Origin of the sequence: Actinomadura sp. NPDC047616 (genome assembly GCF_040642915.1) — a bacterium.
GTDB classification, from domain to species: Bacteria; Actinomycetota; Actinomycetes; order Streptosporangiales; family Streptosporangiaceae; genus Spirillospora; species Spirillospora miaoliensis.
The window spans coordinates 1-55,474 of sequence record NZ_JBEYTB010000018.1; the positions used below are offsets into that span (position 1 = coordinate 1).

General features: G+C 74.2%; 54 protein-coding genes. 31 read left to right on the top strand and 23 right to left on the bottom strand.

The window, feature by feature from the left end:
- Nucleotides 1–186 precede the first annotated feature (186 nt).
- Nucleotides 187–612, bottom strand: a complete 426-nt coding sequence (locus tag ABZ801_RS33535; protein WP_360705707.1) for a PPOX class F420-dependent oxidoreductase — start codon at nt 610–612, stop codon at nt 187–189.
- 43 nt (nt 613–655) lie between these two features.
- Between ABZ801_RS33535 and ABZ801_RS33540 the strand changes: the two genes are divergently transcribed.
- Nucleotides 656–1,279 (top strand): alpha/beta family hydrolase, encoded by a 624-nt coding sequence (locus ABZ801_RS33540; protein ID WP_360705710.1) that lies wholly within the window; start codon nt 656–658, stop codon nt 1,277–1,279.
- 140 nt (nt 1,280–1,419) lie between these two features.
- Here ABZ801_RS33540 and ABZ801_RS33545 read toward each other — a convergent pair whose 3' ends face one another.
- Entirely contained in the window at nt 1,420–1,638 is a 219-nt protein-coding gene (locus ABZ801_RS33545; RefSeq protein ID WP_360705713.1) for a DUF5999 family protein, read from the bottom strand.
- 279 nt (nt 1,639–1,917) lie between these two features.
- Between ABZ801_RS33545 and ABZ801_RS33550 the strand changes: the two genes are divergently transcribed.
- From ABZ801_RS33550 to ABZ801_RS33560, 3 genes are read left to right on the top strand one after another with little or no spacing between them, the layout of a single operon-like run.
- On the top strand, nt 1,918–2,664 hold the full coding sequence (locus ABZ801_RS33550; protein WP_360705716.1) for a (Fe-S)-binding protein: 747 nt from the start codon (nt 1,918–1,920) through the stop codon (nt 2,662–2,664).
- A gap of 56 nt (nt 2,665–2,720) precedes the next feature.
- A complete protein-coding gene (locus ABZ801_RS33555) occupies nt 2,721–4,151 on the top strand; it encodes an LUD domain-containing protein (protein ID WP_360705719.1) in 1,431 nt (476 codons plus the stop codon).
- Complete coding sequence (locus ABZ801_RS33560) at nt 4,148–4,789, top strand: LUD domain-containing protein (protein WP_360705722.1); 642 nt, start codon at nt 4,148–4,150, stop codon at nt 4,787–4,789. The genes ABZ801_RS33555 and ABZ801_RS33560 overlap by 4 nt, the downstream gene beginning before the upstream one ends.
- A gap of 88 nt (nt 4,790–4,877) precedes the next feature.
- Here the strand turns inward: ABZ801_RS33560 and ABZ801_RS33565 are convergent, their stop codons facing one another.
- Nucleotides 4,878–5,474 (bottom strand): TetR/AcrR family transcriptional regulator C-terminal domain-containing protein, encoded by a 597-nt coding sequence (locus ABZ801_RS33565; protein WP_344942429.1) that lies wholly within the window; start codon nt 5,472–5,474, stop codon nt 4,878–4,880.
- Between the two features lie 179 nt (nt 5,475–5,653).
- On the opposite strand from ABZ801_RS33565, the gene ABZ801_RS33570 reads away from it, so the two are divergent.
- The 3 genes from ABZ801_RS33570 (at nt 5,654) to ABZ801_RS33580 (ending at nt 8,594) form a co-directional block, all read left to right on the top strand.
- Nucleotides 5,654–6,070: a plectin gene (locus tag ABZ801_RS33570; protein WP_360705725.1), complete on the top strand. Its 417-nt coding sequence runs from the start codon at nt 5,654–5,656 to the stop codon at nt 6,068–6,070.
- A 285-nt stretch (nt 6,071–6,355) separates the two neighbouring features.
- Nucleotides 6,356–7,015 (top strand): maleylpyruvate isomerase N-terminal domain-containing protein, encoded by a 660-nt coding sequence (locus tag ABZ801_RS33575; protein WP_360705727.1) that lies wholly within the window; start codon nt 6,356–6,358, stop codon nt 7,013–7,015.
- Between the two features lie 187 nt (nt 7,016–7,202).
- The gene (locus ABZ801_RS33580) at nt 7,203–8,594 is read left to right on the top strand and encodes an MFS transporter (protein WP_344942438.1); all 1,392 of its coding nucleotides are present in this window, start codon (nt 7,203–7,205) and stop codon (nt 8,592–8,594) included.
- A gap of 119 nt (nt 8,595–8,713) precedes the next feature.
- Here ABZ801_RS33580 and ABZ801_RS33585 read toward each other — a convergent pair whose 3' ends face one another.
- A complete protein-coding gene (locus tag ABZ801_RS33585) occupies nt 8,714–8,956 on the bottom strand; it encodes a hypothetical protein (RefSeq protein WP_344942441.1) in 243 nt (80 codons plus the stop codon).
- Between the two features lie 56 nt (nt 8,957–9,012).
- Nucleotides 9,013–9,534: an NUDIX hydrolase gene (locus ABZ801_RS33590; RefSeq protein ID WP_344942444.1), complete on the bottom strand. Its 522-nt coding sequence runs from the start codon at nt 9,532–9,534 to the stop codon at nt 9,013–9,015.
- A gap of 327 nt (nt 9,535–9,861) precedes the next feature.
- On the opposite strand from ABZ801_RS33590, the gene ABZ801_RS33595 reads away from it, so the two are divergent.
- The 6 genes from ABZ801_RS33595 (at nt 9,862) to ABZ801_RS33620 (ending at nt 18,712) form a co-directional block, all read left to right on the top strand.
- Nucleotides 9,862–12,030, top strand: a complete 2,169-nt coding sequence (locus ABZ801_RS33595) for a molybdopterin-dependent oxidoreductase (protein ID WP_360705730.1) — start codon at nt 9,862–9,864, stop codon at nt 12,028–12,030.
- The gene (locus ABZ801_RS33600) at nt 12,027–13,529 is read left to right on the top strand and encodes an FAD-dependent oxidoreductase (RefSeq protein WP_360705733.1); all 1,503 of its coding nucleotides are present in this window, start codon (nt 12,027–12,029) and stop codon (nt 13,527–13,529) included. The genes ABZ801_RS33595 and ABZ801_RS33600 overlap by 4 nt, the downstream gene beginning before the upstream one ends.
- A 288-nt stretch (nt 13,530–13,817) precedes the next feature.
- Nucleotides 13,818–16,346, top strand: coding sequence for a nitrite reductase large subunit NirB (gene nirB, locus ABZ801_RS33605; RefSeq protein ID WP_360705736.1), 2,529 nt, complete (start codon nt 13,818–13,820; stop codon nt 16,344–16,346).
- Nucleotides 16,343–16,741, top strand: a complete 399-nt coding sequence (nirD, locus tag ABZ801_RS33610; protein WP_344942456.1) for a nitrite reductase small subunit NirD — start codon at nt 16,343–16,345, stop codon at nt 16,739–16,741. The genes nirB and nirD overlap by 4 nt, the downstream gene beginning before the upstream one ends.
- The gene (locus ABZ801_RS33615; RefSeq protein ID WP_344942459.1) at nt 16,725–17,900 is read left to right on the top strand and encodes a uroporphyrinogen-III synthase; all 1,176 of its coding nucleotides are present in this window, start codon (nt 16,725–16,727) and stop codon (nt 17,898–17,900) included. Before nirD ends, ABZ801_RS33615 begins: the two co-directional genes overlap by 17 nt.
- On the top strand, nt 17,900–18,712 hold the full coding sequence (locus ABZ801_RS33620) for a CbiX/SirB N-terminal domain-containing protein (protein WP_360705740.1): 813 nt from the start codon (nt 17,900–17,902) through the stop codon (nt 18,710–18,712). Before ABZ801_RS33615 ends, ABZ801_RS33620 begins: the two co-directional genes overlap by 1 nt.
- 28 nt (nt 18,713–18,740) lie before the next feature.
- Here the strand turns inward: ABZ801_RS33620 and ABZ801_RS33625 are convergent, their stop codons facing one another.
- On the bottom strand, nt 18,741–19,304 hold the full coding sequence (locus ABZ801_RS33625) for a MarR family winged helix-turn-helix transcriptional regulator (protein ID WP_360705742.1): 564 nt from the start codon (nt 19,302–19,304) through the stop codon (nt 18,741–18,743).
- A gap of 80 nt (nt 19,305–19,384) precedes the next feature.
- Between ABZ801_RS33625 and ABZ801_RS33630 the strand changes: the two genes are divergently transcribed.
- Both ABZ801_RS33630 and ABZ801_RS33635 read left to right on the top strand, forming a co-directional pair.
- A complete protein-coding gene (locus tag ABZ801_RS33630) occupies nt 19,385–20,365 on the top strand; it encodes an ATP-binding cassette domain-containing protein (RefSeq protein WP_360705747.1) in 981 nt (326 codons plus the stop codon).
- A 2-nt stretch (nt 20,366–20,367) separates the two neighbouring features.
- Nucleotides 20,368–21,252, top strand: a complete 885-nt coding sequence (locus ABZ801_RS33635; RefSeq protein WP_360705749.1) for an ABC transporter permease — start codon at nt 20,368–20,370, stop codon at nt 21,250–21,252.
- Nucleotides 21,253–21,417: 165 nt separating this feature from the next.
- Here ABZ801_RS33635 and ABZ801_RS33640 read toward each other — a convergent pair whose 3' ends face one another.
- From ABZ801_RS33640 to ABZ801_RS33650, 3 genes are all read right to left on the bottom strand, one after another.
- Complete coding sequence (locus ABZ801_RS33640) at nt 21,418–22,899, bottom strand: RNA polymerase sigma factor (RefSeq protein WP_360705752.1); 1,482 nt, start codon at nt 22,897–22,899, stop codon at nt 21,418–21,420.
- A gap of 287 nt (nt 22,900–23,186) precedes the next feature.
- On the bottom strand, nt 23,187–24,272 hold the full coding sequence (locus ABZ801_RS33645; protein WP_360705755.1) for a cation diffusion facilitator family transporter: 1,086 nt from the start codon (nt 24,270–24,272) through the stop codon (nt 23,187–23,189).
- Between the two features lie 90 nt (nt 24,273–24,362).
- Nucleotides 24,363–25,580 carry an AMP-binding protein gene (locus tag ABZ801_RS33650; protein ID WP_360705757.1) on the bottom strand — a complete coding sequence of 406 codons (1,218 nt, stop codon included), beginning with the start codon at nt 25,578–25,580 and terminating at the stop codon, nt 24,363–24,365.
- A 112-nt stretch (nt 25,581–25,692) separates the two neighbouring features.
- On the opposite strand from ABZ801_RS33650, the gene ABZ801_RS33655 reads away from it, so the two are divergent.
- From ABZ801_RS33655 to erm, 5 genes are all read left to right on the top strand, one after another.
- Entirely contained in the window at nt 25,693–26,607 is a 915-nt protein-coding gene (locus ABZ801_RS33655; protein ID WP_360705760.1) for a 1,4-dihydroxy-2-naphthoyl-CoA synthase, read from the top strand.
- A gap of 38 nt (nt 26,608–26,645) precedes the next feature.
- Nucleotides 26,646–27,605, top strand: a complete 960-nt coding sequence (locus tag ABZ801_RS33660; RefSeq protein ID WP_344942485.1) for an o-succinylbenzoate synthase — start codon at nt 26,646–26,648, stop codon at nt 27,603–27,605.
- Complete coding sequence (menD, locus tag ABZ801_RS33665; RefSeq protein WP_360705763.1) at nt 27,605–29,269, top strand: 2-succinyl-5-enolpyruvyl-6-hydroxy-3-cyclohexene-1-carboxylic-acid synthase; 1,665 nt, start codon at nt 27,605–27,607, stop codon at nt 29,267–29,269. Before ABZ801_RS33660 ends, menD begins: the two co-directional genes overlap by 1 nt.
- Before the next feature lie 101 nt (nt 29,270–29,370).
- Complete coding sequence (locus ABZ801_RS33670; protein WP_360705766.1) at nt 29,371–31,029, top strand: DUF885 domain-containing protein; 1,659 nt, start codon at nt 29,371–29,373, stop codon at nt 31,027–31,029.
- 464 nt (nt 31,030–31,493) lie between these two features.
- Nucleotides 31,494–32,372, top strand: coding sequence for an ErmE/ErmH/ErmO/ErmR family 23S rRNA (adenine(2058)-N(6))-methyltransferase (gene erm / locus ABZ801_RS33675; RefSeq protein WP_360705768.1), 879 nt, complete (start codon nt 31,494–31,496; stop codon nt 32,370–32,372).
- A gap of 452 nt (nt 32,373–32,824) precedes the next feature.
- Here erm and ABZ801_RS33680 read toward each other — a convergent pair whose 3' ends face one another.
- Nucleotides 32,825–33,379, bottom strand: a complete 555-nt coding sequence (locus tag ABZ801_RS33680; protein ID WP_360705771.1) for a GNAT family N-acetyltransferase — start codon at nt 33,377–33,379, stop codon at nt 32,825–32,827.
- Between the two features lie 142 nt (nt 33,380–33,521).
- Here ABZ801_RS33680 and ABZ801_RS33685 point away from each other — a divergent pair, with 142 nt between their 5' ends.
- On the top strand, nt 33,522–34,121 hold the full coding sequence (locus ABZ801_RS33685) for a TetR/AcrR family transcriptional regulator (protein ID WP_360705774.1): 600 nt from the start codon (nt 33,522–33,524) through the stop codon (nt 34,119–34,121).
- Nucleotides 34,118–34,819: a GAP family protein gene (locus ABZ801_RS33690; protein ID WP_360705777.1), complete on the top strand. Its 702-nt coding sequence runs from the start codon at nt 34,118–34,120 to the stop codon at nt 34,817–34,819. Before ABZ801_RS33685 ends, ABZ801_RS33690 begins: the two co-directional genes overlap by 4 nt.
- A gap of 30 nt (nt 34,820–34,849) precedes the next feature.
- On the opposite strand, the gene ABZ801_RS33695 is transcribed toward ABZ801_RS33690, so the two are convergent.
- The 8 genes from ABZ801_RS33695 to ABZ801_RS33730 are packed head-to-tail and all read right to left on the bottom strand — an operon-like array spanning nt 34,850 to nt 42,488.
- Nucleotides 34,850–36,655, bottom strand: a complete 1,806-nt coding sequence (locus tag ABZ801_RS33695) for a proton-conducting transporter membrane subunit (protein ID WP_360705779.1) — start codon at nt 36,653–36,655, stop codon at nt 34,850–34,852.
- Nucleotides 36,652–37,098, bottom strand: coding sequence for a cation:proton antiporter subunit C (locus ABZ801_RS33700; protein WP_344942508.1), 447 nt, complete (start codon nt 37,096–37,098; stop codon nt 36,652–36,654). The genes ABZ801_RS33695 and ABZ801_RS33700 overlap by 4 nt, the downstream gene beginning before the upstream one ends.
- A complete protein-coding gene (locus ABZ801_RS33705) occupies nt 37,095–37,844 on the bottom strand; it encodes an MnhB domain-containing protein (protein ID WP_360705782.1) in 750 nt (249 codons plus the stop codon). Before ABZ801_RS33705 ends, ABZ801_RS33700 begins: the two co-directional genes overlap by 4 nt.
- Nucleotides 37,841–38,182, bottom strand: coding sequence for a DUF4040 domain-containing protein (locus ABZ801_RS33710; RefSeq protein WP_360705785.1), 342 nt, complete (start codon nt 38,180–38,182; stop codon nt 37,841–37,843). Before ABZ801_RS33710 ends, ABZ801_RS33705 begins: the two co-directional genes overlap by 4 nt.
- A complete protein-coding gene (locus ABZ801_RS33715; RefSeq protein ID WP_360705788.1) occupies nt 38,182–38,544 on the bottom strand; it encodes a monovalent cation/H(+) antiporter subunit G in 363 nt (120 codons plus the stop codon). Before ABZ801_RS33715 ends, ABZ801_RS33710 begins: the two co-directional genes overlap by 1 nt.
- Nucleotides 38,541–38,786, bottom strand: coding sequence for a monovalent cation/H+ antiporter complex subunit F (locus ABZ801_RS33720; RefSeq protein ID WP_360705790.1), 246 nt, complete (start codon nt 38,784–38,786; stop codon nt 38,541–38,543). The genes ABZ801_RS33715 and ABZ801_RS33720 overlap by 4 nt, the downstream gene beginning before the upstream one ends.
- Nucleotides 38,787–38,793: 7 nt before the next feature.
- Nucleotides 38,794–39,387, bottom strand: a complete 594-nt coding sequence (locus ABZ801_RS33725; protein WP_360705793.1) for a hypothetical protein — start codon at nt 39,385–39,387, stop codon at nt 38,794–38,796.
- Nucleotides 39,384–42,488 (bottom strand): FAD-binding and (Fe-S)-binding domain-containing protein, encoded by a 3,105-nt coding sequence (locus tag ABZ801_RS33730; RefSeq protein ID WP_360705796.1) that lies wholly within the window; start codon nt 42,486–42,488, stop codon nt 39,384–39,386. Before ABZ801_RS33730 ends, ABZ801_RS33725 begins: the two co-directional genes overlap by 4 nt.
- A gap of 665 nt (nt 42,489–43,153) precedes the next feature.
- Between ABZ801_RS33730 and ABZ801_RS33735 the strand changes: the two genes are divergently transcribed.
- From ABZ801_RS33735 to ABZ801_RS33775, 9 genes are all read left to right on the top strand, one after another.
- Nucleotides 43,154–43,651, top strand: a complete 498-nt coding sequence (locus ABZ801_RS33735; protein WP_360705799.1) for a hypothetical protein — start codon at nt 43,154–43,156, stop codon at nt 43,649–43,651.
- A 118-nt stretch (nt 43,652–43,769) separates the two neighbouring features.
- Nucleotides 43,770–44,207, top strand: a complete 438-nt coding sequence (gene gvpJ, locus ABZ801_RS33740; RefSeq protein ID WP_344942533.1) for a gas vesicle protein GvpJ — start codon at nt 43,770–43,772, stop codon at nt 44,205–44,207.
- Nucleotides 44,204–44,992, top strand: coding sequence for a GvpL/GvpF family gas vesicle protein (locus ABZ801_RS33745; protein WP_360705803.1), 789 nt, complete (start codon nt 44,204–44,206; stop codon nt 44,990–44,992). Before gvpJ ends, ABZ801_RS33745 begins: the two co-directional genes overlap by 4 nt.
- Before the next feature lie 15 nt (nt 44,993–45,007).
- Complete coding sequence (locus ABZ801_RS33750; protein WP_360705806.1) at nt 45,008–45,538, top strand: gas vesicle protein GvpG; 531 nt, start codon at nt 45,008–45,010, stop codon at nt 45,536–45,538.
- A gap of 3 nt (nt 45,539–45,541) precedes the next feature.
- Entirely contained in the window at nt 45,542–45,838 is a 297-nt protein-coding gene (gene gvpO, locus ABZ801_RS33755; RefSeq protein ID WP_360705808.1) for a gas vesicle protein GvpO, read from the top strand.
- Between the two features lie 159 nt (nt 45,839–45,997).
- Nucleotides 45,998–46,432: a gas vesicle protein gene (locus tag ABZ801_RS33760; protein WP_360706196.1), complete on the top strand. Its 435-nt coding sequence runs from the start codon at nt 45,998–46,000 to the stop codon at nt 46,430–46,432.
- A complete protein-coding gene (locus ABZ801_RS33765) occupies nt 46,429–47,307 on the top strand; it encodes a GvpL/GvpF family gas vesicle protein (RefSeq protein WP_360705810.1) in 879 nt (292 codons plus the stop codon). The genes ABZ801_RS33760 and ABZ801_RS33765 overlap by 4 nt, the downstream gene beginning before the upstream one ends.
- Complete coding sequence (locus tag ABZ801_RS33770; protein ID WP_344942548.1) at nt 47,304–47,531, top strand: gas vesicle protein; 228 nt, start codon at nt 47,304–47,306, stop codon at nt 47,529–47,531. Before ABZ801_RS33765 ends, ABZ801_RS33770 begins: the two co-directional genes overlap by 4 nt.
- A complete protein-coding gene (locus tag ABZ801_RS33775) occupies nt 47,528–47,986 on the top strand; it encodes a gas vesicle protein K (protein ID WP_360705813.1) in 459 nt (152 codons plus the stop codon). Before ABZ801_RS33770 ends, ABZ801_RS33775 begins: the two co-directional genes overlap by 4 nt.
- A gap of 72 nt (nt 47,987–48,058) precedes the next feature.
- On the opposite strand, the gene ABZ801_RS33780 is transcribed toward ABZ801_RS33775, so the two are convergent.
- The 5 genes from ABZ801_RS33780 to ABZ801_RS33800 all read right to left on the bottom strand — a co-directional run bounded on the left by ABZ801_RS33780 (nt 48,059) and on the right by ABZ801_RS33800 (nt 54,502).
- A complete protein-coding gene (locus tag ABZ801_RS33780) occupies nt 48,059–48,709 on the bottom strand; it encodes a Rho termination factor N-terminal domain-containing protein (RefSeq protein WP_360705816.1) in 651 nt (216 codons plus the stop codon).
- A gap of 97 nt (nt 48,710–48,806) precedes the next feature.
- The gene (cydC, locus tag ABZ801_RS33785) at nt 48,807–50,705 is read right to left on the bottom strand and encodes a thiol reductant ABC exporter subunit CydC (protein WP_360705819.1); all 1,899 of its coding nucleotides are present in this window, start codon (nt 50,703–50,705) and stop codon (nt 48,807–48,809) included.
- 14 nt (nt 50,706–50,719) lie between these two features.
- Nucleotides 50,720–52,393: a thiol reductant ABC exporter subunit CydD gene (gene cydD, locus ABZ801_RS33790; protein ID WP_360705822.1), complete on the bottom strand. Its 1,674-nt coding sequence runs from the start codon at nt 52,391–52,393 to the stop codon at nt 50,720–50,722.
- 22 nt (nt 52,394–52,415) lie between these two features.
- Complete coding sequence (locus tag ABZ801_RS33795; protein ID WP_360705825.1) at nt 52,416–53,174, bottom strand: cytochrome d ubiquinol oxidase subunit II; 759 nt, start codon at nt 53,172–53,174, stop codon at nt 52,416–52,418.
- A gap of 80 nt (nt 53,175–53,254) precedes the next feature.
- Nucleotides 53,255–54,502 carry a cytochrome ubiquinol oxidase subunit I gene (locus ABZ801_RS33800; protein ID WP_360705828.1) on the bottom strand — a complete coding sequence of 416 codons (1,248 nt, stop codon included), beginning with the start codon at nt 54,500–54,502 and terminating at the stop codon, nt 53,255–53,257.
- Nucleotides 54,503–55,474: the final 972 nt, after the last annotated feature.

A 55,474-nucleotide genomic window follows, 5' to 3' on the forward strand; every position in this document is an offset into this window, starting at 1 on the left:
CGAACGCAAGGCTGAGCACTTCCTGGCCTTCGCCGGCATCGCCGCCGCCCTGATCTGCCACCGCCGACTCACCAAATGAGACGACGTCTAAGGGGTGGTGTGTTTCCCCGCAGGAACGACCCCTTCGCCCACGTGGTGACCGGCAGGCCCTGCTCTTCACGCACTCTGTTATGGGTGCCGGTCAGCTCAGTCGGCTATGTCGCGTTGGGCGATGACTTTGGTGAGGTGGACGCGGACGAGGGACTCGCCCGGGACGCCGTTGCGGGCGCCGAACTCCTCGGCGCGGTCCTCGCCCATGTAGCGGCCGCCGATCACGGTGGCCCATCGGCGCAGTTCGGGGAGGTCCTCCGACAGGGTCGCCTCGCCTCGCATGACCACGAAGGAGAACGGAGGCGTGTCGTCGTCCACGCAGACCGACACGCGCGGGTCGCGGCGCAGGGCGCGGGCCTTGAGGGTCTCGGAGCCCGTGGTGAATATCAGGTCGTCGCCGTCCAGGACGAACCAGATCGGTGTCACATGGGGCGCGCCGTCGTCGCGGATCACCGCCACCTTGCCGGTGCGCGTGCCCTGGGTGACGAACGCTCGCCACTCGCTGTCGCTCATCTTCGCCATGCCCTCGAACCTTCCCCGGGGAACGGGCCGCTACCGTGGGCGCATGCGGATCGACACGGCGCAGGGACCGGCGGAGGTCACCCTCGACGAGACCGGCGACCCGGCGTTCCTGCTGGTGCTGACGCACGGCTCGAACGGCGGGGTGGACGCCGCCGACCTGCTGGCCGTCCGGGAGGTCGCGCTGGGCCTCGGCGGGGCGGTCGCGCGGGTGCTGCAGCCGTTCCGGGCGGCGGGACGGCGCGCGCCCGGCTCGCCGGTCCGCCAGGACGCCGCCTGGCTGGAAGTGATCGGGGTGCTGCGGGAGCGGTTCGGGAACGTGCCGCTGGTGCAGGGCGGGCGCAGCAACGGCGCCCGGGTGGCCTGCCGCACCGCGCGTGCGGCGGACGCGGCCGGCGTGGTCGCGCTGGCGTTCCCGCTGACCCCGCCCGGCAAGCCGGACAAGTCACGCGCGGACGAGCTGCGCGCCGCCGGCGTGGAGGTGCTGGTCGTCAACGGCGACCGCGACCCGTTCGGCGTGCCGGACCGGGCGGACGCGACCGAGGTCGTCGTCCTGCCGGGCGAACGGCACGACCTGGACAGGAACCCCGCGGCCGTCGGCGCGGCCGTGGAGCCGTGGCTGCGCCGCTGGACGGCGCGGGCCCCCGTGCCGGGTGGCCGCGCGAGCTGAGCACAGCGGCCGGCCCCTCCGGCCCGAGCGGGGCAGGAAGCGGCCGGGTGGAGCTGACGTCGGTGCGGCGGCGCCGCCCCGAGGATGATCACCCCGTGTACTGGTCCCCCGTGGAGAAGCGGTTCCCCCGTGGCGACTGGTCAGACGGCGGACGGCGCCGGCGCGGTGCGCGCCGGGACGTCCGTCGGTCTGTGCGGTGCGATGACACCCCCGTCGGGCAGCAGCTCGCCGGTGTCCTCGAACAGGACGACGCCGTTGCACAGCAGGCTCCACCCCTGCTCGGGGTGATGGACCATCGTCCGGGCGGCCTCGCGGTCAGGTCCGTCGGCGGCGGGACATGGCGGCTGGTGCGGGCACATCTGCGTGCCTCCGGTCTCGACAACTGGTGTGGGTTTGCATGTGTTTGACGTCACCCAGTGTGGAACGGTTCGACCCGCCCGGACCATAGCCCGAAGGGACGATTGTGAACTGGTACCGGAGGACGGGCCGGGGTGTGACACGCCTCACTCAAGAGTGCCAGACGTCTCCGCGCGGCCCCCATCGGCCACCCGGCGAGCCGTGACTTTACCGGGACCAGGGGCGCCCCGACCCCTACGATGGCCCCGGGGGGCGTGGGCCAGGGGGAGGTGAGGCCGCAGATGCGCGTCGCTCTGTTCGTCGCGTGCTTCAACGACGCGCTGTTCCCCGGCACCGGCCGGGCGGTTACCGCCCTGCTGGAGCGTCTGGGGCACGAGGTGGTCTTCCCGCCCGGCCAGACCTGCTGCGGCCAGATGCACTGGACCACGGGCTACCAGCGGGAGGCCGCCGACCTGGCCCGCCGCTTCACAACGGTGTTCGCCGGCCACGACGCGGTGGTGACCCCGTCGGCGTCCTGCGCCGCCACCGTGCGCGCCGCCTACGCGCGCATCGCCCGCGCCGACGGCGACGCCGAGCTGGAACGCGCCGCCGCCGGGCTGGCCGTCCACGAGCTGTCGGAGTTCCTGGTGGACGTTCTGGGCGTCACCGACGTCGGTGCCTACTTCCCCCACCGCGTCGCCTACCACCCGACCTGCCACTCCCTGCGCACGCTGCGGCTGGGCGACCGTCCGCTGCGGCTGCTGCGCGCCGTGCGGGGCCTGGAGCTGGTCGAGCTGCCCGCGGCCGAGGAGTGCTGCGGGTTCGGCGGGACGTTCGCGATGAAGAACGCCGACGTGTCGGTGGCGATGGTGGCCGACAAGGTGCGGCACGTGCGCGGCACCTGCGCCGACGTGCTGTGCGCCGCCGACAACGCCTGCCTGGCCCATATCGGCGGAGCCCTGTCGCGGCTGCGCGGCGGGGTCCGCGTCATGCACCTGGCCGAGATCCTGGCCGCCACCGGGGCACCGGCCGCGGCGGGGCGGTCGTGAACGGGGGCTCCTCCGCCGGGGGGAGGGTCTCCTCCGCGGGGCCCGTGCCGCTGCCCATGCCCAAGTTCGCCGTGGCGGCGCGCACCGCCCTGTCCGACACCGGGCTGCGCCGCGACCTGCGGGCCGCCGCCGCGACGCTGCGGCAGCGGCGCGAGGCGGCCGCGGGCGAGCTGGGCGACTGGCAGGAGCTGCGCGAGGCCGGACGCGCCGTCCGCGACGAGACCCTGCTCAACCTGGACGGGCACCTGGAACGGCTGGAGAAGTCGGTCACCGAGGCGGGCGGCGCCGTGCACTGGGCCGCGGACGCCGCCGAGGCCGCCCGCCTCGTCACCGGCCTGGTGCGGGCCACCGGGCACGGCGAGGTGGTGACGGCCGCCGCGCCCGCCGCCCGCGAGATCGGCCTGCACGACGCGCTGACCGAGGCGGGCGTGACCGTCCACCCCACCGACCTGGCCGAACTCGTCGCGCGGCTCGGCGACGACCCCCGGCCCGCGGCCCGTCCCGCGCCCCCGGCGTTCCACCGCGACCGGGCGCGGCTGCGCGAGCTGTTCGCGCGGACGCTGCCGGACGCGCCGCCCGGCCTGCCCGACGACCCGGCCGCGCTCGCCGCCGCGGCCCGCGCCCATGTGCGGCGGCGGCTGCTGTCGGCGCGGGTGGCGGTGTGCGGCGCCGACTTCATGGTGGCCGACACCGGCACGCTCGTGCTGCTGGAGTCCGAGGGCAACGGCCGCACGGCCGTCACCGTGGCCGACACGCTGATCTGCGTGGCGGGCATCGACGCCGTCGTGCCCACCTGGGACGACCTGGAGGTGCTGCTGCAGTTGCTGCCGCGGTCGGCGACCGGGGACCGGATGAGCCCCGCCGTGTCCACCTGGACGGGCGTCACGCCCGGCGACGGGCCCCGCGAGCTGCACCTGGTGCTGCTGGACAACGGCCGCACCACCGTGCTGGCCGACGAGGTCGGACGGGCCGCGCTGCGCTGCGTGCGCTGCTCGGCGTGCTCGCACGTGTGCCCCGTCTACGAGCGCACCGGCGACGAACCCTACGGCCCGCGCGGCGGCGGGCCGATCGGCGCCGTGCTGACGCCGCTGGTCGAGGGCGTGGACGGCGCGGCGCACGCGTCCCTGCCGTACGCGTCCACACTGTGCGGGGCCTGCGCCGACGTGTGCCCCGTCAAGATCGACATTCCGGAGCTGCTCGTCCACCTGCGGGGCGCGGTGGTGGAGTCGCGGCGGCGCCGGCCGGTGCCCACGCCCGAGCTGCTGATGATGCGCAGCGCCGCCTGGACGATGGGCGAGCAGGGCCGCTACGAGGCGGCGCTGCGGTCGGGCGCGCGGTGGGCGCGGCTGCTGTCGCGCGGCGGCCGCATCCGGCGGCTGCCGGGTCTGCTGGGCAAGTGGACCGAGGCCCGCGACCTGCCCGCCCCGCCGGTGCGCAGCTTCCGCGCCTGGTGGCGCGCCCGCGCACGCCGTGGGGGACAGCGGTGAGCTCGCGCGAGCGGATCCTGCGGCGCGTGCGCGACGCGCTCGGCGAGGCGCGCGGCACGAGCGTGGACGTGCCGCGCGGCTACCGGCGCCGGCTCACCGAGGCCGATGCCGCCACCCGCGCCGACGTGATCGCGATGTTCACCGAGCGGGTCGCCGACCACCGCGCGACCGTCCGCCACGCCGGCGCCGACGACCTGGCGACCTCGGTCGCGGCCGCGCTGTGGGCGCGTGAGGCGCGGCGCATCGCGGCCCCGGCCGACCTGCCGTTCGGGTGGCTGTCGGAGCTGGACGGCGTGCACGCCGTCGCCGACACCGGCCTGACCGACCTGGAGACCCTCCAGGCGCTGGACGGCGTGGTGACCGGGTGCGCCGTGGCGATCGCGCAGACCGGCACGATCGTGCTGGACGGGGGCCGGGCGCAGGGACGGCGGCTGCTGTCGCTCGTCCCCGACTACCACCTGTGCGTGGTGCACGCCGACCAGATCGTCGGCACCGTGCCCGAGGCGGTCGCGCGGCTGCGGCCGGAGCGCCCGCTGACCTGGATCAGCGGCCCGCCCGTCGCCGGCGGCCCCGAGGCGCGGCGAGTGGAGGGCGGCCACGGCCCCCGCACCCTGGAGGTCCTCGTCGTCGACGACTGATCAGTAGGGGCGAAGACTGCGCGGTAGGGCGCAGACCGATCGGTAGGGGCGACGACCGACCAGAGCCGGGGCCGGCGCGGCGCGCGGGTCAGGGGGCGACGGCGGCCATGATCTGGTCGAGGGCGGTGGTGAAGCGGGCCTGCCAGTCGACCGGGCCGTCGGGTCCGGCGGCCGCCGCGGTGGTGGCGCCGTCGTCGCCGGTGCCGCGCACCTCGAGCGCGACGTGCCCGATGACGAACGCCAGCAGCGTGTGGGCGGCGACGGACGCGGCGTCGTCGGGCACGCCGCCCCGGTGGATCAGCTCGCGCAGCGACGCGGCGGTGGAGGCCAGGGCGGCGGGGTTGCGCCGCGTGACCAGCAGCGGCAGCACCCCGGCGTGTTCCAGCAGCCGCTCGCGGTAGGCGACGGCCCAGCGGCGCAGCGCGTCGCGCCACTCGGCGGCGCCGGGCGCGGCGGCGGCCGGCGCGACCGCCACGTGCGCGACCAGGCCGTCCAGCAGCTGTTCCTTGCCGCGGGGCAGGTGGTGGTAGATGGCCATGGCCTCCACCTCCAGCGCGTCGCCGAGGCGGCGCATGGTGAGGCGCCCGAGGCCCTGTCCGTCGACGATCGCCAGCGCCGCCTCGATGATCCGCTCGATGGTCAGCGGCGGGCGGTTCTGGGCGTTGATGCTCGGCTGTCGAACCATAATGACCATTGACCTTACTGCGTAAAGGGGGCGGGCGGGGTGTCCGCTGTCACGACACGCCGGGGACGGGCGTACGCTAACCCCCGACCACACCTCGATCACGTGCCACGAACGGCCGGTCACGGCCGGGTAGAGTCGAGCACGGCCGGTCACGGCCGCGGACGAAGGAGGGGACCGCCATGGCCTTGGGTCGCCGGGTGAGCAAGGACGTCGCCGAGCGCTACGCCGCCGACGAGCGGCTGGCCGGGACCTACCGCGACCGGCTGGCGGCCGCCACCGAGGCCGAGCGGGTGCTGCGCGCCGCCGAGACCGAGGCGCGGCCCGCGGACGAGCTGCGGGCCCTGTCGATCGCGTTCGACAAGGCGCTCACCGAGGCGCTGCTGGCCGCCGAGGCCGCCGAGCGGGTCGCCATGGGCACCCGCGTGTACGCGTCCGACGGCGCCGACGCCGCTGCCCGCCGCGCCGCCGAGATCGCGCGCCGCGAGGCCAAGGCCAAGCCGGCCGTGCGGCCCTGGACCGAAGAGGTCGACCGGCTGCGCACCGCGCGCGAGGCCCACCGGCTCGGCTACCGCACCGGCCCCGGCGTGGCGGCCTGACACGGGCCGCGCACCGGTTCGACACCCGCCCGGCGCCGGGCGGGGGGCGGCCGACCCGGGGGGGACGACACAGCGTCACCGGGTGGCACCGGCCGCCGACTTCTGAGAACGTAGCCCCTCGGGGAACGCCGGGACGCTCCGCGTCGCCCGCGCGGCGCCGTGCCGCGGCCGACGCCGCAGACGCGTCCCGGTCGAGGGATTCGCACGCACCGCACGCAGGTGCGGCCGCCGGTCCGGCGCGTCGGCCGACCATCGAAGGTGCTCTGACCGCGGGGGGAAAGTCACGTGGAGCGCACGCCGCCTGACCGTCATCGCGTTCTGGAGTCCTACCGGGACGGGGTGCAGGCGATCCGCGCGCTGGCCGGGCGGGTGGCGGACTGGGCGGCCCCCACCCCGTGCGCCGAGTGGCAGATCATCGACCTGGCCGGCCATCTGCGCTGCGTCGCCGAGAACTACCTGGAGTACCTGCAGGACTCTCCGGACAGCCGGCTGGCCAAGCTGTTCGCCCGGGACGCCGCGACCGCGGTGCTGATCCGCCAGCAGGCCCGGCAGAACGCCGCCGAGCTGGCCGTGCTGCCGCCCGAGCCGGGCCCCGACCGGATCATGGCGTTCACCGTGTCGGCCGGTGCCTACGCCGACCTGATGCCCGACATGTGGGACCGCACCCACCTGGTCTACCGGGGCACCAAGTACACCGTCGGCGACCACGCGGGCGCGGCGTGCGTGGAGTGGCACCTGCACGCCTGGGACCTGGCGCGCGCGATCGGCGACGACTACCGGCCGCGCGATCCCGAGCTGCTGGTGTCGGCGTGGCACTGGGGCGTGCCGCACCTGCCGCTGGCGTCCGGCGACGCCTGGGAGGCGGTGCTGCGCTCCTCGGGCCGGTCCCCGTCCTGGCCGGATTCCGGGCCGGAGGCCGCATCCGGGTCTGGATCGGGCTCCTGACCTGGGCGTTTCTCCTCGGCCGGGCGCGGCCCGGTTTCACACGACCGTGTTACGGGTGTGCGCAGGATGTAGCACCACGGGCACATGTCGTGCCACCCCGCGTAACCCGCCGTTCCTACCTTCGCGGATGTCCGCAGGATCCGTCCGGCAACGCCGCCGGCCGCCAACGACACCCGAAGGAGACGCCATGACGGCGCTGACCGACGAAGCCGCCCCGCGGACGGGGGCCACACCCCGGGGTGGTCGCTGGATCGACCACTGGGAGCCCGACGACGACCGGTTCTGGGCCGCGACGGGGCGGCGGGTCGCCGCCCGCAACCTGGTGTTCTCGATCTTCACCGAGCACCTGGGCTTCTGCGTGTGGCTGCTGTGGAGCATCGCGGTGCTGAACCTGGCCGACAACGGCGTGCGGCTGTCGGTGGGCCAGACGCTGTGGCTGACCACGCTGCCCAACCTGGTGGGCGCCGCGATGCGGATCCCCTACACCTTCGCCCCGGCCCGGTTCGGCGGCCGCAACTGGACGGTCGTCAGCGCGCTGCTGCTGTTCGTCCCGTGCGGGCTGTTCGTCTACGCGATCGAGAATCCGGGGATCCCGTACTGGGCGCTGCTGCTGATCGCGGCGACCACCGGCCTGGGCGGCGGCAACTTCGCCTCCTCGATGGCCAACATCACCCACTTCTACCCGACCGGGCGGCAGGGCCTGCCGCTCGGCCTGAACGCCGCCGGCGGCAACCTGGGCACCAGCGTCACGCAGCTGGCGATGCCCCCGCTGATCACCGCGTTCGGGCTGGTCGCCGTGGGCTGGGTGTGGATGCCGTTGATCCTGCTGGCCGCCGTGAGCGCCTACTTCTTCATGAACAACCTGACCAAGGCGACGTCGGCGTACACGCTGCGGGAGATGGGCGCCGGCGCCAGGGACGGACAGACGGTCGTGATGTCGGTGCTGTACATCGGCACCTTCGGGTCGTTCATCGGCTACTCGTTCTCCTTCGGGGTGCTGATCAAGAACACGTTCCCCGACATCACCGGGTCGCACTTCATCTGGCTGGGGGCCTTCGCCGGGTCGCTGGCGCGTCCGTTCGGCGGCTGGCTGGCGGACCGGTTCGGCGGCGCCCGGGTCACGATGGTGAACTTCTTCCTGATGGGGCTGGGCGTCGCGGCGGTGGCCGTGTCGGTGCGGGCCGGGAGCTGGCCGATGTTCCTGGCGGCGTTCCTGTTCGTGTTCGTCACCACCGGGGTCGGCAACGGCTCCACCTACCGGATGATCCCGGCGATCTTCCGGGCGCGGGAGCTGGCCGAGGTGGACCAGAGCGACGGCGCCGCCACCGAGCGGGCGCTGACGCGGGCCCGGCGGACCGCGGCGGCCGCGATCGGCATCATCTCGGCGGTCGGCGCCGCCGGGGGCGTGCTGATCCAGCAGACGTTCCGGATCTCCATCGAGGAGACGAAGGGCATCGCGCCCGCGCTGCTGATCCTGGCCGCGTTCTACGGGGTGTGCGTGCTGCTCACCTGGTTCTTCTACCTGCGGAAGGTGCGGGTGGGGCAGACGCGGATGAGCCTGGCCGAGGCGGGCGTGTGAACTGTCGGGCCGGTCGCCGTCGCGCGGGACGGCGACCGGCCCGCGCGCCTTCGGCCGCCGGGCGTACCCCTACGCCCGGCGGCGCTGGTCGTGGCGGCGCCGGGCGGGGGCGGAGCCGGTCAGGCGTGGTCGGCGACCAGTTCGGCGCTGCGCGGGTCGGCGGTGCGGGCGCAGTGCGCGCAGCAGTACCAGTGCCCGCCCACATCGACGCCGTGGCCGAGGATGCGGCACTGGCAGTGCTCGCAGATCGGCGCCATCTTGGTGATCGCGCATTCGAACGAGTCGAAGACGTGCACGGCGCCCTGGGCGTGCACCTCGAAGCTCAACGCGTAGTCGTTTCCGCACACTTCGCAGGCTGCCATCGACGGTCCCCCCGTTCTTCGTCCGTCGCCTGCGGCCTACCCGTCCGGGCGCGTGTCTACCCCGGACGGCCGGGGCGGGGGCCGGGGGCCAGGGGAGTGGGGCCGTACCCGGGTTCGCGGCCGTCCTCCAGGTAGACGGCGCGGTGCTCGACGAGGCCGCGCAGGCTGGGCTCCATGCGGCGGGAGACGTGCGGCGGGGCGAGTTCGGGGACCTTCTCGGGCGCCACCAGCACGTGGTCGGACAGCTCCTCGGGGGGCAGCCGGATCGCGGCGATCTCGGTGTCGGTCAGCGATCCGGCGAACACGAACACGTTGACCGCGTCCACGCCGTCGCGGGGCGGCCCCCAGTCCACGCAGACCAGGCCGTCCAGCCGCGGGACCAGGCCGAGTTCCTCCTCGCACTCGCGCACGCACGCGGCCAGGGGCGACTCGCCCGCCTCGATCACCCCGCCGGGCAGGAACCAGCCCTCCTTGTAGGTGGGCTTGACCAGCAGCACCCGCCCGAGGTCGTCGAGCAGCAGTGCGGCGGCGGCGCCGCGGGTGCGCGGCAGTGAGGCGTAATAAGCAAGGTCGGGCATGTACCGAGGTTAGGCGTGTCGGCCGCGGCGTGATCGGGCCGGGCGCGCGGGTCGGGACGGTTCGTGCCGCGGGCCCGCCGCGGCGCCGCCGATCCGTGCGGCGGACGGAGCATTTGCGACGAAACGGACTCGACAGATGTCTGACAACGCTTGACATGTGCGCGTCGAAGATCGTCGGGCGTGCCCGGGCGGCGGCGCGTCGGCGGCACGGGCCGGCGGGGGCGGCGACGTTCTGACCCTGGTGATCGACGGTGCGTGAGCCGCTTTTAACAGCGGGGTCACACGCGGGACCCCGACGCGAAACGGGCTCCGCACAACCTCGGAAACATGACCGACACCCCGACCCACTGTCCCTACTGCGCCCTGCAGTGCGGCATGAACCTGGCCGGCGGGCCGGTACCCGCCGGCGCGGCGCGCCCCGGCTCGGGGCCGCCGCTGCGGGTGACGCCGCGTGCGGACGTCCCGGCCAACCAGGGCGGGCTGTGCCAGAAGGGCTGGACGTCGGCCGAGGTGCTGACGGTGCCGGACCGGCTGACCACGCCGCTGATGCGCGCCCGGCGCGGCGCGCCGCTGGAGCCCTGCACGTGGGACCGGGCCCTGGACCGGATCGCCGCCGAGGCGCGGCGGCTGCGGGACGCGCACGGGCCCGACGCGGTCGCGGTGTTCGGGGGCGGCGGCCTGACCAACGAGAAGGCCTACCAGCTCGGCAAGTTCGCCCGGATCGCGCTCGGCACATCGCAGATCGACTACAACGGGCGGTTCTGCATGTCGTCGGCGGCGGCCGCGACGGGCCGGGCGTTCGGCATGGACCGGGGGCTGCCCGGGCCGATCACCGATCTTGCGGCGGCCGACGCGATCCTGCTGGCGGGCGGCAACGTGGCCGAGACGATGCCGCCGTTCATGCGGCACGTCACCGCGATGCAGCGGGCGGGCGGCGCGTTCGTCGTGGTCGACCCGCGGCGCACCGCCACCGCCCGGCAGGCCGACCTGCACCTGCAGCCCACGCCCGGCACCGACCTGGCGCTGGCCAACGGCATGCTGCACCTGGCGCTCACCGAGGGCCTGGTGGACGAGGAGTACGTCGCGGCGCGCACCAGCGGGTTCGCGGCGGTGCGCACGGTGGTGAACTCCTACTGGCCCGACCGCGTCGAGCGCATCACCGGCGTGCCCGTGCCGCACATGCGCGAGGCGGTGCGGCTGCTGGCGCGCGGGCGGCGGTCCTACGTTCTGACGGCGCGCGGCGCCGAGCAGCACGCGCGCGGCGTGGACATGGTGACCGCGTTCATCAACCTGGCGCTGGCGCTGGGCCTGCCCGGCCGCGAAGGCTCGGGGTACGGGTGCCTGACCGGGCAGGGCAACGGGCAGGGCGGACGCGAGCACGGCCAGAAGGCCGACCAGCTGCCCGGCTACCGCAGGATCGACGACCCGGCGGCCCGCGCGCACGTGGCCGCGGTGTGGGGCGTGGACCCGGGGGAGCTGCCAGGGCCGGGACGGTCGGCCTACGAGCTGCTGTCGGCGCTGGGCACCGCGGGCGGGCCGAGGATGCTGCTGCTGTTCGGGTCCAACCCGGTGGTGTCGGCGCCGCGCGCGGCGGCGGTGGAGGAGCGGCTGGACGCGCTGGAGTTCCTGGTCGCGGCCGACTTCGTGCTGTCGGAGACCGCGGCCCGCGCCGACGTGGTGCTGCCCACGGCGCAGTGGGCCGAGGAGTCGGGCACGATGACCAACCTGGAGGGCCGGGTGCTGCGCCGCCGCCGGGCCGTGCCGCCGCCGGACGGGGTGCGCACCGACCTGGAGATCATCGCGGCGCTGGCCGGGCGGCTGGACGCGCCGGGCGTGTGGAGCGCCGAGCCCGCCGAGGTGTTCGGCGAGCTGCGCGCCGCCAGCGCGGGCGGCCTGGCCGACTACTCGGGCATCACCTACGAGCGCATCGAGCGGGAGGGCGGGGTGTTCTGGCCGTGCCCGTCGCCGGAGCACCCGGGCACGCCGCGTCCCTTCCTCGACCGGTTCGCCACGCCCGACGGGCGGGCCCGGTTCACCCCCGTGGAGCACAGCGGGGCGGTGGAGGACGTCGACGCCGACTACCCCGTCTACCTGACCACGGGCCGGGTGCTGGCGCAGTACCAGAGCGGCGCGCAGACCCGGCGGGTGCGGCCGCTGACCGACGCGGCGCCCGAGGCGTTCGTGGAGATGCATCCGGACCTGGCCGAGCGGCTGGGCATCGACGACGGCGCGGACGTGCGGGTGGCCAGCCGGCGCGGCACCGCGACGGTGCGGGCCCGGCTGACCGACGCGATCCGGCACGACACGGTGTTCATGCCGTTCCACTGGGCGGGGGAGGGGCGGGCCAACCTGCTGACCAACCCGGCGCTGGACCCCGTGTCGCGGATGCCGGAGTTCAAGGTGTGCGCGGTGCGGCTGGAACCGGTGGCCGCACCGCGGGCGAGCCAGATCGACGAACCGGGCGCGGCCCGGGAACCGAGCGGAGCGAGCAGATGAGCCGATCCTCCACAGACAGCGGCGCGCGCGCGACGGGCCGGCGCGGGACGCCGGCGGGCATCGTGGTCGTCGGCAACGGCATGGCCGGATCGCGGCTGGTCAGCGAGATCCGGGCGCGTGACCGGCGGGTGGCGCTGACGGTGTTCGGCGCCGAGCCGCAGCAGCCCTACAACCGGGTGCTGCTGTCCAACGTGCTGGCCGGGGTGACCGGGCCCGAGCAGATCGGCCTGGTGGACCCGGCCTGGTACGACGCCAACGACGTCGACGCCCGGCTGGGCGTGGAGGTGGTGCGCGTCGACCGGAACGCCCGGCGCGTGCACGCCTCCGACGGCAGCGTCACCCCCTACGACACGCTGGTGATCGCGACGGGGAGCACGTCGTTCGTGCCGCCGATCCCCGGCACCGAGGACGGGCTGCCCGGCGGGGTGGTGGCGTTCCGCACCCTGGCGGACTGCCGGCGGATCCTGGACGCGGCCGACGGGGCGCGGCACGCGGTGGTCGTCGGCGGCGGGCTGCTGGGCATCGAGGCGGCGCGCGGGCTGGCCGGGCGGGGCCTTGCGGTGACGGTCGTGCACCTGGCCGGTCATCTGATGGAACGCCAGCTGGACCAGGGCGCGGGCAGTGTGCTGGCGCGGACGCTGGGCCGCCTGGGCATCCGCACCGTCCTGGGCACCAGCGCCGGGGCGCTGGCCACCGACGGCGACAGGCGCGTGAACGCGGTGGAGCTGGAGTCGGGCGAGCGGCTGCCCGCCGACGTGGTGGTGATGGCCTGCGGGGTGCGGCCCGAGGTGGGGCTGGCGCGGGAGGCCGGGCTGAAGGTGGACCGGGGCATCCTGGTGGACGAGACGCTGCGGTCGTTGAGCGACCCGCACGTGCGGGCCATCGGGGAGTGCTCGCAGTACGGCGACACCGTGTACGGGCTGGTCGCGCCCGCGTGGGAGCAGGCGACGGTGCTGGCCGACCTGCTGACCGGCGCCGACGCCGGGGCGCGGTTCACCGGGGCGCGGCAGATCACCCGGCTGAAGGCCGCCAGCGTGGACCTGGTGGCGATGGGGGAGACGCACTTCGGCGACGACGATCCCGAGGTGGAGGTGATGCGGTTCGCCGACGCCAGCCGCGGCACCTACAAGAAGGTCGCGATCCGGCGGGACCGTCTGGTCGGCGCGATCCTGCTGGGGGAGACCAGCACCGCCGGGACGCTGACGCAGTTGTACGACCGTTCCGCGCCGCTGCCGTCGGACCGGCTGAGCCTGTTCTTCCCCGGGATGGGCGGCGCGCAGGCCGCCGATTCGCCGGTGCGGATGCCGGACGCGGCGACGGTGTGCCACTGCAACAACGTCTCCAAACGACAAATCCGGGCCTGCTGGGAGAAAGGGGCACGTACCGCCGACGAGGTCGCCCGGGAGACCCGCGCGAGCACCGGCTGCGGCGGGTGCCGGGACGCCCTGGAGGGCATCGTGGCGTGGCTGGACGAGCAGGACTCGGTGCCCGTCGGGTGAGCCCCGTACGCGCCCCGCGCCAGCCGCCCGTACCGTACTCGCCCGTGCCGTACCCGCCCGTGCGATGAGCGCGGGGAGACACAGGCGCAACGAAACCCCGCCGTCACGACGGCGGGGTTTCACGCTTTTCGGAACATCGACGGGAATTCTTCCGCCGTCCATTGCGGGATGACCACGATTCGATTTCGGCGTGAGCGTCTTTTAACACGCCGGTGACAAACGGGACGCAACCGCGAAACGACCCCTGCTGAGGATCTCAGCATGACCGACGCAGGAGGAGACGGGCACATGAGGTTGGTCGTCGTCGGGCACGGGCCCACCGGGCACCGGCTGGTCGAGGCGCTGCGCGAGCGCGACGGCGCGGGCGCCTGGCGGGTCACGGTGATCGGTGAGGAGACCCGGCCCGCCTACGATCGGGTCGCGCTGACCTCCTACCTGACCGAGGACGCCGACCTGGCCTACCCCGCCCACGACGAGGGCGTGACGCTGCTGACCGGCGACCCGGTCGTCGCCATCGACCGGGGGGAGCGCACCGTGCGCACCGCCTCGGGACGGGAGGTCGGCTACGACGCGCTGGTGCTGGCCACCGGGTCGACGCCGTTCGTGCCGCCCGTGGCGGGCCGCGACCTGCCGGGCGTCTTCGTCTACCGCACCATCGACGACCTGGACGCCATCCGCGCCCACTGCCGCGACCTTACAACGTCAAGGCCGGGGGTCGGAGGCGTCGTCATCGGCGGCGGACTGCTCGGCCTGGAGGCCGCCCGCGCGCTGCAGGGCCTGGGCGTCGACACGCACGTGGTCGAGGTGGCGCCGTGGCTGATGCCGCGCCAGCTCGACGAGGGCGGCGGGGCGATGCTGCGCCGCCACATCGAGGCGCTCGGCATGACCGTGCACGCCGGGACCCCGATGGCGGGCCTGGAGGCGGGCGAGGACGGCGGTGTGGCGCGGGTCGCGCTGGCCGGCGGCACGTCCGTCGACGCCGGCGTGGTGGTGTTCTCCGCCGGCATCCGCCCGCGCGACGAGCTGGCCCGCGGCTGCGGCCTGCCGGTCGGCGAACGCGGCGGCATCGTCGTCGACGACACCTGCCGCACCGAGGACCCGGCGATCTGGGCGGTCGGCGAGTGCGCGCTGGTGAACGGGCAGGTGTACGGGCTGGTCGCGCCGTGCTTCAGCATGGCCGAGGTGGTCGCCGACCAGTTGCTGGCGGCCGTGTCGCGGCAGGACGGCCGCGCCCGGTTCGAGGGCGCCGACCTGTCCACCAAGCTCAAGCTGATGGGCGTGGACGTGGCCAGCTTCGGCGACCCGTTCGCCGGCCCCGACCAGGGCGCCCTGGACGTCACCTACACCGACCCGGTCGCCGGGGTCTACAAGAAGCTGATCGTCAGCGACGACGCCCGCACGCTGATCGGCGGGGTGCTGGTCGGCGACGCGTCGGCCTACCCGACGCTGCGCGCCTACGTCGGCGCCGAGTTGCCGGGCTCGCCCGAGCAGGCGCTGTTCGGCGGCACCGAGGCGGCGGGCGGCGACCTGCCGGGCGCCACGCAGATCTGCAACTGCAACAACGTCACCGCCGACGCGATCCGCTGCGCGATCCGCGAGGAGAACCTGACCGACCTGGGCGCGGTCAAGAGCTGCACCAGGGCCGGGGCGACCTGCGGCAGCTGCGTCCCGCTGGTCAAGAAGATCCTGGACGCCGAGCTGACCGCCGCGGGCATCGAGGTCAGCAGGGCGCTGTGCGAGCACTTCGACTACAGCCGCGCCGAGCTGTTCGACATCGTGCGGGTGCGCGGCATCACCACGTTCACCGAGCTGATCGCCGAGCACGGCCGGGGCCGCGGCTGCGACATCTGCAAGCCGGTGGTGGCCTCCATCCTGGCCAGCCTCGGCAACGGGCACATCCTGGACGGCGAGCAGGCCGCGCTGCAGGACACCAACGACCACTTCCTGGCCAACCTGCAGAAGAACGGCACCTACTCGGTGGTCCCGCGGATCCCCGGCGGGGAGATCACCCCCGAGAAGCTCATCGTCATCGGCGAGGTCGCCCGCGACTTCGGCCTCTACACCAAGATCACCGGCGGGCAGCGGATCGACCTGTTCGGCGCCCGGGTGGAGCAGCTGCCGCGGATCTGGAAGCGGCTGGTCGACGCGGGGTTCGAGTCCGGGCACGCCTACGGCAAGGCGCTGCGCACCGTCAAGTCGTGCGTGGGGTCGACCTGGTGCCGCTACGGGGTGCAGGACTCGGTCGGCATGGCGATCCGGCTGGAGCTGCGCTACCGGGGGCTGCGCGCCCCGCACAAGCTCAAGTCCGCGGTGTCGGGCTGCTCGCGCGAGTGCGCCGAGGCGCAGGGCAAGGACTTCGGGGTGATCGCCACCGACAAGGGCTGGAACCTGTATGTGGGCGGCAACGGCGGGATGCGGCCCCGGCACGCCGACCTGCTGGCCACCGACCTGGACGACGAGGGACTGGTCCGGCTGATCGACCGGTTCCTGATGTTCTACATCCGTACGGCCGACCGGCTGCAGCGCACCGCGACCTGGCTGGAGTCGCTGGACGGCGGCCTGGACTACCTGCGCGAGGTGATCGTCGACGACCGGCTGGGCATCTGCGCCGAGCTGGAGGCGGCGATGGACCGGCACGTGGGGTCCTACTCCGACGAGTGGCGCGACACGCTGGAGGATCCGGACAGGCTCAGCCGGTTCGTGTCCTTCGTCAACGCGCCCGACGTGCCCGACCCGAGCATCGTGTTCGAGTCCGAACGCGAGCAGATCAAGCCGGTCCTGGTGACCGGTCCGCGACTGGAGGTGGCGAGCCGATGACCACGACGACCGACCTTCGCCCCACCGGGCCCGCGCCCCGCGACGGCGGCGGGCGCTGGCATCCGGTGTGCTCCTACGACGACCTGATCCCCGAACGCGGCGTGTGCGCGCTCGTCCAGGGCGTCCAGGTGGCGATCTTCCGCACGTTCGGCGGGGAGCTGTACGCGCTGTCCAACCTGGATCCCTTCTCCGGCGCGCACGTGATCTCCCGCGGCATCCTCGGCACCCGCGGCGGTGTGCCGACGGTGGCCTCGCCGATGTACAAGGAGGTCTTCGACCTGCGCACCGGCGCGTGCCTGGACGACCCGCAGGTGGCGCTGCCCACCTTCCCGATCCGCCGGGACCCGGCGACCGGCCGCGTGGAGGTGGCCCTGACTCATGAAGACCGACAGTGAGCCGCTGGCGGGATTCGCCGTCGGGGTGACGGCCGCGCGGCGCCACGAGGAGCTGGCCACGCTGCTGGAGCGGCGCGGCGCGCGCGTGGTGCACGCCCCGGCGATCCGCCTGATCCCGCTGTCGGACGACACGCGGCTGCTGGAGGCGACCGACGAGTGCATCCAGGCGCCGGTCCACCACGCCGTGGTCACCACCGGGATCGGGTTCCGGGCGTGGCTGGAGGCCGCCGACGGGTGGGGGATGCGCGACGCCCTCATCGAGCGGCTGGCGAGCGTGGAGATCCTGGCACGCGGGCCCAAGGCGCGCGGCGCGATCCGCTCGGCGGGGCTGCAGGAGACCTGGTCGCCGGAGTCGGAGAGCTGCGCCGAGGTGCTGAAGTACCTGCTGCGCAAGGACCTGGCGGGCAGGCGGGTGGCGGTGCAGCTGTACGGGGAGGAGCTGCCGGAGTTCGCCGCGGCGCTGCGCGCCGCCGGGGCCGAGGTGGTCGAGATCCCGGTGTACCGGTGGTCGCGCACCGACGACCCGACGCCGCTGCGGCGGCTCGTGGGGCAGGCGGTGGCGGGCACGGTCGACGCGATCACGTTCACCAGCGCGCCGGCGGTGGCGGCGACGCTGGCGGTGGCGGCCGAGGACGGGCTGGAGGAGCCGCTGCTGGAGGCGTTGCGCGCCAACGTGGTGGCGGCGTGCGTGGGGCCGGTGACCGCGCAGCAGCTCACCGAGCGGGGCGTGCCGACGGTGCAGCCCGAACGCGCCCGCATCGGGGCGCTGGTGCGGGCGCTGGTGTCGGACCTGCCGGAGCGGCGGGCGCGGCGCGTGCAGGTGCGGGGGTTCTCGCTGGAGCTGCGGGGGCACGCGGTCGTGCTGGACGGGCAGTTGCGCCCGATCGCGCCGGCGCCGATGGCGATCCTGCGGGCGCTGGCGCGGCGTCCCGGGCACGTGGTGTCGCGGGCCGAGCTGTGCGGGGTGCTGCCGGGCCGGCTGGTGGTGGGCACGTCGGCGGGCGGGCGGGACGCGCGTCCGCAGGCCGACGAGCACGCGGTGGAGATGGCCGTGGCGCGGCTGCGGCGCGGCCTGGGCCGGTCGGGCATCGTGGAGACGGTGGTCAAGCGCGGCTACCGGCTGGCGTGCGACCCGGTCCGGGTGGAGCTGAGCGGCTGATGCGCACGGGCGGGATGCGCGCGGGCGCGATGGGGGAGGGCGCGTTGGCGGACGGCGCGGTGGGGCGGGACGCCTGCACGGTGGGGCGGGCCGCTGCGGGGGAGGACGGAGTGCCGACGCTGCTGGCGGTGGCGCACGGCACCCGCGACCCGGCGGGCCCGCGGACGGTGCGGGCGCTGCTGGAGCGGGTGCGGGCGCTGCGGCCGTGGCTGCCGGTCGCCGAGGGCTACGCCGAGATCGCCGCGCCGGCGCTGGAGGACGCGGCGCGTCCGCTGCGCGGCCCGGTCGTGGTGGTGCCGCTGATGCTGGCGCGCGGCTACCACGCGCTGATCGACATTCCCGGGCGGGTGGAGCGGGTCTGCCCGCAGGCGGTGATGGCGCGTCCGCTGGGCCCGCACGGCATGCTCGCCGCGGCGCTGGCGGAACGGCTGGGCGCGGCGGCGGCGCCGGGACGCGGGGACGCGGTGGTGCTGGGCGCGGCGGGTTCGTCCGACCCGGCGGGCGTGAGCGACGTGCGGGTGGCGGCCCGCCTGCTGGCGCGGCGGCTGCGGCGGCCGGTGCCCTACGGGTTCGTCGCGGCGGGCGGCCCGGCGCTGGCCGAGGTGGTGGCCGAGCGGCGCGCCCGGGGCGCCGCGCGGGTGACGGTGGCGTCCTACCTGCTGGCGCCGGGGTTCTTCCACGACCGGATGGCGGCCTCGGGCGCCGACCGGGTGTCGGCGCCGATCGGCGCGCACGACGCCGTGGCGCGGCTGGTGCTGCGCCGCTACGACGAGGCCCGGCTGCGTCTGTGCGGCGCCGTGCCCGTCGCCTGAACCTCCTCCGGTCCGGGTGGGCGGGCGGTCAGGCGGGGGCGTCGTCGGGGCCGGCCAGGGACGGGCCGTGTTCGGTGAAGCGGGGGTCGTGGTGGGCGAGCACCCGCACGATCATGTCGGTGAACTGCTCCATCTCCTCGGGCGTCAGCGGGGCGAACAGCCGCCGGTTGAGGCGCAGGCCGGCCTCGCGGCGGCGGGCGAGGAACAGCCGTCCGTCCTCGGTGACGTCCAGCCGGTAGCGGCGCCGGTCGGCGGGGTCGCGGCGGCGTTCGACGTAGCCGCGTTCCTCCAGCACGTCGACGAGGCTGACCACGTCGGCGGGGTCCATGCGCAGGCGTTCGCTGACCTGCCGCTGTGACATCGGCCCTTCGGCGGCCACGCACGCCAGCACCAGCACGGCCGGGCCGCGCATGCGTCCGGCGGCGTCCGCGCCGGGCAGGGCGCCGGCCGACTCGCGGCGGATCAGTTTCATCAGCTCGGCGACCAGGTAGGTGGGGACGCGCAGCAGTGGCTCGTGCGGCGCGGGGCCGGGGCGCGCGCAGTCCGGTCGCTCCGCTGGTCCTGAGTGCGCCACGACGGTCTCCTCCGGCATGTCCGACTTCTCTATTGACGTGAACGATAGGGCATTCCTACTGTTGGGCGGGCCAAGTGAATCAGTCAAGGGAGGCCCGCATGCCGAGCGGGGAACCGGCCGTCGAGGTCGACGGCCTGGTCAAGCGGTTCGGTGACGTCGAGGCCGTACGGGGGATCGAGTTCACCGTCCGGCCCGGCGAGATCTTCGGGTTCCTCGGCCCGAACGGCGCCGGCAAGTCCACCACGATCAACATGCTGTGCACGCTGTTGCGGCCCAGCACCGGCACCGCGCGAGTGGCCGGGCACGACGTGGTGACCGAACGCGACCAGGTGCGCCGCAACATCGGCCTGGTGTTCCAGGACCCGACCCTGGACGGCTATCTCAGCGGTGAGCAGAACCTGCGCTTCCACGCCGAGCTGTACGGGGTGCCGCGGACGGCGGCGCGCGAGCGGATGCGGCAGGTGCTGGAGATGGTGGGGCTGTGGGACCGGCGCGGTGACCTGGTGCAGACCTACTCGGGCGGGATGAAGCGCCGCCTGGAGATCGCCCGGGGGCTGCTGCACTCACCGCGGGTGCTGTTCCTGGACGAGCCCACCGTCGGCCTGGACCCGCAGACCCGCTCGTCGATCTGGGAGTACATCCGCCGGCTGCGCGACACCGAGCAGATCACGATCTTCATGACGACCCACTACATGGACGAGGCCGAGTACTGCGACCGCATCGCGATCATGGACGCGGGGCGGATCGTGGCGCTGGACACCCCCGAGGCGCTGAAGGCGGGGGTGGGCAAGGACCGGGTGCAGATCCGCACCGACGACGACGAGGCGGCGATCGCGGCGCTGACGGAGCGGTTCGGCGTGGAGGCCACGATGGCCGAGGGCGCGGTGACGTTCGCGGTGGCGGCGGGGGAGGCGTTCGTGCCGAAGCTGTTCGAGGGGCTGGGGGTGGCGATCCGTTCGGTGAGCGTGTCGCGGCCGTCGTTGGACGATGTGTTCATGTCGTTCACCGGCAAGACGATCCGTGACGCCGAGGCGTCCGGTACCGACTGGATGCGCATGGTCGCGCGGGGAAGGCGGTGACGATGGACGCGACGGACGCCACGACGGCGCCGCAGGTGGTGCGGGTGCGGGTGCCCGAACGCAGCGTGCGGCACGACCTGCGGGCGGTGAAGATCGTCCTGCACCGGGAGCTGATCCGGTTCTGGCGGGACCGGATGCGGATGGTGGCGAACCTGATGCAGCCGGTGCTGTGGCTGCTGGTGATGGGCACCGGCCTGTCCAACCTGATGGCCGTCGGGCAGGGCCCGGCCGGGGACGTGGATCTGAGGACGTTCATCTTCCCCGGCGTGTGCGCGATGTCGGTGATGTTCACCGCGCTGTTCTCGGCCGGGTCGATCGTGTGGGACCGCGAGTTCGGGTTCCTCCGGGAGATGCTGGTGGCGCCGGTCAGCCGCGCCGCGATCGTGGTCGGCAAGTGCCTGGGCGGCGCCGTGGTCGCCACCGGGCAGGGCGTGCTGATCCTGGCGCTGGCCGGGCTGGCGGGGGTGCCCTACGACCCGGTCCTGCTCGCCGAGCTGCTGGCGCTGATGTTCCTGACGGCGTTCACGCTGACGGCGTTCGGGGTGCTGCTGGCGGCGCGGATCACCAACATGCAGTCGTTCTTCGGGATCATGCAGATGGGCATGATGCCGATGATGTTCCTGTCGGGCGCGCTGTACCCGCTGGGCGGGCTGCCGGCGTGGCTGAGCGTGCTGACCCGGTTCAACCCGCTGACCTACGCGGTGGACCCGCTGCGGCAGGCGGTGTTCTCGCACCTGGACGTGTCGCCCGAGCTGCAGCGGGTGTTCAACCCGGGGGTCACCTGGAACGGGTGGCTGGTGCCGGTGTGGCTGGAGGTCGTGCTGGTCGTGCTGATCGGGTTCGTGATGCTGGCCGGGGCGATCGTGCAGTTCCGCCGCGGCGACTGACCCGCGGCTGACCCGCGGCTGACTCGCGACTGACCGGCGGCGGGGCCTGCGCGGTCCCGGTGGCGGGGCGGGCGGCCGTGGACGGCGAAGGGCCCGCCGGATCGTGGGATCCGGCGGGCCCTGTCGTGCCGTGGGGGCGTGCCGATGGGGGAGAGGGGCGGCGGCTCAGACGGCGAAGTCGAGCAGCGGGTAGGCGTTGCTGGGGTGCCGCAGCTTGGACAGCGACTCCTTCTCCAGCTGGCGGATCCGCTCGCGGGTCAGCCCGAGCGCCTTGCCGATCTCGTCCAGGGTGCGCGGCGTCCCGTCGTACAGCCCGAACCGCATCGCCATGATCTTGGCTTCGCGGGGGGACAGCACGTCCAGGGTGCGGCGCAGCTGGTCGGCCATGAGCTGCCGGTCGACCAGCTCGGACGCCTCGGGGGTGTCGACGTCCTCGATCAGGTCGCCGATGCGGGTCTCGCCGTCCTCGCCGATGGTGGAGTCCAGGCTGATCGGCTGGCGGCTGGTGCGCAGCAGCTCCAGCACCTGCTCGGGGCTCTTGTCCAGCTCCACGGCCAGTTCCTCGGGGGTGGGCTCGCGGCCCAGGCGCTGGTGCATGTCGCGTTCGACGCGGCTGAGCTTGCTGAGCATCTCCAGCACGTGCACCGGCAGGCGGATGGTGCGGGCCGAGTCGGCGAAGCCGCGCTGGATGGCCTGCCGGATCCACCACATGGCGTAGGTGGAGAACTTGTAGCCCTTGGTGTAGTCGAACTTCTCCACGGCGCGGATCAGGCCGAGGTTGCCCTCCTGCACCACGTCCAGCAGCGACAGCCCGCGGTCGGAGTACTTCTTGGCGACCGAGACCACCAGCCGCAGGTTGGCCTCCAGCATGTGCGCCTTGGCGCGCTGCCCGTCGGCGGCGACCCACTCCAGGTCGGCGCGCAGCTGCGGGTCGTCGATGGTCTCGTGGGTCAGCTTGTGCTCGGCGTACAGCCCGGCCTCGATGCGCTTGGCCAGCTCCACCTCCTGCTCGGCGGTCAGCAGCTGGCGCCGTCCGATCGCCTTGAGGTAGGTGTGCACCGAGTCGCCCATGGTGGTCGACTGGTCGTCCAGGTCGGCGGAGGTGTCCTCCACCTCGACCTCGGTGACCTCGAACGCCTCGTCGTCGGTGTCGTCGGCGGTGGCGGCGGTGTCGGGCCCGGCGGCCGGCGTGTCGTCGGAGGCGGGGGCCGTGGCGGCGGTGCGCCTGCGGCCCGTCCTGACGGTCTTGGTCTTGGTGCTCGCCTTGACGCTCCTGGCGCTCTTGCCGCCGGTCGCGCCGACCGCCGTCTCGCCGGTCTTGTCGGTGCTTTCGTCGGCGGTGCCGTCGCCGGGGGCGGCGTGCGCGGTGCCCGCGCTGTGGGCCGGCGGCGCGTCGCCTCGGCGGGCGCGCGGGGCGCGGGCGCGGGTCCTGCCGGAACCCTCGTCCTCGGTGGCCAGGCCGATGCCCGCCTCGGACAGCTCACGCAGGATCGAGCGGCCCTGTGCGGGGCTGATGCCCGCCGCCTCGAAGGCGTTGCGCACCTCGTCGAGTGAGAGGCGCCCGTGGGCACGACCACGCTCGATCAGGTCGTCGAGCGCGGGGCTCGACGACTCCGCGAGCGGGGTCTCTGCTGCGGTTCGTGGCATGGGGACACCCCCCCTCCCTTCGGTGGTGTGGTGCGACGCGGAGGCGCACTTGCGGCTTCGACGCGCGCACTAATCCCAAACGCCGGGGGGACGCCGTCTGTTCCCGGCGGCCCACATCCAGCGTCCCACGGCGGCCGCGGACCCCGGTGCGGTGAGGGCCGCGGACGCCCAGGCAGGCGACGTGCCGCACGCGGCGATCTCCCCGCCGCCCACCTTACCTTACTACGTAAAGACGCCTGGTTGTGATACTCCTCTCACCATCGTGCGAGGTGGTTCTGAACACACGGTCAGGACGGCGACGGCGGCGGGGCGACCCGCCCGTAGCGGGCGATGACCCGGTGCCGCAGCTCGGGGTCGTCGCGGGGCACCGGTTCCAGGAACACCTCGTCGATCTCCTCGTGCCGCTCCCGCAGCTCCTGGGCCATGCGCACGCAGGCGCGTTCGACGTCGGCGGAGGTGAGGGCGTCGCGGAAGTCCAGCCGCGCGCACACCAGGACGCGGTCGGCGCCGAAGGTCATGGTGACGATGTCGACGACCCATTCGATCTCGGGGGCCCGGCCCAGGTGCGCCCGCACGTCCCGCACCAGCCGCGGGTCGGCCTGGTTGCCGACCAGCAGGTTGAGGTTGATGCGGCCGAGCACCAGCGCCACGGCGGTCAGCAGTACGCCGATCAGGATGGAGCCGACGCCGTCCCAGGCGGCCGACCCGGTGAGCTGGTGCAGGCCGAGCCCGGCGAACGCCAGCGTCAGGCCCGCCAGGGCGGCCGAGTCCTCCAGCAGCACGCTGACGGACGTGGGGTCGTCGGTGCGGCGGATGTAGGTCCGCACCGGCAGGCCCTCGCCCCGGGCGTCGCCGCGTACCTGCCGCCACGCCTGCCGCAGGGAGATCGCCTCCAGCACGAACGACACCGCCAGCACCGCGTACCCGGCCAGCGGGTCGGCCTCGCCGCCGCGGTGGCCCAGCAGCGTCTGGACGCCCTGGTAGAACGCGAACAGCGCGCCCATCCCGAAGATCGCCACGGCGACCAGCAGGGTCCAGATGTAGCGTTCCTTGCCGTAGCCGAGGGGATGGCGGCGGTCGGCGGGGCGGCTGCTGCGGCGCAGCCCCACCATCAGCAGCACCTCGTTGAAGGTGTCGGCGACCGAGTGGGCGGCCTCGGCGGCCATGGACGCCGAGCCGGTGATCAGCGCGGCGGCCGTCTTGGCGACGGCGATTCCCAGGTTGGCGCCCAGGGCCAGCAGTACCGTCAGCATGCTCTCCCGGTGCCGGCCGCGCCGCGTGCCCTGTTCGTCCCCCTGCGGCCGCCGCCCGGCCTGCTGCTCTGTCTGCTGCTCGGCCTGCCGGTCCGTCTGCTCGGTCTGGTGCTCCGTCATAGGGACCTCCGTCCTCCAGCGTGTCACGCCCGTGCCCCGATACCCGCCCGCCCCTGGCTCAGCCCTGCCGGCGGCCGGGCGGCGCAGGCGTCAGGGGGCGGGGCGGCGGAGGGCCTGGCGGTCGGGTTTGCCGGACGGCAGCAGCGGGATCGCCTCCACCAGCTGCAGCTCGCGCGGCGCGGCGTAGGCGGGCATGGCGGTGCGGACGAAGGCGCGCAGGTCGTCCAGGGCGGGCGGGGCGCCGGCGGGCACGACGACGGCGGTGACGCGTTCCCCCCACTCGGGGTCGGGACGGCCCACCACGACCACGTCGCGCACGGACGGGTGGCGGGCCAGCAGCGCGGCGACCTCGCCCGCCACGACCTTCTCCCCGCCGGTGTTGATGACGTCGTCGGCGCGGCCGCGCACGCGCAGCCGTCCGTCGGGCTCCAGGGCGCCCAGGTCGGGGGTGAGGTACCAGTCGCCGTCGCGGGCGGCGGCGGTCAGGTCGGGGCGCAGCCGGTAGCCGGTGAACAGCAGGGGCCCGGCCAGGCGGATGCGGCCGTCGTCGCCGACCTCGGCGCGCACGCCGTCCAGGGGGACGCCGTCGTAGACGCATCCGCCGCAGGTCTCGCTCATGCCGTAGGAGGTGTGGACGCGTGCGCCGCGCCGGCGGGCCTGGGCGAGCAGGTCGGGGGAGGCGGGCGCGCCGCCCAGGACGATGGCGCCGACCTTGGCCAGGTCGGTTCCGGCGTCGACCAGGCGCCGCAGCTGGGTGGGGACCATCGCGGTGTGCGGCGGCCGGCCGGAGGCCAGGGCGGCGTCGAAGGCGGTCGGGTCGAAGCGCGGCAGGATGACCGGTTCGGTTCCGGCGACCAGGGACCGCACCAGCACCTGGACGCCGGCGATGTGGCTGGTGGGCAGGCAGCACAGCCAGCGGTCGCCGGGGCGGGCGCCGACGCGGGTCAACGTGGCGGCGGCCGAGTGCCGCAGCGCCGCCGCGGACAGTTCGACGATCTTGGGGGTGCCGGTGGATCCGGACGTGGCGATCAGCACGGCGGTGTCGGCGGCCGCCGGTATGCCGCCGTGGCGTGCGCGCAGCCCGTCGGCGGTGTGCACGGCGTGCGGGGCCAGGGCGTCCAGCAGCGTGCGCAGCGCGGGGGCGGGCAGGTCGGGCGACAGGGGGCAGATGGCCGGTCCGGTACCGTCCAGCGCGGCGGCCAGCGCCTGGAACAGCCGCCGGCCGGGGGGCAGCACGACGGCGTGCACCCGCCGTTCACCGGTGCGTTCGCTCGCGTGCGCGGCGGGGGCGGTGGGTGTGCTGTCCATGTCCCGGCCAGCCTAGACGATCTGTTGAACGCGTTCGAATTCGGCGGGGGCGGCCGAAGCGGTTGAATTGGGGACGCAGGGCACCCCGCACGCCGATCAAGGAAGAGGGCACATGCCACACGCGGGCAAGGTCTCCGAACTGTTCGACCCCGACGCCTGGAAGCCGGTCGAGGGGTTCGACTTCACCGACATCACCTACCACCGGGCCGTCGACCACGGGACGGTGCGGATCGCGTTCAACCGCCCCGAGGTGCGCAACGCGTTCCGCCCGCACACCGTCGACGAGCTGTACCGGGCGCTGGACCACGCGCGCATGTCCAGCGACGTGGGCTGCGTGCTGCTGACCGGCAACGGGCCGTCGCCGCGTGACGGCGGGTGGGCGTTCTGCTCGGGCGGCGACCAGCGCATCCGCGGCCGCGACGGCTACCGGTACGCGGCGGGCGAGACCGCCGAGACGATCGATCCGGCGCGGGCGGGGCGGCTGCACATCCTGGAGTGCCAGCGGCTGATCCGGTTCATGCCCAAGGTGGTGATCTGCGTGGTGCCGGGCTGGGCCGCCGGCGGCGGGCACAGCCTGCACGTGGTGTGCGACATGACGCTGGCCAGCCGTGAGCACGCCCGGTTCAAGCAGACCGACGCGGACGTGGCCAGCTTCGACGGCGGGTTCGGGTCGGCGTACCTGGCGCGGCAGGTGGGCCAGAAGTTCGCCCGGGAGATCTTCTTCCTGGGCGACACCTACGACGCCGAGGCCGCGCACCGCATGGGCATGGTGAACGCGGTGGTGCCGCACGCCGAGCTGGAGGCGACGGCGCTGGAGTGGGCGCGCAAGGTCAACGGCAAGAGCCCGACGGCGCAGCGGATGCTCAAGTACGCCTTCAACCTGGTCGACGACGGGCTGGTGGGGCAGCAGCTGTTCGCCGGTGAGGCGACGCGGCTGGCCTACGGCACCGAGGAGGCGGTGGAGGGCCGCGATTCGTTCCTGGAGAAGCGCGACCCCGATTGGTCGCGTTTCCCGTGGTACTACTAGGTTTTCTTCGAGCTTGTCACGGCAGGGGGTCGGATCCGGTGCGGGTGTATGCCATCCCGATGCGGACGCGGTTTCGCGGCATCACGCGGCGGGAGGGCGTGCTCGTGCGGGGTCCGGCCGGGTGGGGGGAGTTCTCCCCGTTCGCCGAGTACGGCCCGGCCGAGTGCGCCCGCTGGCTGGCCGCGGCGCGGGAGGCGGCGTTCGAGGGGTGGCCGGCGCCGGTGCGCGACCGGATCCCGGTGAACGTGACGGTTCCGGCGGTGGGGCCGGAACGGGCGCGCCAGATCGTCGCCGCGTCCGGGTGCCGGACCGCGAAGGTGAAGGTGGCCGAGCGGGGGCAGGACGAGGGCGACGACCTGGCGCGGGTGGAGGCGGTGCGTGACGCGCTGGGCCCGTCGGGCCGGGTGCGGGTGGACGTCAACGGCGCGTGGGACGTCGACACCGCGGCGCGGATGATCCGGCGGCTGGACCGGTTCGACCTGGAGTACGTCGAGCAGCCGTGCGCGACGCTGGAGGAGCTGGCGCGGGTGCGTCGCCTGGTGGACGTGCCGGTGGCGGCCGACGAGTCGATCCGCCGGGCCGAGGACCCGCTGAAGGTGCGGGCGGCCGAGGCGGCGGACGTGGCGGTGCTGAAGGTGCAGCCGCTGGGCGGGGTGCGCGCGGCGTTGCGGGTGGCCGAGGCGTGCGGGCTGCCGGTGGTGGTGTCCAGCGCGGTGGAGACGTCGGTGGGGCTGGCGGCGGGTGTGGCGTTGGCGGCGGCGCTGCCGGAGCTGCGGTACGCGTGCGGGCTGGCGACGCTGTCGCTGCTGCACGGCGACGTGGTGGACGACCCGTTGACGCCGGTCGGGGGCGAGTTGCCCGTGCGCCGTCCGCAGGTGGACGAGGCGGCGCTGGCCCGGCATGAGGCCGACGCCGCGACGGCCGGGCGGTGGCGGACGCGGGCCGCCGAGGCGCAGTCGCTGCTGGGCGGGCCGCCGGTGATCGGGGTGGTGCGTTGATGAACCCGGCGACCGCGCTGGCCACGGTGCTGGTGGACGAGCTGTTGCGGTGCGGCATGACCGACGCGGTGCTGGCGCCGGGGTCGCGGTCGGCGCCGTTGGCGCTGGCGCTGCACGAGGCGGCGGTGGCGGGCCGGATGCGGCTGCACGTGCGGATCGACGAGCGGTCGGCGTCGTTCGTGGCGCTGGGGCTGGCCAAGCGGTCGGGGCGTCCGGTGGCGATGGTGTGCACGTCGGGCACGGCGGCGGCCAACTTCCATCCGGCGGTGATCGAGGCGCACCAGTCGGGTGTGCCGCTGGTGGTGCTGACCGCCGACCGTCCCCCCGAGCTGCGCGACACCGGCGCCAACCAGACCATCGACCAGGTCAAGCTGTACGGGACGGCGGCGCGGTGGAGCTGTGAGATCGGGGTGCCGGAGAACCGTCCGGGGATGGTGGCGTACTGGCGGTCGGTGACCAGCCGGGCGTGGGGGCTGGCGCAGGCGCCCGAGCCGGGGCCGGTGCACCTGAACGTGGCGTTCCGTGAGCCGCTGATCCCCGACGGGGACGAGTCGTGGTGCGAGCCGCTGGACGGCGACGCGACGGGCGCGTGGACGAAGGTGCGGGCGGCCACGCCGGGGTCGGTGCTGCACGTGCCGGCGACGCGGCGCGGGGTGCTGGTGGTCGGGGACGGCGCGGTGAACGTCAAGCGGTACGTGGCGGCCGCGTCGATGGCGGGCTGGCCGGTGCTGTCGGAGCCCAGCGGCAACGCCCGCTACGGCGACCACGCGCTGTCGGCGCACCACTTCCTTCTGGGGGTGCCGGAGTTCGTGGAGCGGCACCGCCCGGAGGTGGTGGTGACGCTGGGCAAGCCGGGCCTGTCGCGGCCGTTGCTGTCGCTGCTGCGCCGCGCCGAGGAGCACATCGTGCTGGCGCCGGATCTGGCGCGGTGGCCGGATCCGGTGCGGTCGGCCACGCAGGTGGCGCAGGACGTGGAGATCCCGGTGGTGTCGGGCGACGACGCGTGGCTGCGGTCGTGGCGGACGGCCGACCGGGCGGCCGCGGCGGCGGTGGACGCGGTGCTGGACGCGGCGCCGGAGGTGACCGAGCCGCGGCTGGCGCGGGACCTGGCGGCGGCGTTGCCGGGCGGGTCGCTGCTGTTCAGCGCGGCCAGCATGCCGATCCGGGACCTGGACCAGGTGATGCGGCCGCGCCGCGGCATCCGGGTGATGGCCAACCGGGGCGCCAGCGGCATCGACGGGCTGGTGTCGACGGCGGTGGGCGCGGCGCTGGCGCACAGCGGCCGCTCGTACGCGCTGCTGGGCGATCTGGCGTTCCTGCACGACCACAACGGGCTGGTGCTGGGGCCGGACGAGCGCCGTCCCGATCTGGCGATCGTGGTGGTGAACAACCGCGGCGGGGGGATCTTCTCGCTGCTGCCGCAGGCGGCGCTGGACGGGCCGTTCGAGCGGGTGTTCGGCACTCCGCACCAGGTGGATCTGGAGCATGTGGCGGCGGCGCACGGGCTGCCGTACCGGCGGCTGGAGTCGGCGGCCGAGCTGCCCAAGGCGATCACGGGGGACGGGCTGCGGATCGTGGAGGCCCGTACCGACCGCGACGCCAACGCGGTGCTGCACGCGGCGATGCGCAAGGCCGCTCACAAGGCCGTCCGCGACCTGCTGTAGCGCCGCCCCGGGACCACCGGGGACCACCGCCCGGGAAGATCGTTTATGAAGATCGTTTATTGTGTCGCGGTGCGGTGGGGTGCCGTCGTAGCCTGTGGCGGGTGACCGCACTGGAGCAGCTCGCCGACCGGTACGTGACCGAGTTCGCCGCCCTGGACCCGTGCCGGGCGGCGATGATGGGGATCTCCGGGCAGGAGTCGCACCTGACCGACTACGGTCCCGACGGCTGGGCCGCGCGGCGGGAACTGACCCGCCGCACCCTGGCCGCGCTGGACGGCACGCCGCTGGACGGTCCCGCCGAACGCGTCGGCGCGGCCGTGCTGCGGGAACGGCTGGAGGTCGAGCGGGCGCTGGACGAGGCCGGGGTGCCCGACGCGTTCCTGGACACCACCGACGGTCCCGTGCAGCGGCTGCGCATGGCGTTCGAGCTGCTGGACCGGGGCCCCGGCACGCCGTGGGAGGCGGTGCTGGCGCGGCTGCGGGCACTGCCGGCGATGCTGGACGGCCTGCGCACCAGCCTCACCCTGGCGCGGCGGGACGGCCGCGTGGCCGCGCGGCGCCAGGTCGCCCGCAGCGCCGCCGACTGCCGTGTCATGACCGGCTACCTGACCGGGCTGGCCGCCCGTCACGGCGAGTTCTCCAAGGACGCCGCGTTGGGCGGCGCGCTGCGGGACGCGGCGGCCGCCGCGGCGGGCGCCCTGACCGGCTTCGCGGTGTTCCTGGAGGAGGAGCTGGCGCCGCACGCCCCCGAACGCGACGCGCTGGGCCGCGACCGGTACCTGCTGGGCGTGCGGGACTTCCTGGGCACGCGCCTGGACCTGGAGGACACCTACGCCTGGGGGTGGGCGGAACTGGCCCGTCTCAAGGCCGAGATCGCCGAGGTGGCCGCGCGGATCCGTCCCGGCGCGACGGTCGCCGAGGTGCGGGCGGCGCTGGACGCCGACCCCGCCCACCGCGTCCGCGGCGCCGAGGCGTTCCGGGCGTTCCTGCAGGAGCTGGCCGACGCCGCCATCGACGCGCTGGACGGCGTGCACTTCGACATCCCCGCGCCGCTGCGCCGCATCGAGTGCCGCATCCCGGCCGGTGACGCGGGCATCTACTACCTGTCGCCGGCCGAGGACGGGTCGCGTCCGGGCACGGTGTGGTGGAGCGTCACCGAACCCGACGAGGACATCGCCACCTGGTCGGTGCCGTCGACCATGTACCACGAGGGCGTGCCCGGCCACCATCTGCAGCTGGGCACGGCCACGCTGGCCATCGGCAGGCTCACCCGGTTCCAGCGGCTGGGATGCGAGCTGTACCCCGGTCACGGGGAGGGCTGGGCCCTGTACGCCGAGCGGCTGATGGACGAGCTGGGCTTCTACCGCGACCCCGCGCACAAGCTGGGCATGCTGGTGGGCGGCCAGCTGTTCCGCGCCGCCCGGGTCGTGCTGGACATCGGCCTGCACCTGGAGCTGCCGATCCCCGCCGGGACGGGGTTCCACGAGGGGGAGCGGTGGACGCCGCGGCTGGCCCGGGAGTTCCTGCGCGCGCACGCCACGTTGACCGCCGCCGGCGTCGCCTTCGAGATCGACCGGTACCTGGGGCGTCCCGGGCAGGCGATCGCCTACAAGGTGGGCGAGAAGGTGTGGCTGGAGGCGCGTGAAGCGGTGCGCCGCCGTGACGGCGAGGCGTTCGATCTCAAGGCGTTCCACCGCCGGGGCCTGGAGGTGGGGCCGATGGGCCTGGACCTTCTGCGCGCCGAACTGACCCGCCCCTGACCGGCGCCTGACGCGCTGCCGCGGCGGTTCCGGCGAGAAAACCTGTTGGGCCGGTGGCGCCGGCGCCCCTAAGATCAGCGGCATGGGAGCGATAACTGGCTTCGACGGCATCGTTGTCCGCGGTGCCGTCGTCTTCTGGCGGCTGCGCGGGCGGCGTCCGGCTCTGAACCTGCCGGGCCGTCGCGCCGATGTGTGATCTGACGCCTGCGTCTCTTCTTCGCGTGCACTGATCCGCGTTCCTCGGCGCGCGCACTTTCGCGTTCCTTTTCGCGTGGTGCCGTCGTGCTCCCATGCTCTTCGTGGTGTCCCGCAAGTTCAGGGCCGTGACCGGTCCCTTGCCCATCCGGACGGGCCTGTGCCCGTCCCGTCTGGCCGGTCGCGCCCCGCCTTCTCGTCCGCGTCGCCGGTGACGGCGTCAGCGCGCGGCCCGGCTGTGGCGTGTCCGGCCGCGGAGGACATCCACGATGACCCGAAACTCCACGCCACGCACCTCCGGCGCGTCCGGGCGCCCGGGCCCCCGGCGTCCCCGGTCCGGCCGTGACCGCGCCCGCCGTTTCCTGTCGCAGAACTTCCTGGCCGACCCGCGCGCGATCGATGTGATCGTGCGGTCGGTGGCCGCCCGTCCCGGTGACCTGGTGGTGGAGGTCGGCGCCGGGGACGGGCGGATCACCGCCGCGCTGGCCGCCGGCGACGCCTACGTCATCGCCTACGAGATCGACCCGGCGCTGGCCGGGCGGGTGCGTGAGCGGTGCGCCGACCTGCCCAACGTGCGGATCGTGCGCGGCGACTTCCTGCGGGCGCGGCCGCCGCGCGGCCCGTTCGCGGTGGCGGGCAACATCCCGTACTCGCTGACCTCGGCGATCGTCGAGTGGTGCCTGCGCGCCCCGGAGCTGACGTCGGCGACGCTGGTGACCCAGCTGGAGTACGCCCGCAAACGCACCGGCGACTACGGCCGCTGGAGCCTGGTGACCGTGCGGTCGTGGCCGCTGTTTCACTGGCGGCTGGGGGAGCGGATCGGCCGGGAGCTGTTCCGTCCCGTCCCGCGGGTCGACTCGGCGATCCTGCGGCTGGAGCGCCGCCCGCGGCCGCTGCTGCCCGCCTCGGCGCTGGCGGACTACGAACGGTGCGTCGCGCTGGGGTTCACGGGGGAGGGCGGCACCCTGCGGGCGTCGCTGCGGCGCGAGCATCCCCGGGGGAGGGTGGACGCGGCGCTGCGCGCGGCCGGGGTGGAGCGGGACGCGGTGGTCGCGTTCGTGCATCCGGACCAGTGGCTGCGGCTGTTCCGCGTCCTGCACGGCCTGCCGCCCGCCGAGGCTCGGTCCGGCACTCCCCGCCCCACCTGAACCTTACTTTGTCAAGGCGCTGGGTTGGTGCACTACCGATACCTGACAGCTAACCCTCACCGTGCAGAACCACCATCACCAAGGGAAGAACGCCTCACTTAGCGTGATGTTCGGCGACCGTAGGTGAGTACGGCGTCGTTGCACGGGCCGGCGGCCCAGGTCGGCCGGCCCGTGCAACGGGTTGAGTGGTTCGCCGCCGAGGTGGGCGTAGCGGCACGGCTTCCAGCGTCGCCTCTGGCATACCGTCCCGGCGAACATGACATGCCCGCCGAGCATGCGGATGTGCCAAATGCTCGGCGGGCGGTCGTGCCCACTGGCGGCAGGTGTCGGTTACGTGCCGCTGCCCGGCTGGCGTCGGGTCGTGCCGGCCTGTGGAGCCTGCCCGGGGCGGGTTCGGTGTGGGAGCGGCGCCGCGCTGTGGCCGTCACGGCGCTGGTCGGGGCCCGGGCCGGTCAGGCGGCCTGGCCGGGGGTGGTGCGGTACAGGACGTGGCGGCGCAGTGGGTGTCCGGCAGGCAGGACGGGGTGGTCGAAGTCGTCGCGAGGGTCGCGGGTCATGCCCAGGCGGCGCATGACGGCCTGGGAGCGGTCGTTGGGGACGGCGGTGAACGACACGATCTCGGGCAGCCCGGCCGTGGTGAAGCCGTACTCCAGGGCGCGGCGGGCGGCTTCGGTGGCGTAGCCGTGGCCCCAGGCGTGGTGGGCCAGCCGCCAGGCGATCTCGACGGTGGGGGTGAAGTGGGCGTCGAAGGCTGGGGTCCACAGGCCGGTGAAGCCGAGGAAGGCGCCGGTGCCGGTGTGCTGGACCGCCCACAGGCCGAAGCCGTGCCGGTCGAAGTGGGCTTCGATGCGGTCGATGAGGGCGTCGCTTTCGGCGCGGCTCAGCGTGGCGGGGAAGTGGTGCATGACCTGCGGGTCGGCGTTGAGGGCGGCGAAGGGGGCGCGGTCGGTGTCGCGCCAGCGTCGCAGCAGCAGGCGTGGGGTGGTCAGTTCCGGTCCGCTGTTCACCGGGTGACCCTACCGGCGGGCGGTCGGTGGCGGCGGGTCACGCGACGGCCACCAGGGCGGGCGGCGGTTGCCCCGGGTTGGATTATGACCTTAATGTTACGGTGTGCCACGACGTGCGGATCCGGTGGAGCGTCGTCGTCAGGTGGCGGAGGCGCTGCTGGCGGTGGTGGAGGACGAGGGGCTGGAGGCGGCGAGCATCCCGCGGATCGCCCGGGAGCTGAACGCCTCCACCGGCCTGGTGCAGGCGTATTTCCGCAGCAAGGACGAGCTGCTGCTGTTCGCGGCGCGGCATCTGGGTGATCTGATCAGGGCGCGTGTGGCCGCCGCGGTGCGTGCCGCCCCCGAGGGGGATGTCAGGCAGCGGCTGCTGCGTGCGATGTGCGTCGTTGCGGGCGCCGATGATGAGCGGGCGGCCGAGGGGCGGATCTGGCTGGCGTTCCTGGCGCGGGCGGCGTTCCATCCGGCGTTGCGTGAGGTGCATGTCGCGGGGGCGGCGGAGATCCGTGAGCATTGCCGGCGGGCGTTGGAGGCGGCGCGGGAGTTGGGGCGGGTGCCGCGGTGGGTTGACGCGGAGGCCGAGGCGTGGGCGTTGGCGGCGTTCGCGGACGGGCTGGCCGTCCAGCGTGCCGTCGCCCCGGAGGCCATGGCCGATGATCAGGTCCGCGTGTTGCTGGGGCGGTATCTCGACCGGATCTTCGTTGGCGCGGGCGGCGCAGGTGGCGGGGGAGGTGAGTGTGTGTGAGTGTCGCTGTGCTGCTGTCGTTGGCGGGGTTGGCGTTGCTGGACGGCACCAGCGTCGGCACGTTGTTCATCCCGGTGTGGCTGCTTTTGGTGCCGGGGCGGGTGCGGGCCGGACGGGTGGTGGTCTACCTGGGGACGCTTGCGGTGTTCTACTTCGCCGTCGGTGTGGTGGTGGTCGGTGGTGCGGGTTCGGTGGTCGCCGCGGTGGGTGGGGCGCTGGACGGTCGTGCCGCGCTGTGGGTGCAGCTGGCGGTGGGTGTGGGTCTGTTCGCGCTGAGTTTTCGTTTCGATCCCAAGCGGCGGGGTGAGGGGCGGGGCGGGGTGTCGCGTTGGCGGGAACGTGTGGCGGCGGGGTCGTCGTCGGTGGTGTGGGTGGTGGGTCTTGCGTTGGTGGCGGCGGTGGCCGAGGTCGCCACGATGCTGCCGTATCTGGGGGCGTTGGCGATGCTGGCCGCGTCCGATCTGCACGCTGGTGTCGTGGTGGTGCTGCTCGCCGGCTACTGCGTGGTCATGGTGCTTCCGGCGGGTGTGCTGCTGGTCGCGCGGGTCGTCGCCGCGTCCCGGGTGGAGCCGGTGCTGCGTCGGGTCGACGCCTGGATCGGTGACAGGGGGGCGGGCGCCACGGGATGGTTGCTGGCCATTGCGGGGTTCCTGGTGGCGCGGGACGCGGCCGCGCGTCTTTGGTTCATGGATGGGTGAGTGACACGGCCCCGGGGCGGGGTGGGGTGGTCACGTGGTGGTGGTGAGCAGGGCCATGAGGGCGACGCCGAGGGCGAGCCAGGCGGTGTAGTCGCCGATGTGCCCGGAGTGCAGGTGGTGCAGTCGTGCCGCGGTGGCGTGCAGTACGCGGGGGACGCGTTGGGAGACGCCGAGTGCGGCGACGGCGGCGGCGAGTGCGGCGGACAGGGCGATGCTGAGGATGCCGGGGACTGTCCAGGGGTGCGGGGTGTGTCCGGGTGGGGGTGGGGCGGGGTGCTGGTGGAGGATCGCGGCGGCGTAGGCGGGCGGGTCGGTGAAGGTGGCGGCGGCGGAGGTGACGGCGGGGCCGGGGATCCAGGTGATGGCCAGGCCGGCGGCGAGCAGGACCAGGCCGGGGGTGAGCATGGTCCAGGGCGTGCGGGTCAGTGGGACGGTGGTTTCGCGGTCTTGCCGGTCGCCGTCTTCACCTCCGCCGCCATTGTCGGTGTTGTTGGCGTTGTCGGTGCCGGGGGTGGGGTCGGGTGGTGGGGGGCCGGCGCCGCGGAAGACGCGCAGCCAGACGCGCAGGACGGCTCCGGCGGTGAGGCCGGAGGCGATGACGGCCAGGGGGGTGACCCACCACCAGCCGGCCTGTTCGGCGGCGTGTTCGATGAGGGTTTTGCCGAGCCACATGCCTGAGGGGGGCAGTCCGGCCAGGGCCAGGGCGCCGATGAGGAACACGGTGGCGGTGACGCGCATGGTGCGGCCGCGTCCGGCCAGGTGGTGTTCCTCGACGGTGGCGTGGCGGTTGAGCAGGACGCCGGCGCCGAGGAACAGGGCGCCTTTGACGGCGGCGTGGCCGGTGAGGTAGTAGGCGGTGCCGGTCAGGGCGTCGCGGTCGAGCAGGGCGATGCCGATGAGCAGCAGGCCGGTGTGGCTGATGGTGGAGTAGGCCAGCAGCCGTTTGATGTGGCGTTGGGTGACGCACATGACCGCGCCGAGCAGCGCGGCGGCGGCGCCGAGGGCGGCGGGTGCGGTGAGGGGGACGGTGTCGTGGAATGCGGTCCAGTAGAAGCGGGCGGTGGTGTAGACGCCGAGTTCGACCATGACGCCGGAGAACAGGACGCAGACGGGGGTGGGGGCGACGGCGTGGGCGTCGGCGAGCCAGAAGTGGAAGGGGACGGCGGCGGCTTTGATGAGCAGGCCGGAGCAGATGAGGACGAACGCGGCGGTGATGAGGGGCCGGTCGGCCGGGGGGAGGGTGTGCAGGGCGTGGTCGAGGCGGGCGAGGTTGAGTTCGCCGGTGCGGGCGTAGGTGAGGGCGATGCCGGTGAGGGTGAGGTAGGCGCCCAGGGAGTTGGTGATGCCGAAGTTGAGGGCGCCGTGGACGGTGGCGGGTTCTTCGGCCTGGTAGCCGGCCAGGACGAACGCCACGACGCTCATGAGTTCGAAGAACACGAAGGCGTTGAAGAGGTCGCCGGTGTAGGTGAGGGCGCACATGGCGGCCAGGAACAGCAGGGTCAGGGCGTGGAAGATGGCCTGGACCTCGGTGAAGTAGCGCCAGGTGAACACCAGGGCGGCCAGGGTGAGGGCGGCGATGGTGACGGCCAGTCCGGCGGCGAAGGGGTCGGCGGTCAGGGGGATGCCGACGCCGGTGGCGGGCTGCCAGCCGCCGAGCCAGGTGACGTCGGTGCCGTGGCGGGTGGTGTGGTGCAGGGTGAGGGCGGCCAGTGCGGTGACGGTGGCGGTGGTGGCGGCGGTCAGGGCGTCGACGGCCAGGCGGGGCAGGTGGCGTCCGGTGGCGGCCAGCAGCGCGGCGACCACGACCGGCAGCGCGATCGTCGTCTGCAGGATCACGGCCGGGGTGCCTTCGGGCCGGCGGGTCCCGTGTCGGCCGGTCCTGTCTGGGTGGGTCCTGTGCGGGTGGTGGCGGCCGGTTCCAGGGGGCGCAGGTGGGCGGGGTCGAGGGTGCCGCGGCGTTTGGCGACCTGCACGGCCAGGGCGAGCAGCAGGGCGGTGACGGTGGCGCCGACGACGATGTCGGTGAGGGTCATGGCCTGCACGACGGGGTCGACGGCGGCGTGGGCGTGGCGGCGGGCGGGGGTCAGGTCGGAGAAGACGGGGGCGGTTCCGCCGGCGCGGTAGCCGATGGTCAGCAGCAGCACGTAGGTGCCGGACTGGGTGACCGACAGGCACACGACGGCGTGGATGAGGTTGCGGGTGGTGACGATGCCGTAGATCCCGGCGAGCAGGATCCATCCGGCGGCCAGGTGGGGCAGGTGGGCGGTCAGGGTGCTCACCGGCCGGCCTCCCCGGTGCTCGGCGCGGCGCCGGGTGGGATGCCGGGCCGGGCGTCGGGTCGGCTGTCGGGGGGTTGGCGGATGAGCAGGGCCTGTTCGAAGAACTTGGCGAGCAGCAGCACCATGGCGCAGCCGACCTCGACGCCGACGGCGGTGTTGAGGGGGATGATCTGCCCGGCGGCGGCCAGGGCGAGTATGACGAACGCGCCGGCGGCCAGCGCCTCGCCGGTTTCGAAGGCGGGGATGGGGCGCAGGCGGCGCAGGGAGGGGTAGTCGCCGGCCAGGTACAGCATGTGCAGGGCGGTGCCGAGCAGGACGCCGCCCTGGAAGCCGCCGCCGGGTGACAGGTGGCCGTGGGCGACGACGTAGGCGCCGACCAGCAGGGTGACCGGCAGCAGCGCCAGGCCGGTGACGCGCAGCGCCTCGAACACCTCGGCTGGTCCGTGGCGCAGCGCGCCGGTCTGGGCCTCTTCCTCCCGGCCGACGGCGCGCAGCAGCACGACGGTGCCGAGGGCGGAGGCGATGAGGATGAGTTCCTCGCCGACGGTGTCGAAGGCGCGCTGGTCGAAGTTGACCGAGGAGACGGTGTTGGCGGTGGCGTGGTCGAGGGCTTGGCGGACGGCGCGGTCGCCGTAGGGGTGGAAGGCGGTGCCGAAGCCGGGCAGGCGCAGGGTGCCGGCGGTGTAGGCGGTGGCCAGGCCCGCGGCGGCGACGGTGAACAGGGTCAGGCGTGCGCGGCCGTTCACGTGTCGTCCCCGCGCCCGGCCGGCCGGTGCCGGTGTGTGTCGGGTGCGTGGGGGGCGGTTCCAGGTGGCGGGCCGCCGGGTGGCGGGGTGTCGAGGGGTGGCAGGTGGCGGCGGGCGGCGTGCACGGCCAGCAGCACCAGCAGGGGGATGACCACGGTGCCGACGCCGATCTGTGACAGCGCCACGTCAGGGGCCTGCAGGACGACGAACAGCACGCCCAGGGTCAGGCCGTAGCCCGACAGCACCATCGCCTGCCGTACGGGGGCGCGGGTGAGCACGACCACCGTGGCCATCACCACCGCCATCGCCGAGGTGAGGTAGATCAGCGCGTCCTTCATCACCGTTCCCCCTCTGACCGCCGTCCCGCCCGACCGCCACCCGAGCCGGGGCCGGGTTGCGGGTGGGGTTGCGGGTGGGGCCGGGTGGCGCGGTGGACGGCCTGCCCGGCGGTGGCCACGGCGGCCGGTCCGGTGCCGGTCAGCAGCACGGCGATGAGCAGCAGCTTGGCCACGTCGTGCCAGGACGACCATGGCCGCAACGCCAGCCCGGCCAGCACCAGCGGGGCGGCCACGGTGGTGACGGGCGCGACCACGTGCAGCCGTGTCGCCGCGTCGCGGGTGAGCGGGAGCCGCAGCGCGCACGCCACGGCCAGTACCGTCCCCGCCCAGGCCAGCGCGGTTCCGGCCGTCGCGGCGGTCATAGCGTGCGGGCCTGGAACCGGGCGAACACCAGCGATCCGGCCAGGGAGAGCACCGCCAGTACCAGCGCCACGTCCAGGTAGGCGGGGCGTGCGTAGACGGCGGCGAGCACGGCCAGGATGAGGGTGGCGAGGGGGCCGGCCAGGATGAGGGCTGCCAGCCGGTCGGCGGGCCGGCCGCGCGCCATCGCGGCCAGGCAGGGCGCCAGTCCGGCGGCCAGCAGGGTCAGTGCCAGGGCGGCCATACCGCTGTCACCTTCCGTTCCTGTCGTCGTGCCCGGCGCCGTTCCGCGTGCCGTTCCGTGTGCGAGTTGGTGTGCGGGTTCGTGTGGGGGCGCGGGTGAGGCGGTGCACGGTCAGCACGCCACGGTCCGGGTCGACGGTGGCGACGTACCCGCCGGGGGACGCCGACACCAGCAGCGTCACCGCGCCGCGCCGTGCGGCCTGGCGGCCCACGCGCATCTGGTCCCACTGTCCGTGCAGGCGCGGAGCGAGCACGCGGGCGGTGTCGGCGGCGATCCGGCCGGGCAGCCGCACCGCCAGCCGGCGCACCTGGTCGCCGCCGCCTCGTGCGGGCCGGGTGTTCAGCAGTGTGCGGCGCGCCGCCACCCCCGCCACGGCGGACGCGGCGGCCACCGCCGCGCCGACCAGCACCTCGGTCGGCGACAGCGTCGACACCAGCGCCGCGTAGATCGCCAGCAGCGGCACCCACCAGGCCGCGGCCTGGGCGGCGGTGCGCACCAGTGCGCGCCGGTGCGCGTGAGCGGAACGCATCGCGTCGTCCTCCTGCGTCGTGCCGTTGGCGGTGCGGGCCGGGATCGGGGTGCCGGGGGGTTGGCGGGTCACAGTTCGGCGAGCAGTTCGGCCAGGTGGACGGGGCGGGCGTCGGTGCCCGCCTCGATCTGGGTGCGGCAGGAGAACCCGTCGGCCAGGATCGCGGTGCCGGGGTCGTCGCGGCGTGCCTGGTCGACCTGCGGCCACAGGCCCAGTTCGGCGCAGCCGGTGGAGACCTCCCAGTGGCCGCGTTCGAACCCGAAGTTGCCGGCCATGCCGCAGCATCCGACGTCCAGGACGCGGGTTTGCACTCCGGCGCGGCGCAGCAGTTCGGCGTCGTCCTGGAATCCCCAGATGGCGTGCTGGTGGCAGTGGGGTTGCGCGAGCGCGGTGCGTCCGGTGCCGGGCGGTGGGACGCTGAACTGGCCGGGGGCGTGCTTGAGCAGGAACTCGGCGAGGGAGTAGGTCTGCTGCGACAGGCGCCGCACGTCGGCGGCGATGCCGCCGCCGTGGCGGGCGAATCCGGGTTCGCCGTCGCTGGCGCCGAACAGTTCGGGCGCGTCGGACTTGAACACCGCGGTGCAGCTGGGTTCCAGCGTCACCACGGGGATCCCGGCGCGCAGCCTGGGCGCCAGGGCCCGCACGGTGCGGCGCAGCACCCGTTCGGCGACGCCCAGCTGCCCGGTGGAGATCCAGGTCAGGCCGCAGCACAGCGGCACCGGCGGGACCTCCACGCGGAACCCGGCGCGGTCCAGCACGCGCAGCGCGGCGCGGGCGATGTGGGGGTGGAAGTTGTTGGTGAAGGTGTCGGGCCACAGCACCACGCGCGGCCGCCCGTCGGCCTCCCCGTCACAGTCGGGTTCGCCGTCGGGTTCGCCGCCGGGGCGGGGGGCGTGGCGGGTGAACTGGTCGGTGAAGCGTTGCGGCGCGAAGCGCGGCAGTTCACGCCGGGGGTCGACGCCGCCGGCGAACTTGACCAGGGCCTGCAGGACGGGGGCGTGGGTGAGGGCGTTGACGGTCACCGGGGCCGCCGCGGCCAGTTTCGCCCACACCGGCAGCCATGCCATCGCGTAGTGGGAGCGGGGCCGCAGCCGCCGCGCGTAGTGGTGGGCGAGGAACTCGGCCTTGTAGGTGGCCATGTCGACGTGGACGGGGCAGTCGCCGCGGCAGCCCTTGCACGCCAGGCACAGGTCCAGGGCGTCCAGGACGTCCTTGGATCGCCACCCGTCGGTGATGACCTGCCCGCGCATCATCTCCTCCAGGATGCGGGCGCGGCCGCGGGTGGTGTGGCGTTCCTCGCGGGTGACGCGGTAGCTGGGGCACATCACCCCGCCGCTGTGGGAGCGGCACTGCCCGATGCCCACGCAGCGGGCGGCGGCGTGGACGAAGCGGCCGTGGTCGTGGGGGTAGGTGAAGTGGGTGCGGGGTTCGGCGGGGTGGTAGCCGAGCAGGTCCAGGTCGTCGTCGAGGCGGTGGGGGCGGACGACCTTGCCGGGGTTCATGCGGTCGCCGGGGTCGAAGATGTGCTTGACGCGGGCGAACAGCTCCACCACGTCGTCGCCGAACATGATGGGCAGCAGTTCGCCGCGGGACTGGCCGTCGCCGTGCTCGCCCGACAGTGATCCGCCCGAGGCGGCCACCAGCCGTGCCGCGCGTTGGGCGAAGCGGCGGTACTTGTCCACGCCGTCGGGGTCGCGCAGGTCGAACGGGATGCGGGTGTGCACGCAGCCCTGACCGAAATGCCCGTACAGGGAGCAGCCGTCGTAGCCGAACTCGCGCAGCAGGGTGCGGAAGTCGCGCAGGTAGGCGGCGAGCTGGTCGGGGGCGACGGCGGCGTCCTCCCACCCTTCGTGGGTTTCGGGGCGTCCCGGCGGGTAGGCGGTGGCGCCCAGCCCGGCCTCGCGCAGCTTCCACAGGCGTTCTTCGGCGGCGGGGTCGTCAAGGAACGACACGGTGGGGGAGTGGCGGCCGCGGTGCAGGTCGTCCAGCAGGTCCTGGGCGCGGCGGTCGGCCTGCTCGCGGGTGTCGCCGCCGAACCGCACCATCAGCCATCCCGACCCTTGCGGCAGTTGCGACAGCGCGTCGCGTCCGGCCATGTGCTCGGCGCGGGCCAGGTCGATCAGGGTGTCGTCCACGCCCTCCAGGGCCAGCGGCCGGTGCGGCAGGATGCGCGGCACCGCCGCGGCGGCCCGCACGATGTCGTCGTAGCCGAGGACGACCAGCGCCTGGTGGGCCGGCACCGGCACCAGTGAGATCTCCGCGTGCAGCACGGTGACCAGGGTCGACTCGCTGCCGACCAGGGCACGCGCCAGGTGGAAGCCGCGTTCGGGCAGCAACGCGTCCAGGTTGTAGCCGGACACGCGGCGGGGGATGTCGGGGTAGCGGGTGCGGATCAGCGCCAGGTTGGCGTCGCGCAGGGCCCGCAGGTCGCGGTAGATCTGCGCGCGGTGGCCGCCGGCGGCCACGATCTGCCGGTAGTCGTCGTCGGTGGTGGCGCCGGCCCAGAACCGGGTCCCGTCGTAGGTGAGGACTTCCAGGCGTTCCACCGAGTCCGACATCTTCCCGTACGCCTGGGCGGACGCGCCGCAGGAGTTGTTGCCGACCATCCCGCCGATGGTGCAGGCGTCGTGGGTGGACGGCCGCGGCCCCACCATCAGCCCGTGCCGTGACAGTTCGGCGTTGACCTGGTCCAGCACCGCGCCCGGTTCGATGACGGCGCGGCGCGCGCCGGGGTCGACCGACACGACGCGGTTGCAGTACTTGGACCAGTCGATGACCACGGCGGTGTTGCAGCACTGCCCGGCCAGGCTGGTGCCGCCGCCGCGTGACAGCACCGGTACCTGGTGCCGCGCGCACACCGCGACGGCCTCGGCGGCGGCGTCGACGCTGCGCGGCGCGACCACCGCGATGGGGACCTGCCGGTAGTTGGAGGCGTCGTGGGCGTAGGCGGCGCGGGTGCCGTCGTCGAAGCGGACCTCACCGTCGACGCGGCGCCGCAGTTCCCGTTCCAGCTTGCGCGCCTGCCCACGCTTCAGCCCGGCGCCCTGCTCGCGGACGCGCCCGCGGGCGGGGCGGCGGGCGGGGGTGCGCTCTCGCACGTCCCGGGCGTCTGGCGCCTGGTGGGCGTCCCGGTTCTGGCGGGTGGTGCGGTGTCCAGACGGGATGTGGGTCATGTCCGCCGCATACCCCCACCTGAGGTTCCAATCATGCCCGCCAGCACCCCCCGCCCCTTGGGGACCGCAGGCAGGGGCGGTGGGACGTTCGAGCCGGTGACGTGCCGGGCAGGGCGCCTCGGACGGCGCTGGGGGCCCCGGCGGGACGTCAGCGGGCGGCACCGTCACGGTACGGACCCGGCAAAGGACAGAACGAGAGACGTCGGGGCCCAGCGGCGGGCGCAACGGGCTCTTGTGAACGGGCTCCCGTGCCGGCAGTCGGCGAACCACCGTGGCCGCTGGCGGCCGGACAGTGGGAGTGACGGAGGGGCAGCGATGACGCAAGTCGCCGACTATGTCCTGGCGCATGCCGGGCGCCGGGGGCGTGCTGTGGCGTGGTCCTGACCGTGTCGGCGTCGCCGCCTGGTTCCGGGGGGAAGCCTGCCGAGTTCTTCGGGGTCAGCCGCAGCGGCTGACCCGCCGAATTCCACGGTCCGAATTCCACAGGCGGAACCCGCCCGGGGATGCCGGCGGGGTGTCGGCGGGTGTCCGCATTTCGGTGGGAGGCATGGCATGCCTTTCGGCGGGTAGTGCCGACGCCAACAACGATCTCCGGACAAAAACCGCAGATCGGTCCGTCCGGGGACACAGATGGACGCCTCGATGAGGAGGAACGGGAGAACGTCATGAGCACCCCCTCAAAACCTGACAACAACACCGGCAAGGCCGGCAAAACCACCGGGAAGACCGCCGGGAAGACGGCGGGCAAGGCCGGGGCGGCGGCCGGCAAGGTCACCCGCGCCGCCCGTGACACCGCCGCCCGCACCGGCAAGACCGCGAGCAAGGCCACGGGGGAGACCGCCGGGAAGGCGACCGGCAAGGCGACGGGCACCGCACGCGAGCGCGCCGCCACCGCACGCGGCACCGCGCAGAAGACGGTGCAGGAGACCGCGCACAAGACCACGCAGACCGCGGCCGCGACGGCCGGGGCCGCCGCGGGAGCGGCGCGTCGTGCCGGCGGCCAGGTGGCCCGCACCACCGAACGCGCCGCGCACGGCGCGGCGGCGCTGCCCAGGCGGCTGGTCCAGGTCTTGTCGCTGCGGCGCCTGCTGCGCGCCGCGCCCGCCGTTGCGGGCGCCGTCGCGGCGATCCTGATCGGCCGCCGCGTGGCCCGCAGGCGCTGACCGCGGAAGTTGACCATGTGACGACCGGAACCCTATGCCCCGTTTAGCCCGGTAAGTACGGGTAGGTAGGGGCCTTGAACACAGCACCATTCCCCTTATCCCACGAGGAGTGGATGACATGACTGGGCCGATCGCCCAGCAGACTTCGGGCACCAACTACGTTCAGCGCGGCGGCTCCAGCGGCCTGGCCGACGTCGTCGACCTGATCCTGGAAAAGGGACTGGTCATCGACGTGTACGCGCGCGTGTCGCTGGTCGGCATCGAGATCCTCACCGTCGACGTGCGGATCGTCGTCGCCAGCGTCGACACCTACCTGCGGTTCGCCGAGGCGGTCAACCGCCTGGACATCGCCCACGACGGCACCGCCAAGGGCATCCCGCAGATGGTCGGCGACATGCAGCAGTCCGGCGCCAAGAGCAAGACCAAGGGGGCCCTGCAGGGCGCCCAGGAACGGCTCCGCGAAAGCCTCGGCGCCGCCGACAGCGAATCCGAAGGCGACAGCGAACGCGAACGTGAACCCGCCCGCCGCCGCACCTCCAGGAAGGAGGAGGAATGACCCGCCCCGACGTCGCCCCTGACACCCGTCCCGCCGGCCAGGACACACCCCTGTACGTCTACGGTGTCATCCGCAGCGACGCCGAACCGCCGCAGGGACTGCACGGCCTGGGCGACCAGCCGGTGACCCTGGTCGCCCACGGCGACTGCGCCGCGGTCGTCAGCCCCCTGCCGCAGGGCCGCCCGCTCGGCGAACGCGCCGACCTGCTGGCCCACCAGCGCGTACTGAGCGCCCTGGTCGACGCCGACCTGGCCGTGCTGCCGTTCCGGTTCGGCGCCGCCATGACCGGCCAGGACGCCGTCGCCAAAGAACTGCTGGCCGCCAACGCCGACCGCCTCGCCGGCGCCCTGGACCAGGTCGACGGCCGCCTGGAACTGCGGCTGAAGGGCACCTACGTGCAGGACACCGTGCTGCGCGAGGTCATGGCCGACGACCCCGAGGTCGCCGACCTGTCGCAACGCCTGCGCCAGGCCCCCGCCGACGCCGCCGACGCCCTCTACTACGACCGCGTCCGCCTCGGCGAACTGATCGCCCAGGCGCTGCAGCGCCGCCGCGAACACGACGCCCGCGTCCTGCTGGAACGGCTGGCACCCACCGCCCGCCAGGTCGCGCCCAAGACCCCGTCCCGCGACGAGGACGTCGTCGACGCGGCGTTCCTGATCGACCGCGACCGCCGCGGCGACTTCGAACAGGCCGTGGACGCCCTCGGCGCCGAACACGCCGACCGCATCCGCCTGCGGCTGATCGGACCGCTGCCGCCCTACGACTTCGTCCCGGGCGGCTGACACAGGGAAGACGACATGGGACTGATCACCGGACTGGCGACCCTGCCACTGGCGCCGGTACGCGGCGTGATCTGGATCGCCGAGGTCCTCACCGAACAGGCCGAGGCGCAGCTGTACGACCCGGCGCGCATCGCCGCCGAGATGCAGGAGATCGCCGACCTGCTGGCCGCGGGGGAGATCGACGAGGAGGAGGCCGCGGCGCGGGAAGAGGAACTGCTGGCCCGGCTGCCCCGCTCCGGTCCCGCCGCCGGAACCGGAGCCGGAGCGCCCGGCGATCCGGCGGCCGAACCCGCCCCGGCAGCCGAACCGGCAGCCGAACCGGCAGCCGGGCCGGCAGCCGGGCCGGCAGCCGGGCCGGCAGGCGGGCCGGCAGGCGGGGTGGCGGCCGGTCCGGCCGGTGATCCGGGGGGCGGCCCGGCGGCGCAGGGGGACCTGGACGACACCGGTCACCCCGGCGCGGACCGACGCCACGGCGAACCCGAACAACACGGTGAACACGGCGGGGGTGCGGCCGGCGTGCCGCGCGGCGAACCGTCCGGGGGGTGAGCGATGCCGCGTCAGCCGCCCGAAGCGTCCCCGGCCGCATCCCAGGCCGCGTCCCAGGCGGCGCGCCGCGCGGTCGGTCACGTCACCGGCATGACCGGCCGCGACGCCGAAGGAGTCGTCGGCGTCCAACGCCGCGACGACGGCGGCTGGCGCGTCACCGTGGAGGTGGTGGAGACCCACCGCATCCCCGACTCGGCCGACATCCTCGCCGTCTACGAGACCGACCTGGACGCCGACGGGGAACTGGTGGCCTTCCACCGCACCCGCCGCTACCCCCGCGGCCGCGTCGACCGCCCCTGACCGTCCCGCACCGAAGGGCCTGAACCGAAGGCCTGACCGGGAACAGGGGGCGGCCGCGGACCGCGCCCGGCGGGGTCCCGGCGGCGCCCGGCCGGGCGGCCGGGACCGCGTCGTGGACCACCGCCCGCAAAGCAGACGGAGGACGACCCGTTGAGTGAGATCTCCTACCCCGGCACCCGCGGGCCCGCCCGCCCGGCGGGGGAGCGGACCGGCGCCAACCTGGCCGACCTGCTGGAACGCATCCTCGACAAGGGCATCGTGATCGTCGGGGACATCCGGGTCAACCTGCTGGACATCGAGCTGCTCACCATCAAGCTGCGGCTGCTGGTCGCCTCGGTCGACCGCGCCAAGGAGATGGGCATCGACTGGTGGGAGCACGACCCGTCGCTGTCGTCGCGCGCCCGCGCCGAGGTCGAGGCCGCCGAGCAACGCGAGCGGCTGGAACACGACCGGCTCGCGGAGGAGAACCGCATGCTGCGCGAACGCCTGGCCGCCCTGGAGGCCGCCGCCGCACCCCCGCCCCGCCAGGTCGCCGACACACCCGCCGAAACGTCCGGTGAGGCGGGCCACGGTGAACAGGAGGAGGGGCGATGAACCACCACACCGGCCGACACGAACCCGGCGCCCCGCAGGAGGGCACCGCGCAGGAGAGCACCGCCGTCTACCTGTACGGCGTCGCACGCGGCCTGGACCCGGCCGTGCTGGGCGGCGTCACCGGCGTGTCGTCGGCCGCCGTCCGCGCCGTCCCCGCCGGTGACCTGACCGCCCTGGTCAGCACCGTGGAACTGGCCGACTTCGGCGAGGACGCCCTGCGCGACCACCTGGAGGACCTGGACTGGCTGGAGGCCACCGCCCGCGCCCACCACGAGGTCGTCGACCGCGCCGCGCAGGCCGCCCCCACCGCACCGGTCCGCATCGCCACCCTCTACCGCGACGACGACCGAGTCCGGCAGGTGCTGCAGGAACAACACACCCAGTTCACCCGCGTCCTGGACCTGATCAGCGGCCGCGCCGAATGGGGCGTGAAAATCTACGCCCACCCCGAGGCGTTCGAGCACGACGAACCCGAACCCGAACCCCAGCCGCAGGCCACCACCGGCGGCGGGGCCGGGACGGCGTACCTGCGGCGGCGCCAGGCGCAGCGCCGCAGCCGCCAGGACGCCTCCCGCCGCATCAACGACTACGCCCAGTCGGTCCACGAACGCCTCACCCAGCACGCCCGCGCCTCCCGCCGCCACCCACCACAGGACCAGCGGCTGTCGGGGCACGCCGGCGTGCCCGTGCTGAACATGGCCTACCTGCTCGACGACGAGCACACCAAGGAGTTCCTGGACACCGCCCGCCGCGCCGACGCCGAACTGACCGGCGTCGACGTCGAGGTCACCGGCCCCTGGCCGCCCTACTCCTTCATCGACACCACCGACACCGGCGCCGAGGGCGGGCGGCCCGGCCAGGGGGAGGCGCGATGACAGGCGTCGCCGTCGACACCGGGCCGTCCGGGCCGCCGCTGGAACGCGTCGCCCTGGTCGACCTGCTGGACCGGCTGCTGGCCGGCGGCGTCGTCCTCACCGGCGACCTGGTGATCTCCGTCGCCGAGGTCGACCTGGTCGAGGTGTCCCTGCGCGCCCTGATCACCACCGTCCGCGACGAGCTCACCCCGCCCGAGCTCGCCGCTCGGGAGGAGCAGCCGTGACCCGCCGCGAACCGGTCAGCGGGGACGTCCACGTCCACGACCCCGTCCCCGGCGACCTGTTCCCCGACACCACCCGCGACGACACCCCCGCCCGCACCGCCACCACCCGCCCCGAAACCGCGGGGCAGGCGGCACCGGTGCGGGCGAGGCCGATACGGTCCACACCGGCGTCCTCACGCGTGCGGCAACGCCTGGAAACCGACGCCGACCAGGTCGAACGCGACCTCGTCAAGCTCGTGCTCACCCTGGTGGAACTGATCCGCCAGCTCATGGAACGCCAGGCGCTGCGCCGCGTCGACTCCGGCGCCCTGGACGACGACCAGATCGAACGGCTCGGCCTGGCGCTCATGCGGCTGGAAGAGGCCATGGAGAAACTCAAGGACCACTTCGACCTTGAGGACGGCGACCTCAACCTCGACCTGGGCCCCCTGGGCCCACTCCTGCCCGAAGACTGACCCCGCCCGGAGAGACAACGCACGGGAGAGGCCACACGGGGGGAAGGAACGGGGCGGCCGCCCGGCCCTGGGTCACCGCCGCCGACGCCCCGACGTCCCAGACGACTTCGGCGACTTGGGCGTCTTCGACGCCTTGGACGACCTGCGGGACTTGGACGTCCCCGACGACCTGCCGGTGGACTTGCTGGTGGACCTGGAGGAGCTGGTGGACCGGGCGGGGGAGGAACCACCGACGGCGCCGCCGGTCGCTCGGCGCACCGCCTCGGCCAGCTCGCCCTTGCTCATCCTCGACCGGCCCTCGATCCCCAGATCCCGCGCCATCGCATACAGCTCCTGACGGCTCGTGGCGGCCACCGGCCTGACCGCACCGGCCCGCCCGCCGCGCCGCGAACCCCCACCCGAGCGCCGCGCGGACCCGCCCGAGGACGACCCACGTGACGACGACCCACGTGACGGCGCACGCCCGGCCCTGCGCGCACGGCCACCGGCCGGCGCACGCGTGTCCTCAGCGGCACCAAGACCGGCACCCGGCAGCAACCGGCCCACCCGGCCGGCCTGCTGCGCCACCAGCACCCACGCCACCTGATGCGGCCCCGCGTCACCACCGTGACGGCGCCGGGCCGACGCACGCGCCCGCGACCACATCTCACGCGCCAGCGCGGGCGTGCGCGACACCACCGACCGCGCCTCCCGCAGCCCCGGCAACCCCGCAATCCCGGGCATCACAGTCCGCCTCCTCACTGGGATCGGCTGACGCGCACCTACCCTGCGCACCGCCGTCCATGCCCCCACCCCCCGGGAGAACGGGGGCGTGCAGGGGTCAGGCGGACAGACGCTCGGCCTCCCACAAGTCCCGGTACGGGCCCGGCCGCGCCACCAGATCGTCGTGGCGGCCCCGCTGCACCACCCGGCCCCGGTCCAGCACCAGCACCTCGTCGGCGTCGCCCAGCGCCGCCAGCCGATGCGTCACCAACAGCAGCGTGCCCCCGCCCGGCCACGTCAGCAGGTCCCGGGTGACCGCGTCGGCGGTGACCGTGTCCAGCGCCTCGGCCGGCTCGTCCAGCACCAGCACCGGCGGATCGGCCAGCAACGCCCGAGCCAGCAGCAGCCGCTGCCGCTGCCCGCCCGACAACCCCCGGCCGCCCTCACCGACCACCGTGTCCCACCCGTCCGGCAGCTCCCGCACCACCTCCAGGAACCGGGCGCGCCGCGCCGCCGCCTCCAACTGGTGCCGCGAGGCGTCCGGACGCGCCAGCAGCAGGTTGGCGCGCACCGTCCCGGCGAACACGTGCGCGTCCTGCGTCAACCCCCGCACCGCCGCCCGCACGTCGTCCCCGGCGTAGGCGTTCAGGTCACGGCCCGCCAGCTGCACCGTCCCGGCCAGCGGCGTCACCGCACCGGCCACCGCCGCCAGCAGCGTGCTCTTGCCCGCCCCGCTGGCACCCACGATCGCCACCCGCCGGCCCCGCTCCACCCGCACGTCCACACCGTCCAACGCAACCCCGTCCAACGCCGCACGGCCCCCCACGCGCGACGCCGGGACACCGCGAGCACCCCCGGGACGCAAGCCGGGGGACGGCGCGTCAACAGGCTCATGAACAGGCTCGTGGGGGGTGACGTGGAGGGTGTCGAAGGCGACCGTCACGCCGAGCAGTTCCACGCTCAACGGCCCCGGCGGCACCGACGCCCCGGCACGGGACGCCGGTGGCGGGGGAGCGGCCAGCAACGCCGCCACCCGACGCGCCGACGCCAGCACGTCCCGCATCCGCTGCGCCGCGTCCGCCAGCGGCAGCACCGCCTCCACCGCCACCAGCGCCGTGAGCGCCACCACCGCCACCTGCACCTGGTCGGCGCCCGACCGCACCGCCTGCCAGGCCACCGCCGCCGCCGTCACCCCCTGCACCGCCAGCCCCGCCGCGCCCACCACACCCGCGACCCGCGAACCGGCGCGTTCGGCGCGCTCCAGCCGCCGCGCCGCCACCGCCGCCCGCGCACCGAACCTTCCGGCGGCGCCGAACACCGCCAGGTCCTCGGCGCCGTCCAGCACGTCCAGCGCGCACACCGCCAGCCGGCGCCGCTGCGCCGCCACCCGCGCCGCGGCGCGCGCACCCGCCGTCCACGCCGCCCACGGCAGCGCCACACCCGCCACCAGCAGACCCGCCACCAGCGGCACCACCGACGACGGCACCGCCACCGCGCACACCACCACGCCCGCCGCCCCGCACACCACCGCCGTCACCGCCGGGAGCACGCACCGCAACAGCAGGTCCTGCACCGCCTCCACATCCGACACCAGCCCGCTCAACGCCTCGCCGTCCCGCACCCCGCCCGTCCCACGGCCCCGTGCCGCGGCCGGGCCGCGCGCGGCCAGCGCGTCGAACACCCTGCCGCGCAGCTCCGCCAGCGCCCGCAACGCCACGTCATGACCGGCCAGCCGCTCCAGGTACCGCAGCACCCCCTTGCCCAGCGCGAACCCCCGCACCGCCACGATCGCCAGCGACAACGCCGCCATCGTCGGCTGCTGCGCCGCCCGCGCGATCAGCCACGCCGCGGCCGCGACCAGCCCCAGCCCGCACAGCTCCGCCGCCACCCCGGCCAGCACCGCCAGCAGCAGCCGCCCCGCATACGGCCGCACCACGCCCCACAGGCCGCGCAGGCCCCGCACGTCACCGCCCACGGCGCCCCCACCGGCGCCCGTCGCACCTGCCATCTGTGTCATGTCGGTCACCCCGGTCATGCCGCCGCCGAACCCCCCGCCGAACCCCCCGCTGAGGCGCCGGCTTGGGTGCCGGTCGGGGTGCCGTCGGACACCAGACGGCCGTCCACCAGCCGCACCACCCGGTCCGCCACCGCCAGCAACGCCGGACGATGCGCCACCACCACCGCCGACCGGCCCTCCAGCAGCCGCCGCGCCGCCTGCACCAGCAACCCCTCACTGCGCACGTCCAGCCGGGCCGTCGGCTCGTCCAGCAACATCACCGGCGCCCTCGTCACGAACGCCCGCGCGATCGCCAGCCGCTGCCGCTGCCCCGCCGACAACCCCGCGCCGCCCTCACCCAGCACCGTCGCGTACCCGTCCGGCAGGCCCTCGATGAACTCCTCGGCCGCCGCAGCCCGGGCCGCCGCCCGCACCCGCTCGTCACCGGCGTCCGGCACACCCAGCCGGATGTTGTCGGCCACCGACGCGGCGAACAGATGCGGCCGCTGCGGCACCCACCCCAGCCGCGCCCGCCACGCCGCCAGATCCATCTCGCCCAGCGGAACACCGTCCACCAGCACCCGCCCCGACTCCGGAGTCACCAGCCCCGCCAGCACCGCCAGCAGCGTCGACTTGCCCGCACCCGACGGCCCCGTCACCGCCAGCCGCTCACCCGGCGCCACCCGCAACGACACCCCCGCCAGCGCCGGACGGTCCGCCCCCGGACACCGCACCGTCACCTCCTCCAGCACGATCTCCGGCAGCCCCCCACCGGCGTCCCGGCGGGTCACGCCCCGGCCGCCACCCGCCACGACACCGGTGGGGGAGGCCAGCACACCGAACACCTCACCGGCCACCGCCACCCCCTCCGCACTGGCGTGAAACCGCGACCCCAACGCCCGCAACGGCGCATACACCTCCGGCGCCAGCAGCAGCACCAGCAGCCCCGTCGCCAAATCCAACCGGCCCCCCAGCAGCCGCAACCCCACCGGAACCGCCACCAACGCCACCGACAACGAACACACCAGCTCCACCACCAGCGACGACAAGAACGCCACCCGCAACGCCCCCACCGTCGCCCGCCGATGCTCCTCCGCCAGCCGCCGCACCACCACCGACTGGTGCCCCGTCCGCCCGAACGCCCGCAACGTCGACAACCCCGCCACCACGTCCCGGAAATGCCCGCCCAGCCGCCGCAACAACCCCCACTGCCGCCCCGTCCACTGCGCCGTGCGCACCCCCACCAACGCCCCGAACACCGGCACCAACGGCACCGTCACCGCCACCACCACCGCCGACACCCAATCAGCCGCCCCCAGCCGCGCCAGCACCACCGGCGGCACCACGCACGCCGCCACCAACTGCGGCACATACCCGGCGAAGAACGGATCGACCGCGTCCAAACCCCGCGTCAGCAACGTCACCCGCGCCCCACCCGACCCCACCCCGGGACGAGCCAGCACCGCCTCCCGCAACCGCGCCTTCACCCCCGCCGCCGCACGCCCCGCCACACCCGACGCCGCCCACGCCAGCACCGAACGCCCCGCCACCGCCGCCACCACAACGACCAGCAACCCCGCGTCCAACCCCGCCACCGCACCCGCCAACGCACCGGCCTGCACCACCACCAGCACCGCCTGCGCCACCGCCACCACGACCAGCACCACCAGCACCCGCCGCGGCAGCCACCCCACCAGACGACGCTCCACCGCCTTCACCCCGCCACCACCCTCACAGGTAGCCGGGGGACTCGGCCCGCCCCCGGAACGTCCACCACACCAGCGCCTGCGCCGCCAGCAGCAACGGCAACAACACCGCGCACATCACCGCCGTCACCCCCAACGCCTCCGGCGACGCCGCCACCTGCGACCACGGCAACCGCGCCCCCGCCGCCACCGGCACCACGACCAGCACCACCCCCGACACCCAGTACCGCCCCGGCACCCGCCGCGCCCGCTCCACCAGACCACCCGCCAGCCGCCACCGCGCGAACCCCGCCCCATGCGCCGCGAACACCAACGCCAACGGCAACCCCAGCACCGTCCCGGCGTTCACCCCGTCCTCCACATGACCCCCGCCGACCAGCACCGTGCCCAGCACCGCACCCCACACCAACGCCAGGACCCAACTGCCCGCCACCACCGCGCCGTCACACACCGCACGCCACCCCGCCGCGTCCACCCGGCCCCGCAACCACAACCCCATGTCCCGCACGATCCACCCGACCAGCAACGCCACGAACAACGGGAACAACCCGCTCAGCAGCGCATGCTCCAACCCGGGGAACGCGGCGGCCACCACACCCGCCGTCGCCACCAGCCACACCTCGTTGGCCAGAAAGAACGGGGCGAACGCGGCGATCACCAGCCGCCGTTCCCGCTCGCCGCGGCCCAGCACCGGCAGCAGCATCCCCATGCCGATGTCGGCCCCCGCCAGCACCAGATACCCCGCGGTGAACACCGCCAGGACCAGCACCGCCAGCGTCTGCATGTCGACTCCTCACCCCACCGGCCCGCGACCGGGGAAAGCACCGTCCGGAAAACCCTCGACCCGTCCCGCCCCGCCGGGGCTCACAACGACGGCGTCAACACCGGCCGATCCGGCTCCGGCGCCCCCGGCGCCCCCAGCCGCACCGCCTCCGGCCCGCGCCGCGCGTACCGCACCAGCAACCACAGATTCACCGCCACCAGCACGGCGAACACCACCGTGAACACCACGAACGACACCGCCACCGCACCCGCCGGCACATCCGACAACGCGTCCTCGGTCTTCAACACCCCGTACACCATCCACGGCTGCCGGCCCACCTCACGGAACACCCACCCCGAGATCATCGCCACGTAGGGCAGCGGCACCGCCGCCATCATCAGCACGTGGAACACCCGGCCCCGCTCCAGCCACCGCCCGAACGGCAACTTCACCAACGCCACGAACGCGATGAAGAACATCAGCGACCACGCCGACACCATCAACGTCTCACCCACCGACGCCAGCCCCGGCGGCGTGTAGTCACCCGGCCCGAACCGCGCCTGGAACTCCGCCACCTGCGCCGCCGCCTCCTGCGACGACGGATGCTTGGTCGGCTGCACGTACTGGAACTGCACCCCCCCGAACACCACCACCGGGAACACCGACACCACCACCGTCACCAGCCCGGTACGCATCGACCGGCGGAACAGATCCACCTCCGCCGTCCTGCGGAACAGGTGATAGCCGCTCACCGCCGCCATGAAGAACCCCGCCGTCAGCAACCCGCCGAACACCACATGCCCGAACGCCAGCAACGCCGTCGGATTCGCCAGCAACGCCCCCACGTCCGTGAGCCGCGCCACCCCGTCCACCATCTCGTAGCCCACAGGCCGCTGCAGGAACCCGTTGGCCACCAGAATGAAATACGCCGAGAAATACGCCGTGGCCGCGACCACCCAGATCAACGCGAGATGCACCCACCGGTTCAACCGGTCCCACCCGAAAATCCACAAACCCAGGAACGTCGACTCCACAAAGAACGCCACCACCGTCTCCATCGCCAGCGGCGCCCCGAACACCTCACCCACGACCCGCGACATCCCGCTCCAGTTCAACCCGAACTGGAACTCCATCACCAGCCCCGTGACGATCCCCACCGCATAATTGATCACATACAGCTGGCCCCAGAACCGCGTCATCCGCTCGGCCACCACACTGCCCGACAGCGTCGCCCGCGTCTGCGTCAACGCCACCAGCGTCGCCAGCCCCAACGTCAACGCCACGAACACGAAATGCGAACCCGCCGTCAACGCGAACTGCACCCGCGCCAGCAACAACGGATCGTCCACCCGGGACCCTCCCACCGCTCACCCGACCGATACGCCCCCGATCATCGAGCGCGCCGCCCACCCGGCGAAACCCGCCACAGCCGACAACCCACCTGCACCTTTCGCGCAGCCCCCCACCCCCGCGTACACCCACAGATGTACAAACCCCGCCCCGCCCTCCCCACCACGCACGACCCCACCCCCGACCCCACCCTGATCCCGCTCGGGAACAGACCCGCAAACCGCCCGCAGCCTCCCCGTGACGAGACCCGCACCAGGACCGGCCTCCGCCCGCCCCGCAGCATTAGCGCCACAACACCCCGCGCCACCATCCGCGAGCCGCCCCCACCACCCATGCCGACAGCACGGCGGCCCAGAAACGGCACGCCCCGACCCCAACGTCCGCAGAACACCGGTGAAAACCACCGACGGGACCGTTCGGCGTCAACTCGGTGAGGGAACCGGGGAGGGACGGTAGGGGAGTGGGCGGTAGCGGCGGAAGACCTCCGCACCCGACATCTCGTCCCGGGCACGAAGGCCTTCCGCTCGCACTGTGACAGCGCCCCGTGAAGCCGAGGCGCCCCCCGGAAAACGGCCGACAGCCGGTACCCCGGCTACAGCCGTCGACCGCCCCGGCCACACAACATCACCGCGCCGAACCAGCGGACGCACACCCGGCCATGACGACCGGCAACCGGCCCGGACGGCCGGTGGCTGCCGAGGCCTGGCGCAGCGTCGCCGTCCCGAGCCCCCGCCTGGAGGTTGGCAGCAACCCGCGCCCGGGATGAGTGCGGACTGTCTCGATTACGTCACATTCTGTGGCGGGCTTCTTCGTGTGGAAACCCTTGGCGCTTCGACCGCGTCAAGATCACCAGGTGAAGTGCACTGATCGTTGGCGTTCCTCCCGCGTCCCGGCGGGGCGGCGGGGGAGTGGCGGGTGGTGATCGCCGCCATGAGGGTGGAGGAGACCGCATGTTCTGCCGCCGCACGCGT

Excerpts from the sequence above, each read along its gene's own strand:
- ABZ801_RS33585 (WP_344942441.1), bottom strand. The coding sequence starts at position 8,956 with ATGGCAGCCTGCGAAGTGTGCGGAAACGACTACGCGTTGAGCTTCGAG.
- ABZ801_RS33595 (WP_360705730.1), top strand. The coding sequence starts at position 9,862 with ATGACCGACACCCCGACCCACTGTCCCTACTGCGCCCTGCAGTGCGGC.
- ABZ801_RS33565 (WP_344942429.1), bottom strand. The coding sequence starts at position 5,474 with ATGGTTCGACAGCCGAGCATCAACGCCCAGAACCGCCCGCCGCTGACC.
- ABZ801_RS33535 (WP_360705707.1), bottom strand. The coding sequence starts at position 612 with ATGGCGAAGATGAGCGACAGCGAGTGGCGAGCGTTCGTCACCCAGGGC.
- menD (WP_360705763.1), top strand. The coding sequence starts at position 27,605 with ATGAACCCGGCGACCGCGCTGGCCACGGTGCTGGTGGACGAGCTGTTG.
- ABZ801_RS33720 (WP_360705790.1), bottom strand. The coding sequence starts at position 38,786 with ATGGCCGCCCTGGCACTGACCCTGCTGGCCGCCGGACTGGCGCCCTGC.
- ABZ801_RS33555 (WP_360705719.1), top strand. The coding sequence starts at position 2,721 with ATGCCCAAGTTCGCCGTGGCGGCGCGCACCGCCCTGTCCGACACCGGG.
- ABZ801_RS33630 (WP_360705747.1), top strand. The coding sequence starts at position 19,385 with ATGCCGAGCGGGGAACCGGCCGTCGAGGTCGACGGCCTGGTCAAGCGG.
- ABZ801_RS33780 (WP_360705816.1), bottom strand. The coding sequence starts at position 48,709 with ATGCCCGGGATTGCGGGGTTGCCGGGGCTGCGGGAGGCGCGGTCGGTG.
- gvpJ (WP_344942533.1), top strand. The coding sequence starts at position 43,770 with ATGACTGGGCCGATCGCCCAGCAGACTTCGGGCACCAACTACGTTCAG.
- ABZ801_RS33635 (WP_360705749.1), top strand. The coding sequence starts at position 20,368 with ATGGACGCGACGGACGCCACGACGGCGCCGCAGGTGGTGCGGGTGCGG.
- nirB (WP_360705736.1), top strand. The coding sequence starts at position 13,818 with ATGAGGTTGGTCGTCGTCGGGCACGGGCCCACCGGGCACCGGCTGGTC.
- ABZ801_RS33580 (WP_344942438.1), top strand. The coding sequence starts at position 7,203 with ATGACGGCGCTGACCGACGAAGCCGCCCCGCGGACGGGGGCCACACCC.
- ABZ801_RS33640 (WP_360705752.1), bottom strand. The coding sequence starts at position 22,899 with ATGCCACGAACCGCAGCAGAGACCCCGCTCGCGGAGTCGTCGAGCCCC.
- ABZ801_RS33745 (WP_360705803.1), top strand. The coding sequence starts at position 44,204 with ATGACCCGCCCCGACGTCGCCCCTGACACCCGTCCCGCCGGCCAGGAC.
- ABZ801_RS33730 (WP_360705796.1), bottom strand. The coding sequence starts at position 42,488 with ATGACCCACATCCCGTCTGGACACCGCACCACCCGCCAGAACCGGGAC.
- nirD (WP_344942456.1), top strand. The coding sequence starts at position 16,343 with ATGACCACGACGACCGACCTTCGCCCCACCGGGCCCGCGCCCCGCGAC.
- ABZ801_RS33765 (WP_360705810.1), top strand. The coding sequence starts at position 46,429 with ATGAACCACCACACCGGCCGACACGAACCCGGCGCCCCGCAGGAGGGC.
- ABZ801_RS33795 (WP_360705825.1), bottom strand. The coding sequence starts at position 53,174 with ATGCAGACGCTGGCGGTGCTGGTCCTGGCGGTGTTCACCGCGGGGTAT.
- gvpO (WP_360705808.1), top strand. The coding sequence starts at position 45,542 with ATGCCGCGTCAGCCGCCCGAAGCGTCCCCGGCCGCATCCCAGGCCGCG.
- ABZ801_RS33570 (WP_360705725.1), top strand. The coding sequence starts at position 5,654 with ATGGCCTTGGGTCGCCGGGTGAGCAAGGACGTCGCCGAGCGCTACGCC.
- ABZ801_RS33590 (WP_344942444.1), bottom strand. The coding sequence starts at position 9,534 with ATGCCCGACCTTGCTTATTACGCCTCACTGCCGCGCACCCGCGGCGCC.
- ABZ801_RS33715 (WP_360705788.1), bottom strand. The coding sequence starts at position 38,544 with ATGACCGCCGCGACGGCCGGAACCGCGCTGGCCTGGGCGGGGACGGTA.
- ABZ801_RS33645 (WP_360705755.1), bottom strand. The coding sequence starts at position 24,272 with ATGACGGAGCACCAGACCGAGCAGACGGACCGGCAGGCCGAGCAGCAG.
- ABZ801_RS33735 (WP_360705799.1), top strand. The coding sequence starts at position 43,154 with ATGAGCACCCCCTCAAAACCTGACAACAACACCGGCAAGGCCGGCAAA.
- ABZ801_RS33600 (WP_360705733.1), top strand. The coding sequence starts at position 12,027 with ATGAGCCGATCCTCCACAGACAGCGGCGCGCGCGCGACGGGCCGGCGC.
- cydC (WP_360705819.1), bottom strand. The coding sequence starts at position 50,705 with ATGACACAGATGGCAGGTGCGACGGGCGCCGGTGGGGGCGCCGTGGGC.
- ABZ801_RS33655 (WP_360705760.1), top strand. The coding sequence starts at position 25,693 with ATGCCACACGCGGGCAAGGTCTCCGAACTGTTCGACCCCGACGCCTGG.
- ABZ801_RS33625 (WP_360705742.1), bottom strand. The coding sequence starts at position 19,304 with ATGCCGGAGGAGACCGTCGTGGCGCACTCAGGACCAGCGGAGCGACCG.
- ABZ801_RS33650 (WP_360705757.1), bottom strand. The coding sequence starts at position 25,580 with ATGGACAGCACACCCACCGCCCCCGCCGCGCACGCGAGCGAACGCACC.
- ABZ801_RS33550 (WP_360705716.1), top strand. The coding sequence starts at position 1,918 with ATGCGCGTCGCTCTGTTCGTCGCGTGCTTCAACGACGCGCTGTTCCCC.
- ABZ801_RS33710 (WP_360705785.1), bottom strand. The coding sequence starts at position 38,182 with ATGAAGGACGCGCTGATCTACCTCACCTCGGCGATGGCGGTGGTGATG.
- ABZ801_RS33545 (WP_360705713.1), bottom strand. The coding sequence starts at position 1,638 with ATGTGCCCGCACCAGCCGCCATGTCCCGCCGCCGACGGACCTGACCGC.
- ABZ801_RS33620 (WP_360705740.1), top strand. The coding sequence starts at position 17,900 with ATGCGCACGGGCGGGATGCGCGCGGGCGCGATGGGGGAGGGCGCGTTG.
- ABZ801_RS33770 (WP_344942548.1), top strand. The coding sequence starts at position 47,304 with ATGACAGGCGTCGCCGTCGACACCGGGCCGTCCGGGCCGCCGCTGGAA.
- ABZ801_RS33540 (WP_360705710.1), top strand. The coding sequence starts at position 656 with ATGCGGATCGACACGGCGCAGGGACCGGCGGAGGTCACCCTCGACGAG.
- ABZ801_RS33750 (WP_360705806.1), top strand. The coding sequence starts at position 45,008 with ATGGGACTGATCACCGGACTGGCGACCCTGCCACTGGCGCCGGTACGC.
- ABZ801_RS33615 (WP_344942459.1), top strand. The coding sequence starts at position 16,725 with ATGAAGACCGACAGTGAGCCGCTGGCGGGATTCGCCGTCGGGGTGACG.
- erm (WP_360705768.1), top strand. The coding sequence starts at position 31,494 with ATGACCCGAAACTCCACGCCACGCACCTCCGGCGCGTCCGGGCGCCCG.